Origin of the sequence: Amycolatopsis sp. 3B14 (genome assembly GCF_050958625.1) — a bacterium.
GTDB classification, from domain to species: Bacteria; Actinomycetota; Actinomycetes; order Mycobacteriales; family Pseudonocardiaceae; genus Amycolatopsis_E; species Amycolatopsis_E thermoflava.
The window spans coordinates 1-55,913 of sequence record NZ_JBHZEN010000058.1 but is presented as its reverse complement, the minus strand read 5'-3'; the positions used below and the strand labels follow the sequence as shown (position 1 = coordinate 55,913).

Here is a 55,913-nt window from a genome sequence, read left to right as displayed (position 1 = left end):
CCCCCCCCCCCCCCCCCCCCCCCCCCCGCCCCGCCGCAGGGCGATGGCGGCGGTGACCCCGCCGATGCCACCGCCGGCCACCACTGCCGAACCTTCAGACGTCACGGTCGTCGCTCCTCTCGAAGGCCCTGGCCATCCACAGGAAGGTCTCGCGCGCGGCGCGCAACCGGCCCGCCCTGGCGCTGTCGGCCCCGAAGAGGTCCATGCCTCGTTCGGCAACGTCGGCGAACGAGGCCAGCGTGGCGATCCGCCGCCTGACCACCACGGGCCAGGCGTCGTCGTCGACCCGGAAGTAGGTGGTGCGCGCACCCGGCCCGGTCCGGCGGCGCACCAGGCCGGCGGCGGTGAGCAGGTTGAGGTTGGTGGTCAGGGACGCCCGGCTGGCCCCGATCGCCCCGGCGATCTGCGTGGCCGACTGCTCGGGCGGGTCGCACACCATCAGCCAGCCAAGGATCCGGCCCGCGATCGGCGGCTGGCCGTACTGCTCGGCGAAGAACGTGGCCACCTCCTCCACCCAAGCCCGCAGTTCGTCGTGTTCCGGCTCGGCCACGCGTCGCCTCCAGCGTCGATCAGTTGATGCTGGCATATGCTAGTCCGAACTAGCATCTGATGGCCAGAGCTGTCCCCGGAAGCGGGCTTCGCGGGGATCAGGCCGGAGCGAGAACGACCACCGAGCGGGCCACGCCGCCGGCGTCCACGGCCAGCGCGAGGGCGTGCCCGTCCGGGTCGAACACCCCGTACGTGCCTTCGATGCCGGACGCGCGCACCTGCTGTCCATATCGGACAGCCCGGGCGGTGGCCGCGTCGACCTCGTAGCGCGGGAAGGCCGCGGCCACCGCGTCGTCGAGGTCGAACGACAGCTCCGGCTTCTCCTCCAGCTGCTCCAGGGTGCGCGCGGCGGCGATGCCGAACGGGCCGACCGTGGTGCGGCGCAGCGCGGCGAGGTGGCCGCCCACGCCGAGCGCCTCGCCGAGGTCGCGGGCCAGCGCCCGCACGTAGGTGCCCGACGAGCATTCGACGACCGCGTCCAGCTCGATGCGGTCGGCGACGCGGCGGGTCGCGAGCAGGTCGAAGCGGTAGACGGTGACCGGCCGCGGCTTGAGCGCGACCTCCTCACCGGCCCGCACCCGCGCGTACGCCCGCTTGCCGGCGATCTTGACCGCGCTCACCGCGCTCGGGACCTGCTGGATCTCGCCGGTCAGGGCGGCGATCCCGGATGCGATCGCCTCGTCGGTGACGGCGGCCAGCGCGTCCGGGGCCGCGGTGGAGAGGTGTTCGCCCTCGGCGTCGTCGGTGGTGGTCGAGACGCCGAGGGCCAGCGTGGCGAGGTAGGTCTTGCGGTCCAACGCGAGGTGGCCCAGCAGCTTGGTCGCCCGCTCGACGCCGAGCACCAGCACGCCGGTGGCCATCGGGTCGAGCGTGCCGGCGTGCCCGACCTTGCGGGTGCCCATGATCCGGCGCACCCTCGCCACCACGTCGTGGGAGGTCATGCCCGGTGGCTTGTCCACCACGAGCAGGCCGGGCGGGGGCGCGGGGCGTCGAGTCTTCGGCTGGGACACGGCTGGACACCTTACGGGGCGCCGTTACGCGGCTGTCGGGACCTTCCGGGCGGAGACGTTCCGGGCCGGGGCGTCCCACACGTGGCGGCGCACCTGGACTGGCACCTGCTCGCCCCGCTCCTGCGCGGCGAACAGCTCCGCGCGGGCGCGCAGCCACCACACCAGCATGCGGAAGGTGCCCAGCGCCAGCATCGCGACGACGGCCAGCAGCGCGAGCCGGAACTGGCCGCCGGTCAGCTGCAGCAGCACGCCGATCACCAGCGCGGTGACCGTGGTCGCGACGAACCCGCCGACGTTGACCACGCCGGTCGCGGTGCCCACGCGGGACAGCGGGTTGTAGTCGCGGGCCAGCGCGAACCCGATCATCGACGCCGGGCCGCCCAGGGACAGGAACGCGAACGCGGGCACCAGCACGCCGACCGGGATCTGGCCGGGCCAGCTCAGCAGCACGGCCCACACCGCGGCGGCGCCGGCGAGGTAGCCGAGCACCAGCGGCATCCGCGCGCCGGGGCGGGCGGAGATGATGCTGCCGACCAGCGGGCCGCCGATCATCGAGCCGAACACGAACACGGTCAGCAGGGCGCTGGCGGTCGCGGCCGGGCGGCCCTGGCCCTGCACCAGGAACGGCACACCCCACAGCAGGGTCAGCACGTTCGGGGCGAACATCGTGGAGAAGTGCACCCAGAACCCGAGGCGGGTGCCCGGGACGCGCCAGGCCGTGCGGACCTGACGGCCCAGCTGGCGCGCGTTGACCGGGCCGGCCTTCGGGGTGGCGCCGGCCGGGGTGTCGCGGACGCGGCCCGCGACGACGGCCGAGTAGATCGCGGTGATCAGGCCGGCGGCGAGGAACGTCGGGGTCCAGCCGGGGCCGGCGAGCAGCAGGGTGAGCGGGACAGTCGCGGCGAGGTTGCCGAGGAAGCCGATCGCCGTGGTGAAGCTCGTGACCACGGCGTACTGGCGGCCCGGGAAGTGCGCGGCGATCAGGCGCAGCACGCTGACGAAGGTGAGCGCGTCACCGAAGCCGAGCACACCGCGCGCGAGCAGGCCCAGCGCGTAGGTGTCCGCGACTGCGACGAGGATCTGGCCCAGGCCGAGGAAGAGCAGCGCGGCGGTGAGGACCTTGCGCGGCCCGAAGCGGTCGACGAGGACGCCGGTGGGGATCTGCATCGCGGCGTAGACGCCGACCTGCAGGACGGTGAAGGTGGAGAGCGCGGCGGCGCCGACCCCGAACCGGTCGGCGGCTTCCAGCCCGGCGACCCCGAACGAGGTGCGGTGGAAGACGGAGAGGAGGTAGACGATGGCGGCGGTGAACCAGATGAACCACGACCGGCGGCTGGCCTTGCCGGTCACGGGTGCCTGCTGCGGCGGCACGAAGGATTCCTCCCGAGGCGGAGTAGGCGACAACGACACGGGGACGCCCGCATCGCCGTCCCGATAGTTGTATCGCCTATGCAAGGCTGAAACTTACCTGTTACCGGGGTGTTTTCAGCCACACGGCCAAGCGGGGGGCCACCCGTTCAGCGGACGGCGACCGGAACCGGCGCCACAGCAGAGTCGCGGCCCGGCGCCCACCACGCCGCGGGCAGCGGCGACGGCGCCGAGGTTGCTGCACCGGCGCGCCGGTACCAAACCGGGCTCACACGGCGGCGGCACCGGATGCCCGCGCGGGGCACGGTCCGCCACCACCGCGGCCGGGCCGCCGAGCGTCAGCGACGGGCCCCGATCCGGAAACCCGCAGACAGCCCGGCGTCAGCGGACGGCGCCGAGCACGGTCCAGCGGTCGGAGCGCCAGCGGGCCACCACCGCGGCCAGCCGCAGCACCATGAACAGCGACAGGCCGGTCCAGATGCCGGTCAGCCCCCAGCCGAAGCCGAGCGAGGCCCAGATCAACGGCAGGAACCCGAGCGCGGCGCTGGCGAGCGTCGCGGTGCGGAGGAACGCCGCGTCGCCCGCGCCGAGGAGCACCCCGTCCAGCGCGAACACCACGCCCGCGATCGGTTGCAGCGCCACGAAGAACCACCAGGCATGCGGCACCTCGCCGAGCACGCCGGGGTCGGAGGTGAACGCGTGCGGCAGCACCTGCGACACCGCCGCGAACACCACGCCGAGCACGCAGCCCATGATCAGCCCGTAGCGCGTGATCTGCCCGGCCACGCCCCGCGCCTGCCGCGCCGAACCCGCTCCCAGCGCGGCCCCGACCAGCGACTGGGCCGCGATGGCGACCGAGTCCAGCACGAGGGAGAGGAACGTCCACAGCTGCAGCACGATCTGGTGCGCGCCAACGGCGGCCGTCGAGGTGCGGGCCGCGACCGCGGCGGCGGAGACGAAGCACGCCTGGAAGGCGAGGCTGCGCAGCACCAGGTCCCGGCCCAGGCCGAGCTGCGCGCGCATCACCTTCGGATGCGGCTTGAGCGACACCTTCTCGGTGATCAGCGCCCGCAGGAACAGCCCGGCGCTGATCACCTGGGCGACGACGTTCGCGACGGCCGACCCTTCGAGCCCCCAGTCCGCGACGTAGACGAGCAGCGGGCAGAGGACCGCGGAGATCCCGTTGCCCGCCAGGACGTACCGCAGCGGGCGGACCGCGTCCTGCACTCCGCGCATCCAGCCGTTGCCCGCCATGGTGATCAGGATCAGCGGCGCGCCGAACAACGCGATGCGCAGCCAGGACACGGCCGCCGCGGCGACCTCGTCACTGCCGGACAGGACCCGCGCGACCGGGCCGGCGAGCAGCTGCCCGGCGCCGAGCACGACCAGGCCGACGAGGACCGCCAGCCAGGTCGCCTGGACGCCTTCGCTGACCGCTTCGGCGCGCCGGCCCGCCCCGTGCAGGCGGGCGGTGCGCGAGGTGGTGCCGTAGGACAGGAAGGTCAGCTGGGTCGAGACTTGGGCCAGCACGACCCCGCCGACGGCGAGCCCGGCCAGCGGAAGGGCCCCCAGATGCCCGACGACGGCCGTGTCGACCAGGACGTACAACGGCTCGGCCGCGAGGACCCCCAGCGCCGGGACCGCCAGGCCCAGCACGCGCCTGGCAGGCACCTTCTCCCCGGCGGTTTCCACGGTTTCGGACACGAGGGCAGGTTAACCGGGGGCACCGACAAGATCGGCTGCACGGCAGCGGCTCGCAGTTCGGCGGCGCTGCGCTCCTGGAGGGGAGCTCCCGCGGGCGGTAGCACCCACCGGAGGGGCAGCTTTCGGCGAGGCGGCAGCTCCCGGCGGGGGCGGTAGCTCCTGCCGGGGTGGGAGCTCCCCCAGGTGGTAGCTCCCGCCGGAGGGCAGCTGTCGGCGGGGCGGCGGCTCTCCGCCGACGGGGGCAGTAGCTCCCCGGAGGGGGCGGCAGCGCCCGGCAGGCACGGCAGCCGCCGGAGGGGCGGCAACTCCCGGCAGCGCGGCAGCCCCCGGCAGGCACGGCAGCCCCCGGAGGGGCGGTAGCTCCCCCAGGCTGTAGCTCCCACCGGAGGGGCAGCTCCCGGCGGGGCGGCAGCTCCCGGCAGGCACGGCAGCCCCCGGAGGGGCGGTAGCTCCCGCAGGCGGTAGCTCCCACCGGAGGGGGCAGCTCCCGGCGGGGCGGCAACTCCCGGCAGGCACGGCAGCCCCCGGAGGGGCGGTAGCTCCCGCAGGCTGTAGCTCCCATCGGAGGGGCAGCTCCCCGCCAGCGCGGCAGCTCCCGGCGGGCGCGGCAGCTCCCGGCGGCGAGGGCAGTAGCTCCCGGGGGCCCGCCACTCGCGGTGAAGCGCAGCTGTCCTGCGCGGGACCCGCCGCGTCACGGGCAGACCGCCGGGCCACCAGCAGCGAACTGCCCGCCGCTCCGCGCGGCAATCGCAGGGATGGCGGGCCTCCGGGTCAGCCCAGCAGCGGCGCCTCCTCCAGCGCGCGCCGCACCATCGCCAGGCCCTCCTCGGCCGTGCCGTGGATCGTGCAGCCTGCCGCCAGCCGGTGGCCCCCGCCGCCGAGGCTGCGGGCCGCCTGGGAGACGTCGATCTTCCCGATCGCCCGGAACGACACCGACCACTCCCCCGGCGCCTGCTCCTTCAGCACGACCGCGACCTCGGCCTCCCGCGTCGAGCGGATCACGTCCACCACGCCCTCGACCTCCTCGAGCCGCACCGTCGCGGCCACGTCGGCGGTCACCACGGCGTGCACGAGCCCGAACCCCTGCGCCGACTCCGGCTCCAGCCGCGCGGACGCCAGCACGGTCGACAGCATCGGCAGCCACGCGAATGGGTGGTCGTCGATGATCTCCCGCGCGAGCCGGTCCGGGTCGACCCCGGCCTCGAGCAGCCGGGCCGCCGCGCGGTGGGTCGACGGCCGCGCCCGCCGGAAGCCACCCGTGTCGGTGACCAGCCCGGCGTACAGGCACCGCGCGATCGGCTCGTCCAGCGCCACCCCCAGCTCGTCCAGCAGCGCCAGCACCAGCACCGCGGTCGCCTCGGCGGTGTCGTCGACCAGGTGCACCGAGCCGTACCGCAGGTTCGACGCGTGGTGGTCGACCACGAGAACCTCGCCCCCGGCGGCGCGCGTCGCGTCCACCCGGCCGGCCAGCGAACCCAGCCGCGCCGGGCTCGGCGTGTCGAGGCAGACCAGCAGCCCCGCCGACGGCGGCACCTCGTCGGCGGGCACGAACAGGTTGTCGGCGTCCAGGCCGCGCAGGCTTTCCGGCACCTCGGCCGGCTCGGCGAAGGACACGCGCACGGTCGCGCCCCGCTGGTAGAGCGCGCGGCCGAGGGCCAGCGCGCTGCCGAGCGCGTCGGCGTCCGGGCGGACGTGGGCCAGCAGGGTGACGTCGTTCGCTTCCCGCAGCAGCCCTGCGGCGCGCGGGAAGTCGAGCTGGGCGGAGGTGCTCATGCGGGCAAGCTACGCTTTTTCCCGATGTTCGACTACGGGATCCTCCTCTACCCCGGCGCCAACCGCGTCTACGCGGACGCCTCCGCCGGTCTGCTGCGCGCCGAACTGACCGTGTTCGGCGAGGCACTGCGCACGCCGCCGGCCGACATCGGCGAGCGCCGGATCGGCGGCGTCACCTACGTCACGTTCACCACCGCGGAGCCACTGTCCGAAGAGGACCTCCGGCTGCTGTCGAACCTCTCGTCGCTGTACGCGCTGTTCGAGTTCAGCGGCGATCTGTTGCGCCCGCTGGAGATCACGCCGCTGGACAAGCTCGACTCCGACCTGCTGACGATCCAGAAGTACCCGGGCAAGACCAACGAGCTGTTCACCAAACTGCTGCTCAACGTCACACTGCTGTCCCGGTCCCGGCCCACCGAGTTCCTGGACCGGCCGCTGCACGTGGTGGACCCGTTGTGCGGCCGCGGAACCACGCTCAACCAGGCGATGATGTACGGCCTGGACGCGACCGGTCTGGACGTCGACAAGCGGGATTTCGAGGCCTACGAACGGTTCATCAAGACCTGGCTGCGGCAGAAGCGCGTCAAGCACAACGCCGACTCGGGTCCGCTGCGGCGGCACAAGCACCGCCTCGGGCAGCGCCTGGAGATCTCCTACGCGCTGGACAAGGAACGCTGGAAGGCCGGCGACGCGCGCCACGTCACGTTCTTCAACGCCGACACCCTCACCACCGACGAGCTGCTCAAGGCAGGCTCGGCGGACGTCGTGGTCGCCGACGCGCCCTACGGCGTCCAGCACGGCAGCCACCAGCCCGACGAGCTCGCGCGGAGCCCGCGGGACCTGCTGGCGGCCGCCGTGCCGGTGTGGGCGCGCGTGCTCAAGCCGGGCGGCGCGCTGGGCCTGAGCTGGAACACGCACGTCGCCAAGCGCGACGAGATCGCCGGGATCCTCGGCCGGGCCGGCCTGGAAGTCCGCTCCGGCGGGCCGTGGGAGGGGTTCGAGCACCGGGTGGACCAGGCGATCCTGCGGGACCTGATCGTCGCCCGCAAACCCGCCTGATCCCGGCCTGACACCACACTTCCGGCACAGCGGAGCCTTCTCTCTAGCTTGCTAGCATGCTAGCCTCGGCTCGTGGGCGACGAGGAAGTCAAGCAGTTCAACGTCTACCTGCCGGTCGACCTGATCAAGCAGGTCAAGCACCGTGCCATCGAGTCGGGATCGTCGCTGTCGGCGCTGGTCGCCGACGCGTTGCGGGCCTACCTCGCCGGCCCATCCGACGGACAGCCGAACGCGCGGAAGGGGAGCTGACATGGCCACCGACGGGATCGAGGCGGTGTTCCTGGAAACCCGCAACTGGGGCAGGGCCGCGAAGTTCTTCCAGTCCCTGGGGTTCACGCTCGACTTCGAGACCGACCACAACTCGGGCCGGCTCCGCAACGGCGACGGCCCGTACGTCTTCATCGCCGAGGTGCCCGAGGACCGCACGCCGCAGACCCGGATCGTGCTGGCGGTTCCCGACGCGGACGCGTTCGAGCCCGGCCCTGGCGTCGAGATCGTCACCCCGTTCGAGGACACCCACTACGGCACGCGGGAAGCGACCGTGCGCGACCCGGACGGGCGGCTCTGGTCGCTGCAGGCCCCGGCCGGGAAGTGACGCCGGTGGAACCGGACCACACCGCCGTCCGGGTGGCGCTGTGGCGCGCGATGCACCTCGACGTCGACGCCGCGCCACCGGTGTTCCGCGACGACATCGGCCTGCGGCTCGCCGCGCCGGGCGACGACTGGCGGCGGCGCCCGGACATGGACCCGGACGCCACCCGGAGTTTCCGGGCCGGCGTCGTGGCTCGCGCCCGGTTCGTCGAAGACCTGGTCCTCGACGAAGCCGGACGCGGCGCCGGCCAGTACGTCGTCCTCGGGGCCGGGCTGGACTCCTTCGCCCAGCGCCGGCCCGAACTCGGCGGCCGGCTCCGGGTGTTCGAGATCGACCAGCCCGGCACGCAGGCCTGGAAACGGCGGCGGCTGGCCGAACTCGGCTACCCGGTGCCGGACTGGCTCCGGCTGGTGCCGGTCGACTTCGAAGCCGGTCAGTCCTGGTTGGACCGACTGGTCGCGGCCGGCTTCGATCCGGGCAGGCCCGCCGTCGTCGCCTCGACCGGCGTCTCCATGTACCTCGCGAAGGAGACCACCGCCGCCACACTGCGCCAGATCGCCGGGCTCGCCCCGGGATCCACCCTCGCCATGACCTTCCTGCTGCCGGTCGAACTCCTCGACCACGCGGACCGGCCCGGTCTCCAGGCGAGCACCCGCGGCGCGCGGAACTCCGGCACTCCGTTCGTCAGCTTCTACACCCCGGCGGAGATGCTGACACTGGCGCGCGAGGCGGGCTTCGCCCACGTGCGACACGTGCCGGGGAGCGCGCTCGCCGACCGGTACTTCGCCGGGCGGCCCGACGGGCTGCGGCCGTCGAGCGGCGAGGACTTCCTGGTGGCGACCACCTGAACGATCAGGCCCCGACCACCTGCTCGGCCGGCTCCCCCGTGGCGGCCATGCCCCACAGCATCTCGGCGAGGTCGGCCGGGTCGACGCGCTCCGGGTCGAAGCCACGGCGGGCGCCGGCCGAGGTGTCGAACAGTTTTTCCGCGTCGCTGTCCCGGATGAGCGCACCGATGGTGATCCCGGCCGCGGTGACGCCCGTGCCGGCCAGGTCGGCGCGCAGCGCGAGCACGTAGTTGCGCAGCGAGGCCTGTGCCGCCCCGCCGCCGGCCAGCATCGGCTCGGGGTTCTTCGCCGACGAGCCGAACCCGTAGAGCAGCGCACCCGAGCCGCGCTCCAGCATCCCCGGCAGCATCAGCCGCGTCAGCGACACCGGCGCCAGGACCACGGTCTCGAACACCGCCCGCAGGGTCTCCACATCGAGGTCGCGCACCGGCTTCAGCCGCGCCAGGTCCAGGGAGCCGTTGATCACCGCGACGTCCACCGGCCCGATGTCCGCCAGCAGCCGGGGGTGCTCGTCGATGTCGTTGAGGTCCGCCGGGAACGCCCGCGCCGCAACGCCTTCCGCGGTCAGCTCCGCCACAAAGGACGAGAGCCGGTCCGCACGGCGCGCCACCAGCGCGACCTGGTAGCCCTCCTTGCCGAACCGGCGGGCAGTCGCCCGTCCCATGCCCGGCCCGGCGCCGAAGATCGCGAGTGTCTTCATGTCGATTCGCCTCCAGAAAAGTTGAGATACCCCTCAAGTTGTAGCTCAAATTGAGGCTGCCCTCAAGTTTCTTATACTGAACGCGTGACCCGCCCCCTCCGCCGTGACGCCCAGCGCAACCGCGAGCTGCTGGTCGCGGCCGCGCGCGAGGTGTTCGGCGAGAAGGGCCTGGACGCGCCGCTGGAGGAGATCGCCCGGCGGGCCGGGGTCGCGATCGGGACGCTCTACAACCGGTTTCCCACGCGGATGGACCTGGTGGAGGCGGCGTTCGGCGGCCTGCTCGACCGCTTGGCCGGCGAGGCCGAGCAGGCGCTGAAGGCGGACGACCCGTGGGACGGGCTGGTCGAGCTGATAGTGCGGACCTGCGAGCTGCAGACGATCGACCGCGGCATGACCGAACTCTGCACGAGCGCGCTACTCGACGCACCGGGGCTGCGAGCCGCCCGGGAACGCGTCGGTGAGGTGTGCGAGAAGGTGCTGGCACGCGCCCACGACGCCGGGGTGCTGCGGCCGGACTTCGGGCTCGACGACCTGGCTTTCGCCATCGCCGCCACCACGCAGGCGGCGCCGCTCGGCGACTGGCGCCGCCATTTGGCGTTCCTGCTGGACGGGATCCGGCCTCAGGACACCTGAGCGGCGGGCATCACGCCGAACTTGCGGGTCACGAAACACCAGAACAGCGGCACGGCCTCGTCGACGGGGCGCTCGTCCGCCTCACCGTCGGCGCCCACGTGCTCGACGCGCACCCGGCCGGGCGCGACGGCGGAGCGCCGCGACCACGGCCCGGACACCACGACCGCACCCCACGGCGCCCGCGGCGCCGGCCGGTCGACGACGATCAGGTCACCCAGCGACGTCGTGCCGAGCAGGACGGTGTTCGCGGCGAGCACGCTGTCCACTACCTCGGACATGGGCCGGTAGACCGGCCGCGCGGCGGCGAGCCGCTGGAACTCCGCGGCGATCTCGGACCAGGGCCGGGAGCGGAACGGGTACAGCCATCCCATCGACCTCACGCGGACCCCCTCAGATCGCGTCGCAGCGGCAGTGCTGCGGCAATCCAAGCACCGCCGGTCAAGAGCGGGCGGGACCATCCCAGTCGCCATCGCGACGCACCGGCAAGCCAAAGCACCGCGAGCCGAGAGCGAGCGCGGCTACTTCTCGTCGGCCTCACGGGACGCGGCAACTCCGCGACAACCCACGCGATTACTCGTCGGAGTCGTCCTCGTCGGCTTCGCGGGGCTGCTTGTACGGGTCCGGGTCGCCGGCGTGCTGCGCGGCGGCCGCGCGCCGGGCCAGTTCGGCGTCGGCCTCGCGCGCCTTCGCCAGCAGGTCCTCGATGTGCCGGGCCTCGTCCGGGATGGTGTCCGCGACGAACGTCAGCGTCGGCGTGAACCGCACCCCGGTGCCCTGCCCGACGCGGCTGCGCAGCACGCCCCGCGCCGACTCCAGCGCGGCGGCCGCGCCCGGGAAGTCCGGCTTCGACTCGAGGTTCTCCCCCAGCACCGTGTAGTACACGGTCGCGTCGTGCAGGTCCGCGGTGATCTTCGCGTCGGTGATCGTCACGTTCTTCAACCGCGGGTCCTTGATCTCGTGCTCGATCGCCGACGCCACGATCTGCGAAATCCGTTTGGACAGCCTGCGGGCGCGAGCCGGATCGGCCATCACGCACTCCCCTTAGTCTTCTGGCCCGACGAAGCGGCGGTGGGCGGAGAGCAGCTCCAACTCGGGGCGCTGCGCCACCAGCCGCTCACAGCCGTCGAGCACGTCACGAACATGTGCACCGTCGGCCGCCACCACCGCCACCCCGATCAGGGCTCTGCGGTGCAGGTCGAGGTGCCCTGCCTCGGCGACCGACACCTCGAACCTGCGGCGGACCTCGGCGATCAGCGGCCGCACCAGCGACCGCTTCTGCTTCAGCGAATGGACGTCACCGAACAGGACGTCGAGCTCGAGCGCACCTACGTACATCGGTTCCCTGTCCCAGGTGAGGACGCGGGGCCGGTCACCAGACCGGCCCCGCGAACCACTACCCGACTCAGACGCGCGGCTTCTCGCGCTGCTCGTAGGTCTCGATGACGTCGTCGACCTTGATGTCGCTGTAGGACCCGAGCGTCAGACCGCACTCGTAGCCCTCGCGGACCTCGACCACGTCGTCCTTGAACCGCCGCAGCGAGCTGACCGGCAGGTTCTCGGCGACGACCACGTTGTCCCGCAGGAGACGCGCCTTCGCGTTGCGGCGGATCTCCCCGGACTGCACGAGGCAACCGGCGATGGTGCCGAACTTGGAGGACTTGAAGACCTCCCGGACCTCGGCGCGGCCCAGCTCGACCTCTTCGTACTCCGGCTTGAGCATGCCCTTGAGGGCCTGCTCGATCTCGTCGATCGCCTGGTAGATCACCGTGTAGTACCGGACGTCGACGCCCTCGCGGTTGGCCCGCTCGGTCGCCTTGCCCTCGGCCCGCACGTTGAAGCCCAGGACGATCGCGTCGGAGGCCGTCGCCAGGTCGATGTCGCTCTCGGTGACACCACCGACGCCGCGGTGGACCACGTTCAGCTCGACCTCGTCGCCGACGTCCAGCTGCATGAGCGACGCTTCCAGAGCCTCGACCGTACCGGAGTTGTCACCCTTGATGATCAGGTTGAGGCTGTTGGTCTCCTTCAGCGCGGAGTCCAGGTCCTCCAGGCTGACGCGCTTGCGCTTGGCGGCGTTCTGCGCGTTGCGGATGCGGGCCTGGCGGCGCTCGGCGATCTGCCGGGCCACCCGGTCCTCCTCGACGACGAGGAACGTGTCGCCCGCGCCAGGCACCGACGTGAAGCCGATGACCTGGACCGGACGCGAGGGCAGCGCCTCGGTGACGTCCTCGTTGTACTCGTCGACCATCCGCCGCACGCGGCCGTACGCGTCGCCGGCGACGACCGAGTCGCCGACCCGCAGGGTGCCGCGCTGGACCAGCACGGTGGCCACCGGGCCGCGGCCGCGGTCGAGGTGCGCCTCGATCGCGACACCCTGGGCCGGCATGTCCGGGTTGGCCCGGAGGTCCAGGGTGGCGTCCGCGGTCAGCAGGATCGCCTCGAGCAGCCCGTCGATGTTGATGTTCTCGCGGGCGGAGATGTCGACGAACATGGTGTCGCCGCCGTACTCCTCCGCCACGAGGTTGTACTCGGTGAGCTGCTGGCGGATCTTGTCCGGGTTCGCGCCTTCCTTGTCGATCTTGTTGACCGCGACCACGATCGGCGCCTTGGCCGCCTGGGCGTGGTTGATCGCCTCCACCGTCTGCGGCATGACGCCGTCGTCCGCGGCGACCACGATCACCGCGATGTCGGTGGAGTTCGCACCACGGGCACGCATGGCGGTGAACGCCTCGTGACCCGGGGTGTCGATGAAGGTGATCAGGCGCGGGTTGCCCTCGAGCTCGGTCTCGACCTGGTAGGCGCCGATGTGCTGGGTGATGCCGCCGGCCTCCCGCTCGTGCACCCGCGTCTTGCGGATGGTGTCGAGCAGGCGCGTCTTACCGTGGTCGACGTGACCCATGACGGTCACCACCGGCGGGCGGACCTGCAGGTCCTCCTCGCCGCCCTCGTCCTCACCGTAGGTGATGTCGAAGGTCTCCAGCAGCTCCCGGTCCTCCTCCTCGGGGGAGACGACCTGGACGTTGTAGTTCATCTCCGAGCCGAGGAGCTCCAGCACCTCGTCCGAGACGGACTGCGTCGCGGTGACCATCTCACCCAGGTGGAACAGCACCTGCACGAGCGAGGCCGGGTTCGCGTCGATCTTCTCCGCGAAGTCGGTCAGCGAGGCGCCGCGCGGCAGCCGGATGGTCTCGCCACTGCCCTTGGGCAGCCGGATGCCACCGACCGACGGCGCCTGCATGTTCTCCATGTACTCCTGGCGCTTCTGCCGCTTCGACTTGCGGCCCTTGCGCGAGGGTCCACCCGGACGGCCGAAGGCACCGGCCGTGCCGCCGCGGCCACCGCCGCCGCCACGACCGCCGCCGCCACCGCGGAAACCACCGCCGGCGGGGGCGCCACCGCCACCACCGGGGCGGAAACCGCCGCCACCGCCGCCGGGACCGCCACGCGGAGCGCCGCCGCCACGGGGACCACCGGGTCCGCCACGGCCCGCGCCCGCGCCACCGCGGCCGCCACCGGGACCACCACGGCCCGCGCCGCCGGGACCGCCGCCGGGCCGCTGCACTCGGCCGGGCATCATGCCCGGGTTCGGGCGCGGCGGCATGTTGCCCGGGTTCGGGCGGGCGCCGCCACCGGGACGCGGAGCCGGACGGTCGCCGCCGCCGGACCGCTCGGCCGGGCGCTCGCCGCCCTGGCCGCCGGGACGTGCCGGCGGACGCGGCGCCGGAGCGCCCTGGCCGACACCGAACGGGTTGTTGCCGGGCCGCGGGGCGCGCGGACCGGGCTTCGGTCCGGGCTTGGGGCCCTGCGGCTTGGGCGGCACCACCGAGCCGGACTGGCCGGAGCCACCCGCGCCGGGACGCGGCGCCGGGGGCTTGGGTGCCTGGGGCTGCGCCTTCGCGGCCGGGGCCTGCTGCTGCGGAGCCGGCTGCTGGGCCGGACGCTGCTGCTGCGGGGCCGGCGCCTGGGGCGCGGGGGCCTGCGGCGCGGAGGCCTGAGGCGCCGGGGCCTGGGGCGCCGGGGCCTGCTGCTGCGGGCCGGGGCGCGGACCGGGCTTGGCGCCCGGGACCGGGCGCGCCTGCGGCTGCTGCTGACGCGGCGCGCCGGGCTTGGGCGCCGCGCCGTTGCCGTTCCCGGCCGGCGGTCCCGGCCGGGCGCCGCCGGACCGGCCGGCGGGCTTGCTGTCCTTGGTGACGAAGGCGTCACGCAGCCGCCGGGCAACGGGTGCCTCGACGGTCGACGACGCCGACTTCACGAACTCGCCCTGCTCCTTCAGCTTGGCGAGAACTTCCTTGCTCGTAACCCCGAGCTCCTTCGCGAGCTCGTGCACACGGGCCTTGCCTGCCACTGCTCTCCTCAACTGGTGAGGCCGGGCGGCAAAACCCGCTCGACCTCGTCCTATCGTCGCGCGTTCATGGCTTCAGCTTCACGGCTGACTCATGACGGGTCGACCTGCTTCCTTCGTTCCTCCGGACCGGGGACGCTCCCCTGTCCATGCTTCCCGGTGACCTGCCCCAGGTGCTCGCGCAGCTCCGCCACGTCGAGCGTCCCGTGGACCCTCAGGGCCCTGGGGAACGCCCGCCGCCGCTCGGCCTTGGCCAGGCACTCCGGCCCGGGGTGCAACCAGGCACCCCGCCCCGGCAGCCGCCGACGCGTGTCGGCGACCAGCCGCCCGTCCAGCGCGACCACTCGCAGTAGTTCACCGACGGGAGCCCGCTTCTTGCACCCCACGCACGTCCGCACCGGGGTGTCGCCCCGGTGCTCCGAGCATGCGGTACCCGAGCGCGAGCTCCGCACCACCGTCGAGTTTAACTCCTGGCCCGTCACTCAGCCGAACCGGTTGTCGCTGCGGGCGTGGCGTCCTCCTCGGAGGCCGCCGCGTCGCTGCGGATGTCGATCCGCCACCCGGTCAGCCGGGCGGCCAGGCGGGCGTTCTGGCCCTCCTTGCCGATGGCCAGGGACAGCTGGAAGTCCGGCACCACCACGCGGGCCGTCTTCGCACGCTCGTCCACCACCCGTACCGAAACAACCTTGGCGGGGCTCAGCGCATTCCCGACGAAGCGAGCCGGATCCTCGGAGTAGTCGACGATGTCGATCTTCTCACCCCCGAGCTCGCTCATCACGTTGCGCACCCGCTGACCCATCGGGCCGATGCAGGCGCCCTTCGCGTTGACGCCCGGCACGGTGGACCGGACGGCGATCTTGGTGCGGTGCCCGGACTCGCGGGCGACCGCGGCGATCTCGACGGTGCCGTCGGCGATCTCGGGGACCTCCAGCGCGAACAGCTTGCGCACCAGGTTCGGGTGGGTGCGCGACAGCGTGATCGACGGGCCGCGGGCGCTGCGCGACACGGTGACCACGTACGCCTTGATGCGCTCGCCGTGCTCGTACCGCTCGCCGGCCACCTGCTCGCCGGGGGGAATCACCCCCTCGGTGTCGCCGACCTGCACGATCACCATGCCGCGGGCGTTGGCCCGCGCGTCACGCTGGATCACGCCGGCGACGATCTCGCCCTCGCGGGTGGAGAACTCGCCGTAGGTCTTCTCGTGCTCGGCGTCGCGCAGGCGCTGCAGGATGACCTGCCGCGCGGTGGTCGCCGCGATGCGGCCGAAGCCCTCGGGGGTGTCGTCCCACTCCTCGTCCACTTCGCCGTTCTCGTCCAGCGTGTGCGCGAGGACGCGCACGACGCCGGTCTTGCGGTCGATGTCGATGCGGGCGTGCGGCTGGTGCCCCTCGGTGTGCTTGTAGGCCGTCAACAGCGCGGTCTCGATGGCCTCGATGACCGTTTCGAAGGGGATGTCCTTGTCCCGCTCGATCGCGCGCAGGGCCGCGATGTCCACGTTCACTTCGGATCCTCCTCCGGCTCGCCTGCGTTGTGCTCCGAGGCGTCCTGGTCGAGCAGCTTCAGCTCCTCGGTCGGTGGTTGCCTGAACTCGATCTCGATCACGGCCTTGGCCACGTCGGCGTAGGCCACGTCCCGGACCGCACCGTCCACCAGCACCCGCACCGAGTCCTCGCCCGCGTGCCCGACGCGGCCGACGTACTCGGCGCCCTCCCGCGGCGTGATCCGCACGAGGCGGAACCGCGAGCGGCGCCAGTGGCGGGGGCGGGTCAGCGGGCGGTCGACGCCGGGCGAGGTCACTTCGAGCGTGTAGGCGCCCGCGATCAGCTGCTCGTTCTCGTCCAGCGCGGCCGAGACGGCGCGGCTGACGTCGGCGACCTCGTCGAGTCCCACGCCCTCGTCGGAATCGACGACGACCTTGACGAGCTTGCGGCGGCCCGCCTGTTGGACGTCGAGCGCGTCGAGGTCGAAACCCGCGCCGGACACGGCTTCGGCCACGATCGGCTCGAGCCGGGCGGCGAGTTCTCCAGGCACCTTGGCGCTCTCCTGTTTGGTGTGCTGTCGGTCGGTGAGGGACAAGCTTATCCTGTTGGCCCCGGTCACCGCCCGTGGTCACCGGTCCCCTGGCAGGATGGGCGCACGTGAGACCCCGTACCCGTCGTGACGTCCTGCGCGCGAGCGCGCTCGCGGCACTCGCCGCGCCCCTCGCCGCGTGCGCAACCGGCTACTCCGACGAACCGGATCCGCTGGCCCTGCTGGCCGAGCAGGCCCGTGCCGACGCCGCCGCGGCCGACGCCGTGGCCGCGTCCGCATCCGCCGACGCGGACGTGGCGCGCCAGTACTCGGCGGCCCGCGCCGCGCACGCCTGGGCCCTGCAGTCCGAAGTGGACCGGCTCAACCGGCCGAAGTCGCAGGCGAGCGCCGTCGTGCCCGCCGAGCAGGGCATGGCGGGGCTGAAGCAGCGGCTGGCCACCGCCCGTCAGCAGGCCGAGGCCCTGGTCGGCGGCCTGCCGCGGTACCGGGCCGGGCTGGTGGCCGCCGTCGCGGGCGGCTGCGCCGGGCTGCAGCAGGTCGGCACCAAACTGGGCCCGGGCGCCGAGCCGGGCCAGGTGACCGCGACGTCGTCGGCCATCCCGCCGGAGTCGGTCGGGCCGGTGCAGCAGGCCCTGTCGGCCGAGCACGCGGCCCTGTGGATCTACGGGCTGGTCAGCGCGTTCCTGCCGGGCAACTACACCGCGGGGGTCGCCGAGGGCACCGCCGAGCACCAGGACCGCCGCGACGCGTGCGTGCGGATGCTGACCGCGGTGGGCGTGGAGCCGGGGGTGGCCGAGCCCGCCTACATCCCGCCGCGACCGGTCACGGACGCGACGTCGGCGAAGAGCGTGGTCGCCACCGCGGAGGCCGACGCGGCCACGGCCTGGCGGGGCGTGCTGGAGCAGACCGACGACGCGGCACTGCGGGACGTGGCGCTGAAGGCGCTGCTCGCCTCGGCGCGGCGCGGCACCCGCTGGCGCGAGGCGGCGGGCGAGCAGCCGACGGCGATCGTGCTGCCCGGCTCGGCCGCCCAAGGCTGACTGGGGGGCGCGCGACGGCGCGTGACGACATAACCTTCCCCGGACACGTTCGACGCCCGAGGACGCCCCTTTGCTGACCCTGACCCGCACCCTGGCCGGCCTGTCCGAAGACGGCGCCGCCCGCCTGCGCGGCCTGCTGCTGCGCCAGCTGATCCGGATGCCGCACGGGCGGCCCGGCGAGTTCGTCGTGCTGCACCTGTTCCTGATCCCGCCCGAGCCCGGCGGCAGCCGCTACGCGCTGTACGAGGTCGCCCAGCCGCTCGTCGACGAGCCGTTGCCGCAGGTGCAGGGCCGGGCGCTGAGCGAGCTCCAGTCCGCCCACGGCGATCCGCGCCTGGTGCCCGGCGCCGACCAGGGCTGGCGGGACGCCGACCCCGGCCGCCGCGGCGTCTACCTCGGCACCGGCGCCCGGTTCACCGGCTCGCGGCCGGGCATCACCGGCACGACGATCGCCCGGCTGGTCGACCACACCGCGGTGATGTTCGTCCTGGACGAGGGGCACCAGCCGGTGTTCCTGCAGAGCTCGAAGGAACTGGTCGTCGCGGGCGAACGGCTCCCGCCGTCACCGGAGATCCCCGCGCTGGGCAAGCCGCCGTTCCTGCTGATCGACTCGCTGGTCGCCTACCTGCGCAACGCCGGTTAGGCGCCCGGCGCGAGGTCCAGCGCCTCCTTGCTGATGCGCTGCAGCGTGGCCTCGTCGGCGTGCCCGTCGAAGAAGGCGGACAGCACGATGGTCACCGAGGCGCCGGTGACGCGGGACAGGTAGTCGCCGTCGGCGAGTTTCGGTGCGCCGGGGATCTTCGCGGTGCCGTCGCGCACCAGGTCGTTCACGTTGCCGGTGCCGTCGGTGTCGGCGAGCTTCTTCAGCTGCTGCGCGTCCTCCGGGGTGGACATGGTCACGACCGCGACCGACACCAGCGCCCGGGAGGCCCCGCTGCTGGTCGTGTAGAGGGCGCGGGACAGCCGCTGGCACGGGTGCTGCGTGAAGAACTGCTTCACCTGCGAGTAGGAGTTCGCGGCGCAGTCGGTCGCGGCCACCGGGCCGTCGCTGACCACGAACTGGAACTCCTTGGCAGTCGACTGGGCCGACGGCGGGGCCTCGTCGGAGGAGCCGCCGCGGACCAGCCACCAGACGAGTCCCGCCACGACCGCCACCGCCACCAGCCCGGCGGCCTTGAGCAGCGGGCCGCCCGCGCGCCGGGACGGCGGTTCGGCGGGGATCCGGGGCAGCGGCGCGGTGTCGCCGCGGCCGGGAGTGAACTGCGCACCAACCACGGGGGGACACCGTAGCTCACTCGGCCGGGTGACTCACCGCAACGCGTCCACAACCCGTTCGACGTCGTCCTCGGTGTTGTAGAGGTGGAAGCCGACGCGCGCCCGGCCCGCGCGCACGCTGGCCGTGACCCCCGCGCGGGCGAGCGCGGCCGGATCGGCGTCCAGCGACACGATCGCGCTGCCCCGTTCCGGCAGGCCGAGCCTGGTCAGCAGGGTGTCGGCCAGTTTGACGTCGTGGGCGCGGACCGCGGTCAGGTCCAGCGAAGCCAGGTACGGCAACGCCACCGCCGCGCCGGCGTGCGCGAACCACACCGGCGACACGTCGAACCGGCGCGGTCCCTCGGCCAGGCGCAACGGCATGCCGTAGGTGGCCTGCCACGGGTCCTCGCCCGCGTACCAGTTGGCGGCGACGGGCACCGTGCGCCCGGCGGCGCGCGGGTGCACGGCGAGCCAGGCGCAGCCGCGCGGGGACATCAGCCACTTGTAGCCCGCGGCCACCACCCAGTCGGCCCACTCCAGGTCCAGCGGCAGCCAGCCAGCGGCCTGGGTCGCGTCGAGAGCGACCGGGACGCCCGCGGCTTCGGATTCCGCGCGCAGGGCGTCCAGGTCCACCAGCGCGCCGTCCCTGGACTGCGCGACGCTCACGACCACCAGGTCGTGGCCGCGGACGGCGCCGGGCAGCTCGGCGACCGGGACCTCGGTGACGCGCGCGCCGCGGGCGGCGAACGGGAACGTCGCGCTGGTGAACTCCCCCTCGGCGGTCAGCACGCGGGCGCCGTCGGGCAGCCCGGCCGCGACGCTCGCGAGCAGCTGCGACACGGCGGCGCCGATGGCGATCCGGTCCGCGGGCACGCCGACGAGCCGCGCGAAGGACTCCCGGGCCCGCGCGACGAGCGGGTCGAAGTCGCCGGGCTGGTGGGCGCCGGCGCGCCAGGCCTCGACGGACGCCGCCACCGCGTCGGCCACCGCCGCGGGCGGGATCCCGATGCTCGGGGTGTTGAGGTATCCGGCGGGGACGTCGAACTCGGCTCCGAAGGCTGTGCGCATGCCCGGACGCTAACCGACCACCGATCGGGTGGTCACAGTGTTTTCGCCGGGCACCGCCGCTGTTCGTGGAGCGCCGCCGCAGCACCCGCATCGCCGTCGCGCAGCCCCGTTCGCGCGGCCGGAGCAGGTCGTGCACCTCGCCGGGCAGCTGCTCGACAGACCGCCACGCTGACCCGGACGGGTGGTCACAGTGTTTTCACAGCGTGTGCGGGAAAACTGCGAACGTGACCAGGTTGCTGCCCAGCCCCGTGAACACCCCGTTCACGTTCTGGTACCTCGTGGTGCTGCTGGCCACCACCGCGCTGCAGCGCCTGCTCGGCGAGACGCTCTCGGCGCGCCTGCTGGAGCTGGCCAGCACCGACGCGCACAACCTGTGGCACCGGCCGGTGATGAGCCTGGTCAGCAGCGCGCTGTGGCTCGGCGACGACGGCTGGCTCGTGTACGTGATCATCTTCACGTTCGCCGTCGCCCCGCTGGAGCGCCGGATCGGGGCGGGGTGGACGTGCGCGGTCTTCGCGAGCGGGCACGTGCTCGCGACGCTGGCGACCGAGCTGCCGGTCATGTGGGCGCTCGCCGAGGGGTTGCTGCCCGCCACCGACAGCCGCTGGCTCGACATCGGGGTCAGCTACGGGTTCTTCGCCACCGCCGGCGCACTCGTGCCGGTGCTGGCGCGGCGGTTCCGGGTGTGGGCCGTCCCCGCGATCGAGGCCGGGATCGTCGTGATCTACCTCATAGACGGGCCCGGGACACTGGGCGGGATCGTCACGTTCGCCGGGCACCTGATCGCCTTGCACATCGGCATGCTGGGCTGGTGGCGGTGGTTGCTGCGGCGCGGTGTCACCGGCACGCTCCCCGCGCCCGCCGGACCCGGCGACCGCGCGCGGCCCTTGGCGGGATCGGCGGCGCGGTGAACCATGGGGTCATGCACTGGCTCGAGCTGGAGGGGGCGGTCAACGCCCGCGACGTCGGCGGCCTGCCGACCGAGGACGGCGGCGCGGTCGCGGAGCGGCGGCTGCTGCGGTCGGACAACCTGCAGGGTCTGACGCCACGCGACATCAAGGTCCTGGTCGACGACTTCGGCCTGACGACGGTGGTCGACCTGCGCGGCACCCCCGAGGTGACCAAGGAGGGCCCGGGGCCGCTGACCAGCGTCGAGTCGGTGCGGCACCACCACTACTCGGTCCTGCCGGAAAGCGGCGGCACCACCGACGCGACCGCCGACGACATCAGTGACGCCCTGTACCTGAAGCGGCGGCAGCGGACGATCGAGCGGTTCCCCGACGACGTGATGACCGCGCTGTACCTGGGTTACCTGGAGGACCGGCCGGAGAGCATCGTCGGCGCGCTGCGCACGATCGCCGGCGCGCCGGGCGCGGCACTGGTGCACTGCGCGGCGGGCAAGGACCGGACCGGCGTGGTGACCGCGTTCGCGCTGACGGTCGCCGGGGTGCGGCGGGACGCGGTGATCGCCGACTACGCCGCCAGCGGCGAGCGGATCCACGCGATCCTGGACCGGCTGCGCGCCTCCCCCACCTACGCGCCGGACCTGGACAAGCGCCCGGACGACGACGACCACCGCCCCAAGCCGGAGACGATGTCGCTGTTCCTCGGCGAGGTCGACCGGCGGTTCGGAGGCGTGGTGGGGTGGCTGGACGCACACGGCTTCGACGCGGCCGACGTGGCCGAGCTGCGCGGCAAGCTGCTCGGCTGAGGCCTACGGCGCCGTCGACCCGCCGAGCGGCATCGGGTCCAGCCCGAGCTTGCGGTGGTCCCACGACCGCACCCGCACCGGGTCGACCCGCACCACCACCCGCTTGTTCAGCATCATCTCCACCGCGGGCCGCAGCTCCGCCGAGTACGGCCCGTAGTAGCGCTCGAACACGTTGACCCCGACCGCCCAGATCTCGTCCGGGTCCTCGCTGATCACGCCGCGCCCCTCGATCGACACGCCACGCAGCGCGTCGTAGGTCAGCCCGTCCTCCACCAGCACCGTGATGCGCGGGTCGCGGCGCAGGTTGACCGCCTTCTGCGACTTGGCCTTCGTCTCCAGCCAGATCGTCCCGTCCAGCACGGCGAACCACATCGCGACCAGGTGCGGTGTGCCGTCCGCGCCGAGGGTCGCGATCGTCGCCGTCCGGCTCGTCGCGACGAACTCCGCGATCTCCGCGGCGGTCATCGTGATCTGGGCCCGTTGGTTCACTCCCACAGCGCACTCCGGTTCAGCAGGGTCAGGATCCGCGCGGCCGGATCGGGATCGTCCGGCCGCAGCACCAGGTCCGGCGAGACCGGCGCCTCGTAGGGGTCGTCGACACCGGTGAACCCGCGGATCTCCCCCGCCCGCGCCTTCGCGTACATCCCCTTCGGGTCCCGGGCCTCGCACACCTCCAGCGGCGTGTCCACGAACACCTCCAGGAACGGCAGCCCGGCCCGCTCGTGCACCTCCCGCACGCGGTCCCGGTCCGCCCGGTAGGGGCTGATCAGCGACGCGACCGCCACCACCCCGGCGTCGGCGAACAGGCGCGCCACCTCGCCGACACGCCGCACGTTCTCCGCGCGGTCCGCGGCGCCGAACCCGAGGTCGGCGTTCAGCCCGTGCCGCAGGTTGTCCCCGTCCAGCAGGTAGGCCGGGCGGCCCGCCGCGACCAGCCGCCGCTCCAGCTCGACCGCGATCGTCGACTTCCCCGACGCCGACAGCCCGGTCAGCCACACCGTCAGCCCGCGTGTGGCGCGTTCCTCCCGGCCCACCGCCGCCGCGTGCCACACCACCCGGGACGCGGGCAGCGCGGGGCCGGTGATCATGCCCGCCGCCACGGTGTTCCCGGTCGTGTCGTCGACCAGGATGAAGCTGCCGGTGGCCCGGTTGCGCCGGTACGGGTCGAACAGCAACGGCTTGCGGGTGCGCAGCTGCACCCGGCCGATCTCGTTGAGCGCAAGCGCTTTCGCGGTCTCGTCGCGGTGCAGCGTGTCCACGTCGAGGCGGTAGTCCAGCTTCTGCACCGCCGCCGTGGTCTCCGCCGTGGTGTGCCGGATCGTGTACGTCGCGCCGGGGGTGAGCGAACCGGCCTCGGCGAGCCAGCACACCATCGCGTCCAGGTCCTGCCCCGTGTGCGGCCGGTTCGCCGGGCGGCAGATCAGGTCACCGCGGCCGACGTCCAGCTCCCCGGTCAGCTGAACGGTCACGGCCTGCGGCGGGAACGCCTCGGTGACCGGAATCCCGCCCGGCCCCCAGATCGCCGCCACCCGGCTGGACAACCCGGACGGCAGCACGACCACCTCGTCGCCCGGCTTGAACACCCCGCCGGCCACGGTCCCCGCGTAGCCGCGGAAGTCCCGGCCGCCCTGGCGGATCACGTACTGCACGGGCAGCCGCGCGTCGATCAGGTTGCGGTCGGAGGCGACATGCACCTCCTCCAGGTGGTGCAGCAGCGACGTGCCCTCGTACCACGGCATGGACGCCGAGCGGTGCACCACGTTGTCGCCGTGCAGCGCGGACACCGGGATGAACGACAGGTCGGTCACGTCCAGCTTCATCGCGAACCGGCGGAAGTCCTCGCGGATCTCGTCGAACCGCTCTCGTGACCAGCCCACCAGGTCCATCTTGTTCACGCACAGCACCAGGTGCGGGATTCCCAGCAGGGAAGCCAGGAACGCGTGCCGCCGGGACTGCTGCAGCACGCCCTTGCGCGCGTCCACCAGGACGAGCGCGAGGTCCGCTGTGGACGCTCCGGTGACCATGTTGCGCGTGTACTGGATGTGGCCCGGCGTGTCGGCGATGACGAACTTCCGCCGCGGCGTGGCGAAGTAGCGGTAGGCCACGTCGATCGTGATGCCCTGCTCGCGTTCGGCGCGCAAGCCGTCGGTGAGCAGCGCGAGGTTCGGGTAGTCCTCGCCGCGCTGCCTGCTCGCCCGCTCCACCGCGGCGAGCTGGTCGGTGAACAGCGACTTGGAGTCGAACAGCAGCCGCCCGATGAGCGTGGACTTGCCGTCGTCCACGCTCCCGGCCGTGGCCAGGCGCAGGAGCTGGGGCATCAGAAGTAGCCCTCCTTCTTGCGGTCCTCCATGCCTGCCTCGGAAATCCGGTCGTCGGCACGGGTCGCGCCGCGCTCGGTGGCACGGGTCGCGGCGACCTCGGCGACCACTTCCGCCGGGCTCGCGGCAGTGGATTCCACGCAGCCGGTGCAAGTGGCGTCCCCGACGGTGCGGAACCGCACGGTCGCCTCGTACGGCTCCTCACCGTCGAGCAGGCGCAGGAACCTGGTGTGCGCCAGCAACATCCCGTCGCGCTGCACCACCGGGCGGCGGTGCGCGTAGTAGATCGCCGGCAGTTCGATGCGCTCGGCCGCGATGTAGGACCAGATGTCCAGCTCGGTCCAGTTCGACAGCGGGAACACGCGGATGTGCTCGCCGCGCCGGTGCCGCCCGTTGTAGAGGTTCCACAGCTCCGGCCGCTGGTTGCGCGGGTCCCACTGGCCGAACTCGTCGCGGAAGCTGAAGACGCGTTCCTTCGCGCGCGCCTTTTCCTCGTCGCGCCGGGCGCCGCCGAACACCGCGTCGAACCCGCCCTCGCGGATCGCCCGCAGCAGCGTGACGGTCTGCAACCGGTTGCGGGAGGCGCGCGGGCCGGTGTCCTCGGTGACGCGGCCGGCGTCGATGTCGTCCTGCACGCGGGCGACGTGCAGCCGCAGGCCCATCCGGTCCACCACCCGGTCCCGGAACTCGATCACCTCGTCGAAGTTGTGGCCAGTGTCGACGTGCAGGACCGGGAACGGCAGCGGCGCGGGCCAGAACGCCTTGGCGGCCAGCGCGAGCATGACCACGGAGTCCTTGCCGCCGGAGAAGAGCAGCACCGGGTGCTCGAAGGTGGCCGCCACCTCGCGGAAGATGTGCACCGACTCCGCCTCGAGCAGTTCGAGGTGGGACAGCTCGTAGACCGTGGTCACCCGGAAAAATTAGAACACGTTCTTGCCAGCGGTCAACCGGGCGAGCATGCTGGGCGCATGGACCTTGCCGCGATCGAGGCGATCCGCCGGACCAAGCACGCGTACCTGCGCTGCGTCGACCTGAAGCGCTGGGACGAGATCGGCGGGACCTTCACCGAAGACGCCACCGCCGACTACGGCACCCCCACCTACGGCGACCCGATCCGCCTGTCCGGCCGCGACGCGATCGTGGGCTTCCTGCGCGAGCGCCTGGTGCCCGAGATCATCACGGTGCACCTGGCCACGCAGCCGGAGATCGACGTCGACGGCGACACGGCCACCGGCACGTGGGCCTTCCAGGACCAGGTGATCGCCACCCAGCACAACGTCGCGATCATCGGCGCCGCCTTCTACTCCGACCGCTACCGGCGCGAGGCCGACGGCGTCTGGCGGATCTCGCACACCGGTTACGTCCGCACCTACGAGGCGATGCTGTCGCTGGCAGACCTGAAGAGCTTCCAGCTCACCGCGAACCGGTGGGCCGTCCCGTCCGCTTAGAACACGTTCCAGGAGTCGCCGGTGCTCACGCAGCCGTTCGCCGAGGCACTCGCCGAGGCCGAGAAGATCATTACCGAGGCACCGCACATCGCGAGCGAGGCCGACCTCGTGGAGGGTCTGGACTACCTCGCCGGCAGCATCCGCGCCTCGCTGCAGATGGCCTGGGCGTACGAGAAGGACTTCCCGTTCTTCGTCCGCTCCACCGGCCCGTACACGAAGATGGGCCTGGACAACCCGGACACCCTGTACTTCCACTCCTACCTGCGCGACGACGCCGAGTACGTCGTCACCGGGCGGCGCGGCACCACCGCCGACCTGAGTTTCCAGGTGCTCAACGGCAACTACTCCCCCGTCGAGGTGCCGGACAGCCTCACCGCGTTCGACGACCGCGCCTTCGACATCGACGCGGACGGCCGGTTCGAGATCCGGTTCGGCCCCGGGCTGAGCGGCCCCAACCGCTTCCCGCTCGGGCCGGGCTCGGCGATGCTGATCGTGCGGGAAGTGTTCAGCGACTGGGCCGCCGAGCGGCCGGGGATGGTGCGCATCCACCGCGCCGGCGCCGAAGGCGCGGCTCCGCCGCCGCTGTCGCGGGACACGCTCGCCAAGCGGTACGGCGTCGCGGGCAAGATCCTGCTGTCCCGGCTGAACACCTTCCTCGCCTTCCCGAAGTGGTTCTACCTCGACCTGCCGGTCAACACGATGACCGAGCCGCGCGCCACGCCGGGCGGGCTGAGCACCCAGTTCTCCTCGGTCGGGCACTACGACCTCGACGACGACCAGGCGATGGTGGTGACCGTGCCGCGCTGCGCGGACGCGCCGTACCAGGGCATCCAGCTGGGCAGCATGTGGTACATCTCGCTGGACTACGCCAACCACCAGACGAGCCTGACCGCGGACCAGGCGCGGGTGGACCCGGACGGGAAGATGCGGTTCGTCATCAGCGAGCGCGATCCCGGCGTGGCGAACTGGCTGGAGCGCACCGGGCATCGCCGCGGGTACGTGCAGATCCGGTGGCAGCGGCTGTCGCGTGACCTGAAACCGGACGACGGGCCGGAGGTCGAGATCGTGCCGGTGGCCGAGCTGCCGGACCGGCTGGCCTACTACGAGCAGGCGACGGTGACCCCCGCGGAGTGGTCCGCCCGGATCGCGGCCCGGCAGGCCGCCACGGCCGCGAGGATGCTGGGCTGATGTTGTTGCGCGACAAGGTGGTCGTGGTGTCCGGGGTCGGGCCGGGGCTGGGCCGGTCGATCGCGGTGGAGAGCGCGAAGGCAGGCGCGGACGTGGTGCTCGCGGCGCGCACCGAGTCCCGGCTGGCGGAGGTCGCCAAGGAGATCGACCAGCTGGGCCGCCGCACGATCTCGGTGCGGACGGACATCACCAGCGAGACCGACGCCCAGCGGCTCGTCGAGGCCACTGTGGACGCTTTCGGCCGGGTGGACGCGCTGGTGCACAACGCGTTCGCGATCCCGCCGATGACGAACCTGGCCGACGTGGACCTGGACGGGGTGCGCACGGGGTTCGAGGCGAGCTCGATCGCGGCGCTGCGGCTGACCAGGTTGTTCCTGCCCGCGCTGGAGTCCGCGGGCGGCTCGGTCGTGGTGATCAACTCGGCGGTGCTGCGGCATTCGCGGCAGCCGTACGGGCCGTACAAGATGGCGAAGGCGAGCCTGCTCGCGCTCGCGCAGAGCCTGGCGACCGAGCTGGGGCCGCGTGGCATCCGGGTCAACTCGGTGGCGCCCGGCTACATCTGGGCGGATTCGCTGAAGTGGTACTTCGGATATCTCGCCGAGAAGCGCGGGATCACGCGCGACGAGGTGTACGCCGAGACCGCCTCGACCATCGACCTGCGCCGCCTGCCCGAACCGGACGAGATCGCCGACGCCGTGATCTTCCTGGCCTCGCCGATGGCGCGGGCCATCACCGGGCAGTGCCTGGACGTCAATTGCGGCGAGTACCACCATTGAGGAGGCTTCGGCGATGAGCATCGGACGCGACAGCGTCGGCACGGTCGACGACCTGCACGCCTCCGCGACCCGGTTCTGCGGGTTGAGCGACTTCGGGGGCGACGAGCACCGCGAGGGCCTGGCCGTGTTGCTGGAGTCCTACGCGCGGGACGCCGCGCTGACCCCGTTCGGCAACAAGATCAAGCGCGCGTTCCTGCGGCAGGCGCTGGTGGCGCGGCTGCTCAGCGAGGAGGCGTGGAAGCGCTTTCCGGAGTACGCCGAGGTGCCGGTCGAGCGGCCGATCTTCGTCACCGGACTGCCCCGCACCGGGACCACCGCGCTGCACCGGCTGCTCACCGCCGATCCGGCGCACCAGGGGCTGGAGGTGTGGCTGGCCGAGGTGCCGCAGCCGCGGCCGCCGCGCGAGACGTGGGCGGACAACCCGGTGTTCCAGGGCATCCAGGCCGGGTACGAGAAGCACCACGTCGAGCACCCGGAGTTCCTCGGCGTGCACCACAGCTCCGCGGAGCAGGTCGAGGAGTGCTGGCAGCTGCTGCGGCAGTCGGCGAAGTCGGTGTCGTACGAGTGCCTGGCGCACGTGCCGACGTACTCGGAGTGGCTGGCGGCGCAGGACTGGACCGACGCGTACGCGCGGCACCGGCGCAACCTGCAGCTGATCGGGCTGCCGGACCGGGGCAAGCGGTGGGTGTTGAAGAACCCGTCGCACCTGTTCGCGCTGGACGCGCTGCTCGCGGTCTACCCGGACGCGCTGGTGATCCAGACGCACCGCGCGCCGGAGACGATCATCGCGTCGGTGTGCAGTCTCAACCAGCAGGCGTCGGCGGGGTGGTCGACGGTGTTCGAGGGCCCGGTGGTCGGCCGGTCGCAGCTGGAGCTGTGGTCCCGCGGCGCGGCGACCTTCAAGCGGGAACGGGCCAAGCACGACCCGGCGCAGTTCTACGACGTCGACTACGCCGACTTCGTGGCCGACCCGCTGGCGGTGGTCGCGTCGGTCTACGACCACTTCGGGCTGCCCTTCACGGCCGCCGCGGAGTCGGCGATGCGGGCGGTGTACGAGGAGAGCACCACCGGCGCCGGCCGCCCCTCGCACCGCTACACGCTGGAGGAGTTCGGCCTGACGGCCGAGGAGGTGCGGGAGCGCTTCGCCTGAGGGCCGAGGACGGCTGCCCCCGTCACGGCATCAGGCGGGAGAGGTGGTGATCCACGAGCGAGATCACCTCCGCCGGCGTCCGGTGTCCCAGCAGGACCGCGTCGCCGAGACCGGCGACGAGGGCCAGCAGCAGGTCCGCTTCCCGGATCGGGTCCAGGTCGGCGTGCAGGTCACCGTCCGCCTGCGCGGCGGTGATCATGGCGGAGATGGCGTCGCGGAGTTGCGCGTGACCGAGGCGGAACCGCTCGGCGATCTCCGGGTCCTTCAGCGCGCGCACCACGAACGCGTTCGCGACCAGCGCCTCGGTCCGGCTCTCGTCGTCGAGCGGCAGGAGTGCGATCAGCGCGGCGCGCAGGCCGGGCAGCTCGGCCTGCGCGGTCCGCAGCCGGTCGCCGACCCGGTCGCGCAGCGTGCGCGTGGCATAGCGCAGCATGTCGTCCCGGCTCGGGAAGTAGTGCTGCACCAGGCCCTTGGAAATGCCGACCTCCGCCGCGACCTCACCGAGGCTCACCGCTTCCAGGCCCCGGTCGGCCGCGATCCTGCGGACCGCGTCGGCGATGAGCTGTCGCCGCTGCTCGTGATCGACCCGCTTGGGCACCAAGCCACCTTTTCACAATACGAACGGATTGCAAACCGTCCCGGACCTGTTTACGATGCGATCGTATCGTCAAACAGGGAGGTCTCCATGACGCTCGGCGGATTCACGTCGCCGCAGGCCCGCGTCGCGTACGACGCGGCCTACGACCGGGGGTTCGCCGCGCTGCCCGCCCCCGCCGAACAGCGCGACGTGGCCACGGCGTTCGGCACTGCGCGCGTCTACCGCTTCGGGGAACCCGGTCCCGCCCCGATGGTGCTGCTTCCCGGCCGGGCGGGCACGACGATCATGTGGGAGCCCAACCTCCCCGCGTTCACCGCGCGCGGCCCGGTGTACGCGCTCGACCTGATCGGTGAGCCGGGACGCAGCGAGCAGACCGCGCCCATCCGCGACGCCGACGACCAGGCTGCGTGGCTCGACACCGTGCTCGCCACGCTGGGCCTGCGCGACGTCCACCTCGTCGGCTACTCCTTCGGCGGGTGGCTCGCAGCCAACTTGGCCGTGCGCGCACCGGACCGGCTCGCCTCGCTGACCTTGATCGACCCGGTGCGGACCTTCGCCACGTTCCCGGGCTCCCTGCTCGTGCGCACCACCCTCGCGCTCGTCCCCGGCATCCGGCGCTGGGCCCGCCCCGCCTTCCTGGCCTGGATCTCCGGCGGAGCCGAGGTGGCCGAGGACGACCCGGTGGCCACGGTGATCGACGAGGGCATGCGGACCTACCGGATCGCGCTGCCCACGCCCCCGCTGTTCACCGACGCGCAACTGCGCGGCCTGACCGTCCCCGTCCTCGCACTCATCGCGGCCCGCAGCGTCATCCACGACGGCCGGCGCGCGGCCGCCCGCGCCCGGGAGCTGCTGCCGGACGCCCGCGTCGAGCTGTGGCCGGCGGCCACCCACGCGATCGCGGGCGAGTCGGCCGACGAGGTCAACGCCCGGGTGCTGGAGTTCCTCGCCGAGCTCGAGCAACGACGTGCGTCACCGGAGCGCGCCTGATCTAGCGAACGCTGTCGAACCGTTCGGTGCCGACCACGCCGAGCAGCTGCAGCTTCTCCGCCGCCTCCGTGCGCGGCGGCGCCGTGAGCACCAGCAGCATCTGCGACTGGTCCTCGGTGAACAGCACCTGGCAGTCCACCTCGATCTCACCCAGCTGGGGGTGCACGAGCACCTTGTGGTCCACGAACCGCTTGGCCACCTCGTGCCGTTCCCACAGCTCCGCGAACTCCGGGCTCGCCTTCGTCAGCACCCGCACCAGCTCGCCGGCCCGGGACTGCGGCCCCATCGACCCGAGTGCCGCCCGCAGGCCCGCCACGAGGGCCCGGCCCTGGCGCCCCCGGTCGTGCTCCGGGTAGATCCGGCGCTCCGCGGGATCGGTGAACCAGCGGTAGATCTCGCTGCGCGCCCAGCCCGTCAGGTGCGACCGGTCGCCGTAGAGGGCGTCCGCCATGCTGTTCTGCACCAGCACCTCGCCGAGGTTCGACAGGATCAGCGCGGGCGTGTCCGACAACCGGTCCAGCACGCGCTGCAGGGCCGGCGCCACGTGCGCCGCCGCCACCACCGGTGTGGGTGCGTTGCGGCCGGCGATGCGGAACAGGTAGTCACGCTCGGTGCCGGTCAGGCGCAGCGCCCGGGCGAGCGCGGCCAGCATCTGCTCGCTCGGCTGCGGGCCACGCTGCTGCTCCAGCCGCGTGTAGTAGTCGGTGGACATCGCCGCCAGCGCCGCGACCTCCTCCCGCCGCAGCCCCGGCGCGCGGCGGCGCGGCCCGGCAGGGAGCCCGACGTCCTCCGGCCGCAGCTGTTCCCGGCGGCTGCGCAGGAACGCCGCCAGCTCCACACGGTCCATAACCCCAGTATCCGCCCCCGGACCGGGCGAACCAGGGACCGCCGATCCCCCGATGAGCGATCTCTGCACCGGCCTGTCGCGCCCGGCCAGACTCGGGAGCATGAACATCAGCGGAAACACCATCTTCATCCCGGGTTCCACCAGCGGCATCGGCCTCGCCCTCGCGCGGCGGCTGCGGGCCAAGGGCAACACGGTCATCGTCGGCGGCCGCCGCACCGAGCTGCTCGACTCACTCGCCGCGGACGGGTTCGACACCGTGCGCATCGACACCGCCGACGCAGGCAGCATCCGCGCCGCGGCCGACGAGGTCATCCGGAAGCACCCCGACCTCAACGTGATCATCGCGATGTCCGGCATCATGCGCGTCGAGGACTGGCACCACCCGGAGGGCTTCCTGTCCTCGGCCGAGGAGACCGTGACGACGAACGTGCTCGGCCCGATCCGGCTCATCGCCGCGTTCGTCGAGCACCTCCGGAGCAAGCCCGACGCGACCATCGTGACCGTGTCCTCGGGCCTGGCGTTCGCCCCGCTCAAGGCCACACCGAGCTACAACGCGAGCAAGGCCGCCATCCACATGCTCAGCGAGTCGCTGCGGCTGCAACTGGCGGACACCTCCGTCAAGGTCGTCGAGCTGGAGCCGCCGTCGGTGCGCACGGCCCTGCTGCCCGGCCAGGAGGAGAGCGAGTTCGCCATGCCGCTCGACGACTTCGCCGACGAGGTGGTCAAGCTGTTCGAGACGCAGCCGGACGCCAAGGAGATCCAGGTGGAGAACGTGAAGTTCCTCCGCTACGGCGAGGCCCGCGGCGACTACGACCAGGTCGTGGCCACCCTCAACGCCGCGGACCCGCACGGCAAGTGAGGAACGTGAGGACGATCTCCCGCGCCGTCGCCACCGTGGCCTCGAGCGCGGCGGGATCGCGCGCGACGCGTTCGGCGCCCGCCCGCATGGCGCCGGACAGCAGCTCCACCGCGAGCGCCACGTCACCGACGTCGCGGAACTCGCCGCGGGCGATGCCGTCCCGGACGACCCCTTCCACCTCGGTCACCACCGCGTGGAACGGGCCGTCCGGGCCCTTCGGCAGGTCCGCGACCAGCGGCCCGGCACCGGGGCGGAACACCAGCCACAGCGCCTGATCCGTGGCCGCCTCCAGGACCGCCGCGACGGTCTCCCCCATCCGCTGCTCCGCCGGGTCCGGGCGCGCGGCGATCCCGGCCACCCGCTCACGCAGGGGCAGGCCGGCCCGCTCGGCCAGCGCGAGGACCAGCGCGCTCTTGTCGCGGGCGTAGTTGTAAAGCGTGTTGCGCGCCAGGCCGGCCCGGGCCGCGAGGTGGCCCAGCGTGATCGACTCGTAGTCGCGTTCGAGCAGCAGCTGCCGCATCGCCTCGGCGAGGTCGGCCCACACCTGCTCGTGGTGCTCCCCGATGCTGGCGCCCCGGATCCGCGGCACCGGTCACCATCCCGCGGCGACCAGGTGCTGATTCTCCTGGTGCGAAGCGGTGAGCTTCACGCGTGTGAGGCGCCAGCCGTCCGGCGTGCGGACCGCCTCGTTGTCGTAGAAGCCGGCCAGCAGCCACCGGTCGCTCGTTTCCGGGAGCCAGTGCTCGGCGCGGACGTGCGCGTGGATGGTCGCCCGGTCGCCGTCGAGGGTGATGACGGGGCCGGTGATGGCGTGGTGGGTCGCCGCGAACGGGGCGAACGAGGCGCGGAGGATCTCGACGTAGCCGGCGAGCGGCGTGGTCGTCGGGGGGAGGCCGGTGACCGATTCGAAGTCGAGCGTGAGCGGGTCGGTGAAGACGCGCCCGGGCAGGTCGGTGAACTCCTTCAGGTCCGCGATGTCGGCGTACTTCCCGAGCAGTTCGACGAGGTCGGCCCGGTCCTGCGGTTCGGTCATGGAGTTCTCCTTTTTACGACATCCTGTCGCAAAGATTACGACAGATCGTCGTGAAAGTCACGCGTGCGATGCTGGCCGGGTGAACGACCTGTACCTGACCGGCGTGCGCCCGTGGGGCGGCCCCCTGTCCGATGTGGCGATCCGCGACGGCCGGATCGCGGCGGTGACCGCGGCCGGCGGCCTCGCACCGGAGGGCGTGCCGCTGCTGGCGGGCGAGGGGCGGTTGCTCGTCCCCTCGTTCTCCGACGTGCACGTCCACCTGGACTCCACGCGGCTGGGCCTGCCGTGGCGGCCCAACGACTCCCCCGGTGGGGTGTGGGCGAACATGCTGCACGACCGCGCCCACTGGCGGGACGGCGGGCCGCCGATGGCCGAGCGGTCCACGCACATGCTCGGCCTGCTCATCGCGCACGGCGTCACCCGCGTCCGCGGCTACGCCCAGGTCGACGCGGACTGCAAGCTGGAACGACTGGAAGCCGTCGTCGCCGCGCGGGAGGCGCACGCCGGCCGGGCCGACGTCGAGATCATCGCCTTCCCGCAGGCCGGGTTGCTGCGCGAGCCCGGCGTGCCCGCGCTGATGGAAGCCGCGCTGCGGGAGGGCGCCGGCGTGATGGGCGGCATCGACCCGTGCGGCGTCGACGGCGACCCGGTGCGGCACCTCGACATCGTGTTCGAGCTCGCCGACCGGTACGGGGTGCCGGTGGACGTCCACCTGCACGAGCCCGGCGAGCTGGGCCTGTTCAGCCTCGGGCTGATCATCGAGCGGACGCGGGCGCTGGACCTGCGCGGCCGGGTCACCATCTCGCACGCCTTCACCCTCGCCCACACCCCGTCGCCGCGGCTGGACGAGGTGCTCGCCGAGATGGCCGAGATGGACATCTCGGTCGCGACCGTCGCGCCGCCGGGCCGCAACACGCTCCCGCTCACCCGGCTGACCGAGGCCGGCCTGCGTGTCGGCCTCGGCGACGACGGGCAGCGCGACTACTGGTCCCCCTACGGCAACGCGGACCTGCTCGACCGCACCTGGCAACTGGCGTTCACCAACGGGTTCCGCAACGACCACCTCGTCGAGCACGCGCTGGCCGTGGGCACCTGGGGCGGCGCGACGGTGCTCGACCCGTCACTGCCGCGGCTGCGGGACGTGCGGGACCGCCCCGGAGTCGCGGTCGGCGACCCGGCGGACCTGGTGCTGCTCGACGGCGAGGCACCCGCGGCCGCGGTGCAGGACCGGTTGCCGCACCGCACGGTGGTCCACGCCGGGCGGGTGGTCGCTCACGACCTCGCGCTGGTGTGAAGGAGCGCGCCGACGGCGAGTTCGTAGATGCCGCGCAACCGCTCGAACAGCGCGGGGTCGCTGTCCGGGGTGATCTGCGCGGTGGCGCTGACGGCGACGGCCCGGCGCCCGTCCAGGGTGGCCGCGGCGAACTGCGTGTAGCCCGGGGTGTTGCCGGTGTGCCCGTAGACGCGGCCGTACCGCGTGTCGTAGCGGAAGATGCCGAGGCCGGCCGCGTTGACGCCCGGCCCGGGCGGTTCCGAACCGCCCGGCCGGAACGTGAGCTGCGCGGCACGCACCGCCGGGTGCAGGAGGGCCCGGTAGCCGCCGATGAAGCGCGCCAGATCGGCCGGTGTGGACACCACTCCGCCGGAGGCCCAGCTCCAGCCCGCGGCGACGAGCGTGGTCACGTCCTCGGCGCCGTCGTAGCCGTGCAGGTGCGGTTCGGGCAGCGCGGACCCGCGCGGCAGGCTGGTGCGGTGGAGCCCCAGCGGCTGCGTGACGTGCTGCCGCAGCAGGTCCTCGTAGCGCGCGCCGGTCGCGGCCTCGCACATCAGCGCGACGAGGACGTTGTCCGAGTTGGAGTAGGCGTACCTGGTGCCGGGCGCGAACAGCGGGCCGGGGTCGTCGAGGTAGCCGAGCAGGTCGCGCGGGGGCGGCGGGTCCTGCAGGGACGCCAGCAGCGCGTCGCGGAACCGCTGCGACCGGCTGAAGTCCGGGATTCCGCTGGTGTGGCCGAGCAACTGGCTGAGGGTCACCCCCGACCACTGCGGGGGGAAACCGTCCAGCCGCCGCCCGACCGTGTCATCGAGCCCCAGCCGCCGGCGGCTCACCAGGGACAGCGCGGTCGCGGCGCTGAACGCCTTCGCCACGCTCGCGACACGCATGTGGTCGTCGGGCCGGGGTTTCCGGCCGGTCGCCACATCGGACACGCCGACGCTGTGGAAGGCCGTCCCGTGGCTCCGTCTGAACGCGACGGTGATGGCGGGCGGACCTCCTGGCGCGCCTTGCAGTTCGCGCATCGCCTCGCGCAGTGCGCGCTCGACGGGTGGTGATTCACCGGCCACCGCGCGGCCCGTGAGGACCGTGCACCCGGCCGTGCCGAGTGCCCCCAGCTTCAGGACCGTCCTGCGCGACAGTGCCATCGAGCGAGGGTAACACCGCGACCGGTCAGAGCTGAAGCGCCGATTTCTCTTGCCGCAGAAGCGAATCGATCTTACCGGGGTGCTCGTCGGCGACCACCACGGCGCCGCGGACCAGGTCGCGCGCCCCGTCGAGCAGCTCCGCGGCGAGCGCCAGCCCGACCTCGGCCTCCCGCTTCCCGGCAGCCTCCAGTTCGGACAGTGCCCGCGGCGGGATGGTCACGTCCGGGACCTCGTAGGCCAGGTACTCGGCTTCGGCGAAGCCGGACAGCGGTGCGATCGCCACCAGGACCGGGATGTCCACACCGGACAGCTCGGCGACCAGGCGGGACAGGCCCTCCAGCTCGTAGACCGGCCGCGTGATGAGGAACTGCGCGCCCGCGGCGATCTTCGCCTTGGTGCGGGACAGTTCGGCGTCCGGGTCCTCCGCGCCGGGGTTGACGCGTGCCCCGATGTGGAAGGCGGTGCGGGTGGCCAGGGTGAGCCCGGTGTGGTCGCGGCCGGAGTTGAGGCCGGCGAGCAGCCCGATCAGGCCGACCGAGTCGACCTCCCAGATGCCGTCGGCGCCCGGGTAGTCGCCCAGCGGGACCGGGGTTCCGGTTTCGCACACGACCGTGCGCAGGCCGAACGCGTGGGCGCCGAGCAGGTCCGCCTGCAGCGCCGCGAGGGACCGGTCCCAGGCCGTGACCGTGGTGATCGTGTCGACGCCCGCCTCGCGTTCCAGGCGGAGGGCCTCGCCGAAGTTGCCGCGGACCAGCGCCAGACCGGCGCCGCGGACCCGCTCCACGTCCTCCGGTTCGCCGTGCGGGGTGACCTGCGTGGCGAGCACGAAGCCGGGCCGGGCGAGACGGCGGGCGAGCGGGCTCTGCGGCGGCGCCGGGCGCGGCTTGGGCACGGCCGTGACGGGGTTGGCCTGGCGGGGCCGAAGGTCGGCCAGGCGCGCGACGACCTCGCGGATGTGGCCGGGTGTGGTGCCGCAGCAGCCGCCGATCATGGCGGCGCCGTGCTCGGCGAAGCGCCGCGCGTACCGCCCGAAGTGCGCGCGGGCGACCGGGTAGGTGAAGCGCCGCCCGGTGCGCCGCGGCATGCCCGCGTTGGGGTGCACGCCCACCGGCAGGTCGCCGGCGTCGCGGAGTTCGTCGAGGATCGCGAGCATGTGCTGGGGGCCGACGGTACAGTTGGCGCCGACCGCGGTGACCGGGAGGCCGGTGAGGGCCTTGACGACCTCGCGGGGCGTCTCGCCGGCCGGGGTGAGGCCGTCGCTGGTGAAGGTGGCCTGGGCGACGATCGGGAGGTCGGTGACCTCCGCGGCGACCGTGACGGCTTCGACCAGCTCGTCGAGGTGGCCGAAGGTCTCCAGGACCAGCAGGTCGACGCCGCCGTCGACCAGGGCCTGGACCTGCTCGCGCACGACCTCGGCACGCTCGTCGGCGCGGACGCCGGCCCGCGAGCTGGAGGACACCGCCGGGGAGACGGACCCGGCGACGAAGATGGTCCGGTGCACGCCGCGACGAGCCTGCCGGGCGAGCCGCACGGCGGCGAGGTTGATGTCGCGGGCGCTGACGGAGCACCCGTGCTCGGCCAGCCGCAGCCGGTTGGCGCCGAAGGTGTTGGTGAGGAGCACGTCCGCACCGGCGGCCACGTAGCTCTCGTGGATGGTGCTGACGAGCTCCGGGTTCGAGAGGTTGAGTTCCGGCAACGCCCGGTCCAGCGAATTGCCCGCCACGTGCAGGACGGTGCCCATGGCCCCGTCGAACACCAGAACCCGCTCGGACAGCTGCTCCGCGAACCGACCTCTCACGTACCCTCCCGGCGCCGTTACCTCCGGGCGTGCACGTGCACGAGGATCCGGCCGGCGCCGCACCCCCACCAGAGCACCGCGCCGCCCGCCATGACACCCATCCTAGGCGCTGAGGCGGGCCGATCGACCGGTTCGACACCGCAGGTGCACCACCGCTGGGCCGTCCGGGTGACCCGCCCACCACACCGGCGGCCGGTCGGCGTGCGATATGTTGTCGTTCACCCTTCGATGGGTGCGGGTGCTGCTGCGTGCGCCCGCCTGGGGCCGGTAGCTCAGCTGGTTAGAGCAGGGGACTCATAATCCCTTGGCCGCGGGTTCGAGCCCCGCCCGGCCCACCGGTTCTGACCAGGCGTTATGGCTTGTTGGTTGATCATCTTCTTGCGGCTTGTCCATGACTCTGTCCATTGACACTTTCCGCGGCTCCGACCCACGCTTGCGTTCATGAGCGAGCCGACAGCCAAGGGCGACAACCGCAAGCGTGGCAACATCCGCCAGCGCGGCAAGTCCCTTCAGGTCCGCGTCTACGCCGGCATCGACCCGGTGACCGGGCGGCAGAGCTACCTCACCGAGACGGTCAAGGGCACCGACAAGGCCGCACACCGCCAGGCGCAGAAGGTCATGACGCGCTTGCAGGCTCAGGTCGACAGCCAGCGCGGCCCCGACTCCTCGGTCACGCTGTCCTACGCGATCGACGAGTGGCTCAAGACCGCCGATATCGAGGCCACCACCCGGCACGGGTACGTGGGCTACATCAACCGCACGATCAAGCCCGCCCTCGGCAAGATCGCGGTCAACAAGCTCACGGCCCGCGCCCTCGAAACCTTCTACGCCGAACTCCGCCGCTGTCGCGTCCGCTGCGACGGTCGCCCCTACATCGAGCACAAGCTCGAGGGTGACCATGACTGCAAGGTCGCCAGGTGCGAGCCGCACAAGTGCAGCGGCATGGCCAACTCCAGCGTGCGTCAGATCCACTCGATCATCAGTGGCGTCCTCAACGCCGCCGTCCGCTGGGAGTGGATCAGCACGAACCCAGCGCAGATCGCCCAGCGCCCGCGCCAGACAGCTCCACAGCCCGACCCGCCCTCACCCGCCGACGCCGCCCGCCTCGTCGAGAAGGCCTTCGCGCTCGACGAAGACTGGGGCACCCTCGTCTGGCTCGTCATGACCACCGGCATCCGCCGCGGCGAAGCCTGCGCCCTCCGCTGGTCCCGCGTCGACCTCGACGAAGGAATCATCGAGATCCGCCGCAGCTACACAAAGCTCCGCGGCGTGGGCCAGGAGAAGGACACCAAGACCCACCAGATGCGCCGCATCGCCCTCGACACCGAAACGATCGTGCTCCTGCGCGAGCACAAGGCCCGCATGCAGCAACACTGCCACGAACTCGGCGCCAAGTGGTCGGAGAACTCGTTCGTCTTCACCAGCACCCGCGGATCCGACCTGAACGAGCCCTACTCCCCCGACGCCGTCTCCAGCCGCTACAAGAAGATGGCAACCCGCCTCGGCATCGACACCCACATCCACGCACTACGGCACTACTCCGCCACCGAACTCCTCACCGCCGGAGTCGACCTCCGAACCGTCGCCGGCCGCCTCGGCCACGGCGGCGGCGGTGCTACGACCCTGCGCGTCTACGCCGCCTGGGTCGCCGCCGCCGACCGTAAGGCCGCTGAAGTCCTTGGTTCCCGAATGCCGAAACGGCGCCCCTAGGCCATCTGTTCTACAGAGCGGTGAGCAAACCGGCTGTGACCAGCAGGTTTGGCCCGAGCACCCGCCACTTATGGGGCATATTTGGGGCGCCCGGCACGGCGGACGAGTCCGGCTCCTCGCTCAGCGGCGAAATCCTGCCCAGCCACATCCTCGACATCGATCAGAGAGTTGGACGTCAGTCCCCGTCGTCAGCCGCTGATCGCCTTCGCAGCTTCTTGTCCTGCCGCCAGGACCATCTCGCCCGCCACCGTGGCGGTCGCGTTGGTAACGCGCTCAATAATCGCGTCGACCAGTAGGCGAAGTCGCCCCTTATCCGCCGGCGCCTCACTTGCAGCGTCGTGCAGCTCGGCAGCCTGAGCATCAACGATTGCTTCGTCCTCAGGAGGAAGCTGAAGTGTCGTGACCACTTGCCGCACCAGCCCCGCGAAGCGGAGCACCTGGGAAACATCGATACCACTGGCGACATTGTGAACATAGTTGTTGTCCCCAACAACTATGTTGCCAGACGAGTCGCTAATACTGATATTGGTTACGTTACCGCCGCCACCTACGGCCGCCGCAGTCCGGTTCATGTAGTCCGACACACTTCCTCCGTACTCGACCACGCAGTCCTGGCCGTTCGCGGTAAGCCTGGGGTGAATCCAACCCGATACCGCTTCAGCCACCTCAACACCCTCGATAAACCCTCTGTCGGAGAGATACTGAACCTCGTTCTCCACTTCGGCATTCGTGAAGCGCTGGCCCATGAACCGACCGTACTCGCTCGCGGTGAAGCCTTCCCAGCTTGCAGGTCCATCACCCCCCTGATACTGCTTGTGATACAGCCATCGCAGAAGTTGGCCGCGTAGCCGCGGGCGCCTCACCGCCGGATCTTTACGCTCGGACCTCATCTGCTGAACGAACGCAATCCCCTCGCCAGTAATGAAGGCACTGCCACCCCCTCCGAGCGTAAAGCGCGCCTGGATCAATCCTCGATCATCGAGGTATTTGCCAAGCGGATATATATCATGCCCAGAAAGACCCTCAGCCGAAACGAAATCGCCGATTTCAAAGAACTGCGTGAATCCGCTGGACTGATCATAGAGCCAGTCCAGAAGTCTCAACCCGTAGTACTCGACATCTAAAGCCATTCGAGACTCACTCCCCAGAAAATCAGTGCGGAAACCCCCGCCTCTCTCAAGAATGACGTCACCATACCCGACGACAACGACAAGCGGTTACGTGCCCCAAAGTAGTAAGAACTGACCTAGAGCGGGGATCGTGCGTTTTTCCCACACGGCGAGCAGAAGGTGCCACAATCGGATGCGAACTGCACGAGAGCGGAGGGCGACAAGTGACCAGCAGTGCTAACTCGGAAGGTGGCTACACGTGGCTCAAGCAGTTGCCGCTCCCCCGGACGGCTCCGATGCCGGTGAGGTGATCCGCTGGTACCGGCAGCACCACAACCTCACCCAGCAGACGCTGCTGACCTGCTCAACACCGCGCAATCCTGCGGTCCCCGGCGGCATGTTCCACGTCATCCCTGCCGGGGTGTTCCAGCCCGCCGCCCTCGCGCCCGCCCACCAGGCCAACGACTTCTCCCTGTGGCGCAACATCCAGCACGAGTACTCCGAAGAGTTCCTCGGCAACCCCGAGCACGACGGCAACGCCCTTGACCCCATCGACTACGAGCACGACGAGCCCTTCCGCTCCTTCTCCGCTGCCCGCGCGGCCGGAGACTTCCGGGTCTTCACCAGCGCCGTCGTGCTCGAACCCCTCCACCCGGTAGGTCGAACTGCCGACCGTCGCCGTCATCGAGGCACCGGTGTTCGATCAGCTCTTCGCCGGCATGGTCGAGCTCAAGAGGAAGGCGCCGCGGTCAGCACCGGAGCGGGCCGGCCCACCGTCGGCATCCCCTTCAACACCGAGTCGCGCGAGCGGCTGAAGACCGAACCGCTCTCGCGCGCCTGCATCGAGCTGGCCGGGCAGCACCGGCACACCCTGCTGACCGGGTGAGGGCCGAGGCGGTCTAAACCGGCTGTTCCGGTGCTCGGGGCACGCCGAGAGCATCGCTGAGCCTGTCGTCGAAGGTGCGGAAGCTGCTGAGTGCATGGGTCCCTACCGGCTCGACTGGCTCCGAGAGAACAGCGCCCGAGTCGTCGTAATGGACTTTGCGGCTGAAGCTCCAGAAACAGTGAACCGGCAGCACCTCGCCGACTTCGAGTGGAAGGTTCCCGAGGTGTTCAAAGTAGCCACGGGACCACGGCAGCCGGTTGATCAGCAGCGGCGGCATAAGCAACTGGTCGGGACGAAGCAGCTCGCGACGAGGCACGTCCGTGCTCGCCGAGCGGGTCTTGAACACGTAGATGAGGATGTTGCCGGTCATCGCGTGGATCGGCACATCGGTCTTGATCACGCGCCCGAACGAGTACAAACCGTCCGGCATCTGCACAGCGAACACATCACCGGGCTGCAGCCGCTTCCGAGACGGCTTCAGGATGCGGATATTGGTCTCGGCCACGCCCACGTAACGCTCCTTTGATCAGCTGCCGCAACGGTAGCGTCCGGCGGTCACCGGTCGGCCTACAGACCAGTTGCGGACAATCAGTGCGGCGACGTTCGCGGTGAGCGAGGCGAGCTGCTCGCTGATCGTGTCCAGCCGGTCTTCGATCGTTCCGAGCCGGCTGATGATCTGGTCGAGCGGCTCGTCGCCGGTCTCACCAGGGGCGAGCGGCTTCCGCCCGCGCAGGATCGCGTTGAGGTGACCGGGATGCCACCCGAGCGCGAGGGACAGCGCTTCGAGGGTGCGGGCGCTGCGCTTCCGCTCGACGGTGTGGTGCTGGATCTCCCGCACGATGGCCTGGGGACGTGAGACCGCTCGGCGAGTTCTCGCTGTTTCCACCCGAGCTCGGTCACGCGCTCGTTGATGGCCTTCGAGACCGCCGCCCAATTCTCCGTCACCTATTCCTCCGTGCTCCGCCTCGGAGCCGAGGTTAGCGCCTGATCGCTTTCCGCGGCGCAAGTATCACATTGCGTCGCCAATTCGGATCCACCGCACGCCACTACGAGCTGATATCAGCTCATATTCCCGCCGAAATCATTTGAACGAATCCTCCATGAGTACCCCTATGCCCAATGAAGGCCGTCCGGCCTTCTACACCGTCAAAGAAGCGGCCCGGATCCTCCGGGTCGACGCGGCCACCCTCTATCGCGCCATCCGGGACGACGCGTTCCCCGCTGTCCGGGTCCGGAGCCGTTACGTCGTGCCGGCCGTGGCCCTGAACAAGCTCCTCGCCGAGGCCACCGAGACCGGAGGTTGTGTCGATGTGGCCCGGATGGCCGCCGAGCGGCGCACGGCTCGCGCCATCGAGCGGCTGACCGGGGGTGCGTCATGACCCCCGACGACTACGCCGCCATCGCCAAGCGCCTGGACCGCTTCGCCCCCGTTCCAGACGAAGTTCTCGCCGACATCGTGACCCACGAGGGCCTGTGCTTCTGGGTGTTCAACCGCGACGAAATGCCCGATCTGTCCGGCGAGACCGAGCCCGACCGCGAACTCGCTGCCTGGTCGTGCGCGGGCTGCCCGGTCGTGAACTCGTGCCTCGAACTGGAACTCCGCGTCGCCGGCGAGCAAACCGTCGGCGTTTGGGGCGGTCTTGCCGACGCCGACTGCCGAAAGGTGCACCGCTTCTGGCAGTGGCGACGTCAGCACCCGCAGGGAGGCGCCCGATGAACGTCAACCTCACGACTTCCCAGATGGTCGTCGGTGCGGCTGGCTTACTGCTCCTCCTGCTGGTCTGGCGCTCCGGCGCGCGGCGCGCCCGCAGGGCCGCCGAACGGGCGCGGGACGGCGCCCGGGTTGTGTCACTGGCCGGCCGACTCTTAACAACAACTCATTCGATTGCACGCCTGGCCGCAGGAGTTCCGATCGCACGAAGAACTTCCGCCAACCATACGATATGCCTAGTCGGTCGAATGGACTCATCTGCAAGCAGGGCCCTCAGGTGGCCGATTGACTCCGAAACCTGTCCGACTGTGAACGTTTCCGGCTCAGAGTACACGTCATACAGATCTTCGTCGGGAATCGACCAAAAGTAATCACGTTCGATCTGCACACCTTCGCCCTCAACTTCAGACAAATGCTTCAACAACCGATCACATAAAGCGCGAAGTTCGAGCACCGAAATGAACAACGGGTTCGTCTCATTCAATTAATTCCCCCCCAGAAGGTCTTCGATCTGCTTTTGGAAGCCCCTAATCTCGGTCTCCAGGTGATTGATTCTACCATCGATGATCCGATTTCGAATTTCGGGACTGGGAGCGTTCTTCAAGAAACCGAGATTATCGAAGGCGTCAGGGTCAGCCCGATAGTCGTCCAGTTTTCGTCGATGCTCGTCGACCTGACGCTGAAGAGATCGTACGGATCGCTGCTGCTCTGGGCGAAGTTTGCCGATCCCAGAAGGGCCACCGACATCCTCGGCAAGATTAGTCGACCGACCGGCAGTGGCCGCCTTCCCTCCTGTCGAAGCGAAAGCGGCACCGCCAGAGAATAACGAGGGAACTGTACTGAGCAACTGCTCGCCGACCATCGCAATCTGCGACTTGCGCTCACAGGTCTCCATATTGAAAGCGCAGTACGTTGCGGCAATATACTTGGCCCCTGCCACGTCGTGCGAGTCTCGAAGGTACTCCAGAGCCTCTTCGCATCCGGCACGACCGAAGCAATAGTCTATCCAATCACCATCCTTGCCCTGGATATAGTGAGGCTCCCACCAATCGGCAGCAGTGTTCTCAAGTACCGATTGAAGATCAGCCTCCAACGTCGTCTCGTCAGACCCGGGCGGGGCGTGGTGATCGATCCACTTGTTTCTCGCGTCTTCATTCGATTTCTTATTTGCATCTCCAGACTCCGCACCGTAGCCGCCATTGCGACACTGGAGGTCACAATTCCGGGCATCCTCGGGCTTCATCCCCTTTGGCAGGACAAGGGGTTCAAGGCCGGTGGGATCACTCTTCAGGATTGGATTTCCGGCTGCGTAGGTGTAGCCGTTGGCAGCTTGTGGCTCGCTCAGGGTGAGCAGGGGATCGACAGATATGAAGCGCCCGGTGGTTGGGTCGTAGGCTCGAGCGCCGACATCGGTGAGACCCGTGGTCGCAGATTCCGACTTGCCGAGGAAACCATGGTTGTCCGGCCAGGTACCCGGTGTCGTGGTTCCGGCGCTCGTCGTCGCGGTGACCGGGCCGAGCGCGTTGCCATAGGGGTCCTGCGTCCGCCGGGTGACGGTGCCCGTGCTCGGCGTGTAGACGACTTGCATGGTTCCGTGCGGGTCGCCCGCCAGGTACACCGGATCGGCTCCTCCAGTGCGCATCGCGACGGTCTGGCCGTTGAAGGTGTAGTAGCGGGTGCCAGTGACGGTTCCAGTGGCGGCTTTGTAGGTGAGTTCTTGACCGGGGAGGAACAGTGTCGCGGAGCCAGGGTCGCGTCGGATGAGCTCATTGCCGTCTGCGTCATAGACATAGGACGTGTTGCCGGCCGGGGCGGCGACTGTAGCGAGCCGGTTCTCCTCGCTCCACGTCAGCGTCTGGTTCCCGTTTGGCAGTGCTCTGGTCAGCGTGTTGCCAGCCGGATCGTAGGTGTAGCTCGTGGAGCTCGCGCCGGTGGGTCCGGTTGTTGCTGTCGAGGTCAGCGAGGAGCGCTGCGCTGCGTCCGGGCCTGGATAGTTGTAGTTGGTTGTGGTGTCACCCGTGGTTCCTGGTACGGCGTGCTTGACCTGCGTAGTGCGCAACCCGGTCGGGTCGAAGGTCCAGGACAGCCAGTAGGGGTTGGCTCCGCCGACGTTGCTGGCGTTCGGCGCGGCGGCGCAGTTGTCAGTGGCCGTCCAGGCCTGGTTCAGCCGGTCGAGGCTGTCGTATCCGTAGCACTGGGTCCTCGCCGGTGATCCGGCTCCGCCCTGGACGTTGACCGAGCGAGTCGGGTTTCCGAACGGGTCGTAGAAGTACTGGACGTCGTCGAGTTGCGGCGTGGCGAGCTGGGCCGAGAAGTTCGCGTGGGTCAGGCGCCGGGTTTGCGGGTCGTAGTCGTAGGTGAGCGCGCTACTGCTGCTGAAAAGGCCGAGGTTGTAGCGAAGTGGCTCGCCATACGGTGTGTAGGCGGCGGATTCGACGTAGCTGTTGTACCCGATGCTCGAGCTGGGCTTGCCGAGGGAGTCGTAGGCGGTGCCGATCCACTCGCCGGGCAGTCCGCCTCCGGGGGCGGGCAGCATCGAGGCGAGTTTGCCTGGGTCGTTCCACTCGAAGCGGGTGGTGTAGGTGCCGGCCAGCCCTGTCTCCGAGGCGGGAACCTGGACGCTCATACTCGTCGGGTTGCCTTGCCCGTCGTATCCGCCGTAACCGACGAGGTAGTTGCCCTGCGGGGTGTACCGCGTGGAGTAAGTGAGCTTGCCCTTCTGCACCGTGTCATAGACCCAGGAGGAGAGCTTGGTGCCGGCCAGAGACCCCGAGTACTCGGCAGTCTTCCGGCCGACATTGTCGTAGGTGAACGCGAGCGTCTGGCCACGGCTGTCGGTCGTGGTGGTCACCTGGTTGGCGATGTCGTAGGTGTACTTCGTGGTGCCGGTGGCCGGATCGGTGGCCTGGATCTTGTTGCCGAGGAGGTCGTAGCTGGTGGTCCAGACGTTGCCACCGGGATCGGTGATCTTTGCGAGCTGTCCCAGTGGCGTGTAGGCGTGCAGTGTCGACTGATACGCACCACCGGATACAACACTTCCGTTCACCGTCGGCGGTGCCGTGTACTGGCGCGTTTCGACCGTATTGCCTCGGACGTCTGTGAGGGTTGCAGTGGTGACGCCGCCTGGCGGCGGGAACATGGTGGTGCGGTCTCCGCCGTAGAGCGACCTGGTGTGCCACGTCGCGTTGAGGCCGTTGTACGCCGCCATGTCGACGACCCGTCCCGCGCCGTCGTAGCTGTTGATCGTGCGGCTGTTCACGGCAGAGTCAGCGACCGAGATCAGTGTGGTCGACGGGGCTCCGTCGGTGTAGTAGCGGTCGTTGGTGGTGACGGTCCAGCCGTGGGAGTCGTAGAAGGAGTCGGTGACGGTGCGCCCGCCGCCTTCGGCCGCGGTTTGCACCTGTCGAAGTTGCCCGATCGCGTCGTAGATGCCGATCGAGGTCAGGTAGTTGTGGGTCGTGCCGTTGAAGATGAGGGTATTGGTGGTCACCGCAAGCGGTGCGTTCGGCGCCAGCTGGTAGGCGTAACTGGAGGAGGCCGGGGCATTGGCGGCCTTCGAGTGGCCTGGAAGCCACACCGCGGTCAATCGGCCGAGGGCGTCGTAGGTCGCGTCCGTGCGGTGGTTCGCGATGTCGACGGTCGCCGTGGTGACTCCACGGCCTGGGTCGATCGTCGTGGTGCTGGTCTGGTTGAGTGCATTGGTGCTTGCGGTCTGGGTGAGCACTCCTCCGCTCGTGGGCGTGTAGGTGAGCTTGGTGGTGCGATTGAGGCCGTCGGTCGTGGTGAGGGGACGGCCCGAGCTGTCGAACGTTCCGGTGCCGGTGGTTGCGAAGGTCAAAGCACCGTTGTTGTTGACGGTCGCCGTGTCGACTCGGGTGGGGTCACCTGGGCCGGACAGGGTGCCGAGGGTGGCGGCGTTGTCGTAGAACGTTCGGACGTCGGAGAGGATCGGAGCGGGTGTCGCACCAGAGGCTGGGCACACCTGCTGCGAGGTTATGGTCTCCGCGACGCGAGTGCGGATCCAGGAAGTGGTGTTGTCGGCGTAACTGGTGGTGGTGCAGACGTCCGGGACGCCGTCCCCGGAGTCAGTCTTCCTGATCTCGCGTCCGGCACTGTCGAACTGGTAGGTCGTGCTGGCGGTTCGCACTCCGCCGGCCGCGAGATCGGTCAACGAGCGAGTCCTGCTCACTCCCACGAGCGTGGCTGTCAACGCGTTGAGACCCGGACGCCCGCGAGTAGCGGTCGTTCCGATCTTGACCGGGTCTGTGATCGTGCTCGAGAGCCGCGGGCCGTTGATCCCGTTGAAGGTTTGAACTTCTCGAGTCATGCTCGCGAACGCGTTGTCGTCCGGGATCGACTCGCCGAGTGAGTTGGTGACAGAGGCGACCCGGGTGCCGTTGGGCAACGTGTCGCCGTTCATGCCGCGGAAGTAGGTCGTCCTGGTCAGGGTGAGGACATCGGCGCGGCCATTGGTGTTGTTGGCCGAACTTCCGGTGCTGACGTCGACCTGACCATAGCCGCGGAATTGGCCGTATGTGCGGTTGGCGGGCTTGACGACCTCGTTGTCGTCGAAGTGCCAGGCCGGGGCGCCGACGTAGGTGTAGCTAGTGCGCTGTGTGGGAGACAGCGCGTGTGGTTCTTGCACTTGGACGCTGGTGGTGACGTACTTGTGGAAGTAGTCGAGGGTGGGGTCGGTCTGATAGGGGAAGGTCCAGTAGACCGGGAAGCACCTTTTGGTGTTCTGCGCCGGATCGGCTGGGACGTTGGTGGACGTGCACTCCGGCTGGCTGTATCCCACCTGGATGGCTTGGCCGGTTTCCGCGGTGATGTTCGTGAGCCGCCAGCGGATCATGGGCGGCTGGTTGTTGTACCCGGCGACCCGGTTGTCCATCATCTGCCCGGCGAAGGTCACCGGAGGCAGTGCGATCGAGCTGCCGGTCGCGGTGTATCCGGTGCGGGTGATGGAGTTGAGCCACAGGGCGGCGTCGCCGGATTCGGAGAACTGCTGTGCCAGGTCGTAGGAGTCGACCTTCGTGTAACCGGAGCCGTTGTAGTACTGCGTGGTGATGTTGGTCAGTCGCTTGGTCGACCAGAACGTCGGGGCGTGGTTGTTGCAGACCGCGCCGGGTAGACATTGCTGGTCCTGGGGGGTGTCCGGCCAGGACTTCGCGTTGTCGGTGGTGAACTGCGCCGGATCACAGGTGATGGCGCCGGAAGGGATGCAGCGCTCGGCGATGGCGAATCGGACCTGATCGGGCGCGGGCTGGGCGTAGATGGTGCCGTTCTCATTGCGCAGACCGTAGTCGATGTGGTCGAGCGTGCCACCCCGAATGTAGGCGACGCCCGTGGTGCCGTTGTTTGCCCCGTAGTGGTTGCTCTCGGTGTTGTAGTAATAGGTCGCGACATTGCCGTGGGTGTCTTCGACGTAGTCGAGGTTCCAGCGCCACGCCTGGGTGCAGGAGGACGCGGCGAACCCAGTGGCGTTGTAGCAGGGGTCGCCGGCGTGTGCGCCGTAGACGGGAACGGTCCAGGTGGAGTTGGTCGCGGGCTGGTTCGTGCGTCCCGGCCCGATGTGGCGGCCGAAGAAGTACTGGGTGCCGTCCGGCGTGGTGACCTTCCAGTACTCACCGTTGAGTGCGCCATTGGCGCCGCCGGTGAGCAACTCGACACGGCTACCGCTGTCGTTGGCAGCACGCCAGGTTCCAGTCGCGTCGTCGCGGACCAGTTCGACGGTGCTGCCGCCGAGGTTCATCGTGACGATCTGACCCGCCCAGCACAGGTCGCTGGTCTGCTGCGCTGTCGGCAGGGCGGTGTCGTCCGAGCAGACCCGGTAGGTGCGCTCGACGTATCCCGGCGAGTAGTCCCAGCCCTCGCCAACCCACGACACCTGGTTGTTCGTGGCCGAGGTGTGCCCGTCGATGGCGGACGAGTCGTAGGACAGCGAGATCGACGGGGCCACGCTGCCCGCGGCGGCGGGAGGGACCGTAATCGGGTACGTCCAGGTGAAAGCCCCGGAGCCGCCCGACACCGCCCACGTTCCTGACGGGTTGAGGGAGGATGCGGTGAAGGTGCCGTTGGATCCGCTCGGGCTCGCGGCAGTTGCCAGGACGACCGTGCTTCTGCTGGTGCCGTCAGCCGGGTTGGGACGCGCCGCCCTGCTGTTCGCCGGCGCAACGGGTTCGAAGGCAACGTCCGCTGTGACGACGTTGGCGGCCGCGTTGTTCGTCGAGGACGGGACCGGTGTCTGCACCTGGCACGACGGGACGCTCGGCGTAGTGAGGACACATGCGGGCAACTGGACCAACCTGGCGCGTGCCCCGAAGTCGCCGGTGAGACCGCGGAAGCTCGAGTAGTCGACGCCTACAGAGAGGGTGCTTGCGTCATTTGGGTGTTCGGGGGTCACGGAAAACAAGACCCCGGCGACACCTGCCTGCCGGGCCAATGCCGGATCGGCGACGTGGACCTTGACCGGCCCAGCACCCGCGTCGGCCGACTCCGCGCGGACAGGGAGATTGCCGGCCGTGGCCGGCTTGCCCTTGGGGCCCGCCTTGAGTGTGGCGTCTCCGCCGGCCGGCAGTATGGCCGCCGGCTTGGCTGCAGGTGGTTGCGCTGGCGGAATCGCGTTCTTCAGCTGGACGGTGCTGTGGGGGATCTTGGGGGTGACGGGGAGTGGTGGAAGCCCGCCGGGTTCCACGGCCGCCGTCGCCGGCGTCGACAGCACGGTCGCGACGAGCGCCAGCACGAAGCCGAGAATGCCGGCCACGCGAGCCCAGCGAATTCTCTTTCCGCGCACTCTTCCGGCCTCGCGACGCAATGGATTTGCCATCGGACCCCTCTTTACGCCGAACAGACGAATGCGGCGAACAATGGAGCCGGGCTCGCCGAAACTAGTGATCTTCAGAGCCGCCTGAGATGTTACAGCTCGTTATGAATCCGTGTCCAAACCGGGCAAACGTCCCGCCTAACTCGGACAACTAGCGCTAAATGGTACGTAACAGACAGTTGGCGAGAGTAGATCACAGCTCTCCCATGATTCACTCTTTCGGCCGTAGGAAAGCCCGTTCGTGACAGTTAGCGTGTCAAAGCTGTCTTTTCTCTGGCAATTCGACGCCTCTGGGGAACCCATGAAAAAGCGCGTGATGAAAGACCCTGCGCGAAGAAGACGACTTCCGGTCAGGATTCTCATCAGTGCGCTTTCCTCGGCTCTCGCTGTCGGTCTCCTGTCGCCCGTGGCGGATGCGAAGGAGCCGTTCAACCCGGCGGCGCCGCCGCCCGCCCCGGCGAATCCGCCGGCTCAGACCTTGCCGACCGAGCTTCAGCCGGTCACCCCTGTGGACGAGGGCGCACCTCCAGCACCGACACTGGATCCCCCGGACGCCCCGGTCACTGCTCCGACCGCGTCAGACGAGGCCGTCCGGACGGGAAACCCAGTGGAGGTCACCGAGTACACGACCGGGACCCGCCAGGTGCTGGCTAATCCCGATGGCACGTTCACCTCGACGACCAACCGCGTTCCCGTCCGGGCCAAGAAGAACGGCACCTGGGTCCCCATCGACACCACGTTGCACCCCACCGCGCAGGGCACTCTCGCGCCGGCGGCGACAGCGGAGAACGTCGCGTTCTCGGGCGGCGGAGACGCCCCGCTGATCACCTTGACCGAGGGCGACGGACGGCTGACGTTCTCTTGGCCGGAGAGCCTGCCGGTGCCGCACGTAGACGGCGCCACGGCGACGTACGCCGACGTGTTTCCCGGCGTGGATCTACGGCTGACCGCGGAAGCCAGCAGCTACTCGCAGGTGCTGGTGGTGCACGACGCAGAGGCCGCGGCCAACCCCGCCCTGACCGACCTGCACCTTACCGCCACCGCTACCAACCTCACGCTGAGCGCCGACCGCAACGGCGCCCTCGTCGCCACCGACGCGGCCGGCGCCGTAGTTTTCCGCGGCGCGACACCGTTGATGTGGGACTCCACCCATGATCCGAGCGCGGGCCTGCCGCCCAGCGCCACCGATCCCGGCACCGGTCACATCACCCCGATTCCCGCCTCGGCCACTCCGGTGACGAGCGCCTCCGCTCGCGCCGCCACAGCGTCCTCGACGGTCGATGTCGTGATCAACCCTGAGACGGACGCGCTGACCGGTCCCGACGTCACCTACCCCGTCTACATCGATCCGTCGATGAGCCGAGGTGAGGAGTTCTGGGTCGAGGTCACGGCCAACGGGTGGTACTACATCAACCAGAACCAGCTCGCCCAGGTCGGGTACTGCGGCAGTTGGGCCGGATGCAACGGCCTGACCATCGCACGCTCCTACTTCCGCATGGGTACACAGGACATCGCAGGCCGTCCCAACGGCCGCGTTGCGACGGTGTTCAGCGCCCAGTTCTACGCGAACCAGGTGTGGGGCGCGCACAACTGCGTCGCCGAACCCGTTGACGTCAACCTTGCCGGTGTCATCGACGACAACACGCGGTGGCCCGGACCCGAAGGGCCCTTCATCAACCGGCAGTTCTCCGCCGCCGGAACCAACTGCGGCGGCCCGAACAACGTCATCTTCGACGTCACCTCAGCCGCACAAACCGCTGCCGACAACGCGTGGCCCAACCTCACGCTCCAGCTGCGCGCGCCGGACGAGGGCAACCAGTACCAGTGGAAGCAGTTCGCCAACAACCCCACTCTGGTGGTCAACTACAGCTACCCGCCCAACCCGGCCACCGGTCTTGCCGTGTCCAACGCGGTCAACTGCAACGGGCGTGTCTACACCTCCGACGCGCGACCGACCCTGACGGCGACCGCGACCGACAACAACAACCCGCCGCTCAACCCACAGCTCTGGTTCGACCTCTTCAACGGCGCGGGCACCTCCACGGTCGCCACCGGCGGCCCCATCACCATCGCCTCCGGAACCACCGGCCGGTGGACCGAACCGGTCTCATTGGCCAGCGGTGACTACAAGTTCCGGGTCAATGTCTCCACGAACGTCGGCAACACCAACCCCGCCAGTCACGAGATCTGGGCCGGCGCCTACAGCCCGTGGTACAGCTTCACCCGCCTCGCCCCACCGACACAGACCCCGTACATCAACAGCTACGACTACCCCAGCAACTACTGGGGACAGCCGAGCAACAATCCCGAAACCGTGTACTTCTCCGCGAACGGGGCGTCCAACATCGCCGGCTTCACCTGGACACTGTCCGGTGCCGGCACCGAGTCCGCACCGATCACCACCGACTGCAACTACACCAAGAACTTCGGCACCAACGGCGGTTACATCGCCGCCGACTCCACCGGGTGGGCCGCACTCGTGCTACCGACCGGACTGAGCGTCGGCTACCACACCCTGTACGTGCGCAGCTTCGACCACGCACACAACCTCTCGCCCGAGTCCCAGCCCTACACGTTCTACGTCGCGCCGCCGGTCGCCGGCGTGGGTGGCTGGTTCGAGGCCGAGAACCTGCCCGTCAGCCAGCCGGCCGGCCAGAACATCACGGTCGGCGCGCAAGGAAACTGCTGTGGCCTGTCTTGGTCGGGTGGCAAGCAGCTGTGGTTCCAGGGAAACGCAGCGGGACAGAGCTTCACGCTCACGCTGAACGCGCCCACCACCGCCAACTACGACCTGGCCGTCAACCTCACGAAGGCGCCCGACTACGGGAAGTTGACCTTCACCCTCGACGGGAAATCGCTGGGCCTGCCCAGCGCCACACCGGTCGACGCATATAGCTCAACGGTCGTCACGCGATACCAGAGCCTGGGCGGCGCCTACCTCACCGCAGGAACCCACACGCTGAAGATCACCGTGGCGGGCAGCAACCCGTCCTCCACCGGCAGCCGATACATGGCCGGGATCGACAACGTGTTCCTCAGGCCCAGCAACCAGATCGACGTGGAATCTCCGCAGCTCGCCCAAGCGGCCGCCGCCCCCGGCAGCACCATCACACCGGCTCCTGAGGCCAGCAACAACGGCTCGAGCTGGCGGGGCGGCGCGCAACTGCTCTACCCCGCGACGGCGGTGAACCAGGCTTTCACTCTCACCGTGACAGCCCCGGTCGAAGCCGACTACGCGCTCGGCGTCAACCTGACACAGCGTGCGAACTACGGCCAGCTCTCGTTCGTGCTCGACGACTCCATCGTGCTCGGGGACACCAAGACGACCCCGGTCGACACCTACAGCGCCGCGAGCACCTGGACCTACCGGCCGCTCGGCGGTGTGCACCTCACCGCTGGAACACACGTCCTCACGGTCACGGTCGTGGGCAAGAATCCGAGCTCCAGCGGCTACCAGGCCGGCATCGACTACCTCACCCTCGCCACCATCAACAACGTCACCGCCGCCAGCTTCTCCGCGGCGATGAACAACGACGGCATCGCGATCGACAACACCACCCCCGCCAACCTCGACCTGTGGGGCGGCAACGCCCTCTCCAGCGCGGCAATGAACGCCGCCGGCCTCGCACCCGGGGCGAATGTGACCGTCAACGGCGCAACCTTCACGATGCCCGCCTCCAACGGCGGCTACGACAACGTGATTGCCGCCGGGCAGACCATTCCCTTCCCCGCCGGGCAGCAGATCAAGGCCAACGCGGTCGGCCTGCTCGCGGCCAGCACCTGCGGGACCAGCCCGGCGGCCGGAGCGGTCATCACCTACACCGACGGCACAACCAGCAGGCCGACGGTGCCGTCGGTGCCGGACTGGGTCTACGGCGACGGCAACTCGGCAACCACCGTGCTGTCCTACATCGACAACGAGAACGGCATTCCAATGAGCGGCCGGGCCGGCAAGCTCTACACGATCTTCCTGCCCGCCGATCCGACCAAGACCGTCCAGAAGGTCACTCTGCCCTACACCGGCACCGGGATGCTCACCGAGACCTGCAACACAGGTGACCCCATCACCGCCGCACTGCACGTCTTCGCCATGGCACCACGACCGGCGTCCGGCGGTCCGATCCCTGCTGGAGCATCCGGGTGGCTCGGGTCCTGGGCCGCGCCCGTCGACTCCGCGGTGGTTCCCCCCGGCGGCGCGGGGTTCGGCAACCAGACGATCCGCATGATCGTCCGCCCGAACGAGACAGGCGCCAAAGCCCGGATCCGGCTGTCCAACACCGGGGCAGGCATGGCCTCACCGCCGCAGCTGACAACTGCGACCGTCACCATCGACGCCGCGACCATCGCCGCTCAGTCGGGAACCACTGGCAGCGGTGCGGGCACGCTCGCCGCACCGGTCTCGCTCACCTTCGCGGGCAACACGAGCGTCACCCTCCCGGCTGGCGGCGAAGTCCTCAGCGACCCTGTCGACTTCCCCGCCACAACCGGCGGAAGCGGCAATCTCGTCGTCAGCCTCCACCTTCCCAATCCAGTTCCCCAAGCACCGGTCCACACCGCGGCCAACGCCCCTACCTACCTCGCCAACGGCAACACCACCACCGACACGTCCGGCACCCCTTACACGACCACATTGACCAGCGACTTCTACCTGACCGGTCTCGAGGTCACGACCACCGACCCGACGGCCGGGACCGTCGCCATCCTCAGTGACCAGACCGCCGCCGTCGGCGCCCCCACCGCCGGCCGGACCGACCAGAGAACCTGGGTCGACTGCCTCCCGGGCATCCTCGGGGCGAGCCTGCCCGGCAGCGTCGTGAACATCAGCCGGGCCGGCATGCCCGCCCGCAACTGGTGGAAGCTCGCCGACGGCACCGGCACCACCGCCGGCGACTCCGCCGGACTGCACCCCGCCACACTGGGCGGCGGGGTCACCTGGAACCCGACCGGCGCCGGCAGTTCCGCCGGAAGCGCGCAGTTCGACGGCACGAGCGGCGCGATCACCACCTCCGCGGTGCTGAACACCGCGCGCAGCTTCACCGTCTCCGCCTGGGTCAAGCTCGACACCAACGCCACGACCCAGACCATCGTCAGCCAGGACGGCGGCCAGAACAGCGGCTTCTCCCTGCAGTACGACAAAGCCAACGACCGGTGGGCCTTCACCCGGGTCATCGACGACACCGCCAACTCCGCCGTCGTCCGCGCCCTGTCCAAGGCCGCCCCGCAGACCGGGACCTGGACCAATGTGGTCGGCACCTTCGACGCCAGCACGCAGGCCATGACCCTCTACGTCAACGGCGCGTATCAGAGCAGTGTCGCCACCACCACGTCGCCGAACTTCAGCGGCACGTTCGCCATCGGCCGTGGCAAGGCGGCCGGAGCCGCCGCCAACTACCTCGACGGCGCGATCTCCGACGTCCGCGTCTACCAGAACGCGTTCAACGGTCTCGACGTCACCGCTCTCTGGGACGGCCCAGCGGCACAACAACCGAACCCGACCCCCGGCGCACCCAGCGCCTTCACCGTCGGCAACACCAGCGGCAACGGCGGCCAGCTCGTGCCCGGCAGCTCGAACACCGCCCTCAACCAGGCACTACTCGCCCAACCCAACCTCCGGACCGTCATCATGTCCCTCGGTGCCAACGACATCCTCAACAACGAGCCTCTCACCGAAATCGAAGCGAACCTGCTCAGCCTGTTCAACAGCAACCCCAGCAACGGCTACTCACTCAAGCGCAGCTTCCGGCCTGACGGCACGCCCCTGCACGCCATCATCACCACCATCCCGCCACTCGGACTGACCACCGCCGACCCGCGGGAAGCCCTGCGCGTCGCTCTCAACAACGACATCCGGGCCAACTTCACCCGCTTCGGCGCCGACGAGTACGTCGACCTCGATCAGGCCGTTGCTGACACCGCCGGCAACCACCCCAACCAGATCAACCCCGCCTACCTGACCAACAACCAGCCCAACGCGGCGTACTACCAGGCGCTGGCCCAAGCCATCGCCGACGCCGTCGACAACTTCCCACCGAGCGCCACCCTCTGACCAGTACGCTGCCCATTCACCGTGATGGGCACGGAAACCACACCCCCGGAGCAGCATGAAGAGCCGAGTTCGCCGAGCCGCTGTCGCCGTCATCGGAGTTTTCGCCCTCACCGGCTGCTCCGGGGCGACCGGCACACCTCCCGCCGAGCAACATGCAGCGTTCGCTCCACGCTTCGACGGTCTCTACGCCGGCCGGATCTCCGTCGACCCCAACCGCGTCGAACTGATCCGCTACTTCCCCAACGGGGACGCCTACGAAGCCAACATCCACAACGTCAGCGACCCCGACGAAAAACTCGAGTCGATGATCACCACCTACCGCGAACTCCTCCGCCCCGGCGGCGGCAAAGACCTCGGCCCGTGGAAGTACAACGCAGACGGCAGCTTCACCGCGACCAGCTACCTCGCCCCCGTCACCGCCACCATCTCCAACTTCACCCCCGACGCGTTCGACGTCCACCTCGACAGCCGCGTGCCCCGGTACGTCGCCACCGTCCACCTCACCTTCTCCCCTGACCGGTGA

49 protein-coding genes, 1 tRNA gene and 1 pseudogene are annotated in these 55,913 nt (G+C 70.4%); 23 read left to right on the top strand and 28 right to left on the bottom strand.

Going from position 1 to position 55,913, the window contains the following annotated elements; genetic code table 11:
• Positions 1 to 94 precede the first annotated feature (94 nt).
• The 5 genes from ACCP09_RS30325 to ACCP09_RS30305 all read right to left on the bottom strand — a co-directional run bounded on the left by ACCP09_RS30325 (position 95) and on the right by ACCP09_RS30305 (position 6,404).
• Entirely contained in the window at positions 95 to 550 is a 456-nt protein-coding gene (locus ACCP09_RS30325) for a GbsR/MarR family transcriptional regulator (protein WP_433752071.1), read from the bottom strand.
• A gap of 97 nt (positions 551 to 647) precedes the next feature.
• A complete protein-coding gene (gene truB / locus ACCP09_RS30320) occupies positions 648 to 1,559 on the bottom strand; it encodes a tRNA pseudouridine(55) synthase TruB (protein ID WP_433752069.1) in 912 nt (303 codons plus the stop codon).
• 24 nt (positions 1,560 to 1,583) lie between these two features.
• Positions 1,584 to 2,909, bottom strand: coding sequence for an MFS transporter (locus ACCP09_RS30315; protein ID WP_433752067.1), 1,326 nt, complete (start codon positions 2,907 to 2,909; stop codon positions 1,584 to 1,586).
• 399 nt (positions 2,910 to 3,308) lie between these two features.
• Positions 3,309 to 4,631, bottom strand: coding sequence for an MATE family efflux transporter (locus tag ACCP09_RS30310; protein ID WP_167498960.1), 1,323 nt, complete (start codon positions 4,629 to 4,631; stop codon positions 3,309 to 3,311).
• A 771-nt stretch (positions 4,632 to 5,402) separates the two neighbouring features.
• A complete protein-coding gene (locus ACCP09_RS30305; protein ID WP_027930939.1) occupies positions 5,403 to 6,404 on the bottom strand; it encodes a DHH family phosphoesterase in 1,002 nt (333 codons plus the stop codon).
• 24 nt (positions 6,405 to 6,428) lie between these two features.
• Between ACCP09_RS30305 and ACCP09_RS30300 the strand changes: the two genes are divergently transcribed.
• The 4 genes from ACCP09_RS30300 (at position 6,429) to ACCP09_RS30285 (ending at position 8,903) form a co-directional block, all read left to right on the top strand.
• Positions 6,429 to 7,463: a TRM11 family SAM-dependent methyltransferase gene (locus ACCP09_RS30300; protein WP_400983222.1), complete on the top strand. Its 1,035-nt coding sequence runs from the start codon at positions 6,429 to 6,431 to the stop codon at positions 7,461 to 7,463.
• Positions 7,464 to 7,535: 72 nt separating this feature from the next.
• Complete coding sequence (locus tag ACCP09_RS30295; RefSeq protein WP_433752064.1) at positions 7,536 to 7,712, top strand: CopG family transcriptional regulator; 177 nt, start codon at positions 7,536 to 7,538, stop codon at positions 7,710 to 7,712.
• Position 7,713: 1 nt separating this feature from the next.
• The gene (locus ACCP09_RS30290) at positions 7,714 to 8,058 is read left to right on the top strand and encodes a VOC family protein (protein ID WP_027930942.1); all 345 of its coding nucleotides are present in this window, start codon (positions 7,714 to 7,716) and stop codon (positions 8,056 to 8,058) included.
• Positions 8,059 to 8,063: 5 nt separating this feature from the next.
• Positions 8,064 to 8,903: a class I SAM-dependent methyltransferase gene (locus tag ACCP09_RS30285; RefSeq protein WP_433752061.1), complete on the top strand. Its 840-nt coding sequence runs from the start codon at positions 8,064 to 8,066 to the stop codon at positions 8,901 to 8,903.
• A gap of 4 nt (positions 8,904 to 8,907) precedes the next feature.
• On the opposite strand, the gene ACCP09_RS30280 is transcribed toward ACCP09_RS30285, so the two are convergent.
• On the bottom strand, positions 8,908 to 9,603 hold the full coding sequence (locus tag ACCP09_RS30280) for an SDR family NAD(P)-dependent oxidoreductase (protein ID WP_433752059.1): 696 nt from the start codon (positions 9,601 to 9,603) through the stop codon (positions 8,908 to 8,910).
• A gap of 84 nt (positions 9,604 to 9,687) precedes the next feature.
• On the opposite strand from ACCP09_RS30280, the gene ACCP09_RS30275 reads away from it, so the two are divergent.
• Entirely contained in the window at positions 9,688 to 10,236 is a 549-nt protein-coding gene (locus tag ACCP09_RS30275) for a TetR/AcrR family transcriptional regulator (protein ID WP_433752057.1), read from the top strand.
• On the opposite strand, the gene ACCP09_RS30270 is transcribed toward ACCP09_RS30275, so the two are convergent.
• From ACCP09_RS30270 to rimP, 7 genes are all read right to left on the bottom strand, one after another.
• Positions 10,224 to 10,607 carry a hypothetical protein gene (locus ACCP09_RS30270; protein WP_433752073.1) on the bottom strand — a complete coding sequence of 128 codons (384 nt, stop codon included), beginning with the start codon at positions 10,605 to 10,607 and terminating at the stop codon, positions 10,224 to 10,226. The two genes, ACCP09_RS30275 and ACCP09_RS30270, sit on opposite strands and share 13 nt — an antisense overlap.
• 199 nt (positions 10,608 to 10,806) lie before the next feature.
• Entirely contained in the window at positions 10,807 to 11,265 is a 459-nt protein-coding gene (gene rbfA / locus ACCP09_RS30265; RefSeq protein ID WP_433752055.1) for a 30S ribosome-binding factor RbfA, read from the bottom strand.
• A 12-nt stretch (positions 11,266 to 11,277) separates the two neighbouring features.
• The gene (locus ACCP09_RS30260) at positions 11,278 to 11,571 is read right to left on the bottom strand and encodes a DUF503 domain-containing protein (protein WP_017981754.1); all 294 of its coding nucleotides are present in this window, start codon (positions 11,569 to 11,571) and stop codon (positions 11,278 to 11,280) included.
• Between the two features lie 67 nt (positions 11,572 to 11,638).
• Positions 11,639 to 14,581: a translation initiation factor IF-2 gene (gene infB, locus ACCP09_RS30255; protein ID WP_378333056.1), complete on the bottom strand. Its 2,943-nt coding sequence runs from the start codon at positions 14,579 to 14,581 to the stop codon at positions 11,639 to 11,641.
• 89 nt (positions 14,582 to 14,670) lie between these two features.
• The gene (locus ACCP09_RS30250) at positions 14,671 to 14,922 is read right to left on the bottom strand and encodes a YlxR family protein (RefSeq protein WP_378333058.1); all 252 of its coding nucleotides are present in this window, start codon (positions 14,920 to 14,922) and stop codon (positions 14,671 to 14,673) included.
• 134 nt (positions 14,923 to 15,056) lie between these two features.
• Complete coding sequence (gene nusA, locus ACCP09_RS30245) at positions 15,057 to 16,079, bottom strand: transcription termination factor NusA (RefSeq protein ID WP_027930950.1); 1,023 nt, start codon at positions 16,077 to 16,079, stop codon at positions 15,057 to 15,059.
• Complete coding sequence (rimP, locus tag ACCP09_RS30240; protein ID WP_123687033.1) at positions 16,076 to 16,609, bottom strand: ribosome maturation factor RimP; 534 nt, start codon at positions 16,607 to 16,609, stop codon at positions 16,076 to 16,078. The genes nusA and rimP overlap by 4 nt, the downstream gene beginning before the upstream one ends.
• 107 nt (positions 16,610 to 16,716) lie before the next feature.
• Here rimP and ACCP09_RS30235 point away from each other — a divergent pair, with 107 nt between their 5' ends.
• Together ACCP09_RS30235 and ACCP09_RS30230 are read left to right on the top strand one after the other, a co-directional pair.
• Positions 16,717 to 17,649, top strand: coding sequence for a ferritin-like domain-containing protein (locus ACCP09_RS30235; RefSeq protein ID WP_433752051.1), 933 nt, complete (start codon positions 16,717 to 16,719; stop codon positions 17,647 to 17,649).
• Positions 17,650 to 17,719: 70 nt separating this feature from the next.
• Positions 17,720 to 18,292: a hypothetical protein gene (locus ACCP09_RS30230; RefSeq protein WP_017981749.1), complete on the top strand. Its 573-nt coding sequence runs from the start codon at positions 17,720 to 17,722 to the stop codon at positions 18,290 to 18,292.
• On the opposite strand, the gene ACCP09_RS30225 is transcribed toward ACCP09_RS30230, so the two are convergent.
• The gene (locus ACCP09_RS30225) at positions 18,289 to 18,924 is read right to left on the bottom strand and encodes a hypothetical protein (protein WP_123682772.1); all 636 of its coding nucleotides are present in this window, start codon (positions 18,922 to 18,924) and stop codon (positions 18,289 to 18,291) included. The genes ACCP09_RS30230 and ACCP09_RS30225 overlap by 4 nt on opposite strands.
• A 33-nt stretch (positions 18,925 to 18,957) precedes the next feature.
• Positions 18,958 to 19,971 (bottom strand): aminotransferase class V-fold PLP-dependent enzyme, encoded by a 1,014-nt coding sequence (locus ACCP09_RS30220; RefSeq protein WP_027930954.1) that lies wholly within the window; start codon positions 19,969 to 19,971, stop codon positions 18,958 to 18,960.
• A gap of 224 nt (positions 19,972 to 20,195) precedes the next feature.
• On the opposite strand from ACCP09_RS30220, the gene ACCP09_RS30215 reads away from it, so the two are divergent.
• Positions 20,196 to 20,882: a rhomboid-like protein gene (locus ACCP09_RS30215; protein ID WP_433752049.1), complete on the top strand. Its 687-nt coding sequence runs from the start codon at positions 20,196 to 20,198 to the stop codon at positions 20,880 to 20,882.
• Positions 20,883 to 20,893: 11 nt separating this feature from the next.
• Positions 20,894 to 21,682 carry a tyrosine-protein phosphatase gene (locus tag ACCP09_RS30210; RefSeq protein ID WP_027930955.1) on the top strand — a complete coding sequence of 263 codons (789 nt, stop codon included), beginning with the start codon at positions 20,894 to 20,896 and terminating at the stop codon, positions 21,680 to 21,682.
• Between the two features lie 3 nt (positions 21,683 to 21,685).
• Here ACCP09_RS30210 and ACCP09_RS30205 read toward each other — a convergent pair whose 3' ends face one another.
• Genes ACCP09_RS30205 through cysD form a run of 3 tightly spaced genes read right to left on the bottom strand, consistent with a single transcriptional unit; the run spans position 21,686 to position 24,911 of the window.
• A complete protein-coding gene (locus ACCP09_RS30205; RefSeq protein WP_228684761.1) occupies positions 21,686 to 22,171 on the bottom strand; it encodes a pyridoxamine 5'-phosphate oxidase family protein in 486 nt (161 codons plus the stop codon).
• The gene (cysC, locus tag ACCP09_RS30200) at positions 22,168 to 24,000 is read right to left on the bottom strand and encodes an adenylyl-sulfate kinase (RefSeq protein ID WP_433752046.1); all 1,833 of its coding nucleotides are present in this window, start codon (positions 23,998 to 24,000) and stop codon (positions 22,168 to 22,170) included. Before cysC ends, ACCP09_RS30205 begins: the two co-directional genes overlap by 4 nt.
• On the bottom strand, positions 24,000 to 24,911 hold the full coding sequence (cysD, locus tag ACCP09_RS30195) for a sulfate adenylyltransferase subunit CysD (protein ID WP_433752044.1): 912 nt from the start codon (positions 24,909 to 24,911) through the stop codon (positions 24,000 to 24,002). Before cysD ends, cysC begins: the two co-directional genes overlap by 1 nt.
• A gap of 57 nt (positions 24,912 to 24,968) precedes the next feature.
• Here cysD and ACCP09_RS30190 point away from each other — a divergent pair, with 57 nt between their 5' ends.
• From ACCP09_RS30190 to ACCP09_RS30175, 4 genes are read left to right on the top strand one after another with little or no spacing between them, the layout of a single operon-like run.
• Positions 24,969 to 25,448, top strand: a complete 480-nt coding sequence (locus tag ACCP09_RS30190) for a nuclear transport factor 2 family protein (protein WP_237336983.1) — start codon at positions 24,969 to 24,971, stop codon at positions 25,446 to 25,448.
• Between the two features lie 21 nt (positions 25,449 to 25,469).
• A complete protein-coding gene (locus tag ACCP09_RS30185; RefSeq protein ID WP_433752042.1) occupies positions 25,470 to 26,636 on the top strand; it encodes a hypothetical protein in 1,167 nt (388 codons plus the stop codon).
• On the top strand, positions 26,636 to 27,412 hold the full coding sequence (locus ACCP09_RS30180) for an SDR family oxidoreductase (protein ID WP_433752040.1): 777 nt from the start codon (positions 26,636 to 26,638) through the stop codon (positions 27,410 to 27,412). The genes ACCP09_RS30185 and ACCP09_RS30180 overlap by 1 nt, the downstream gene beginning before the upstream one ends.
• Positions 27,413 to 27,425: 13 nt before the next feature.
• Complete coding sequence (locus tag ACCP09_RS30175; protein ID WP_123682779.1) at positions 27,426 to 28,562, top strand: sulfotransferase family protein; 1,137 nt, start codon at positions 27,426 to 27,428, stop codon at positions 28,560 to 28,562.
• Between the two features lie 22 nt (positions 28,563 to 28,584).
• Here the strand turns inward: ACCP09_RS30175 and ACCP09_RS30170 are convergent, their stop codons facing one another.
• Positions 28,585 to 29,160, bottom strand: coding sequence for a TetR/AcrR family transcriptional regulator (locus ACCP09_RS30170; protein ID WP_433752037.1), 576 nt, complete (start codon positions 29,158 to 29,160; stop codon positions 28,585 to 28,587).
• An 87-nt stretch (positions 29,161 to 29,247) separates the two neighbouring features.
• Here ACCP09_RS30170 and ACCP09_RS30165 point away from each other — a divergent pair, with 87 nt between their 5' ends.
• On the top strand, positions 29,248 to 30,150 hold the full coding sequence (locus ACCP09_RS30165) for an alpha/beta fold hydrolase (protein ID WP_433752035.1): 903 nt from the start codon (positions 29,248 to 29,250) through the stop codon (positions 30,148 to 30,150).
• A gap of 1 nt (position 30,151) precedes the next feature.
• Here ACCP09_RS30165 and ACCP09_RS30160 read toward each other — a convergent pair whose 3' ends face one another.
• Positions 30,152 to 30,997, bottom strand: a complete 846-nt coding sequence (locus tag ACCP09_RS30160; RefSeq protein ID WP_027930965.1) for a helix-turn-helix transcriptional regulator — start codon at positions 30,995 to 30,997, stop codon at positions 30,152 to 30,154.
• A gap of 100 nt (positions 30,998 to 31,097) precedes the next feature.
• Here ACCP09_RS30160 and ACCP09_RS30155 point away from each other — a divergent pair, with 100 nt between their 5' ends.
• Positions 31,098 to 31,856, top strand: a complete 759-nt coding sequence (locus ACCP09_RS30155; protein ID WP_378333076.1) for an SDR family oxidoreductase — start codon at positions 31,098 to 31,100, stop codon at positions 31,854 to 31,856.
• Here ACCP09_RS30155 and ACCP09_RS30150 read toward each other — a convergent pair.
• Positions 31,828 to 32,445: a TetR/AcrR family transcriptional regulator gene (locus tag ACCP09_RS30150; protein WP_433752033.1), complete on the bottom strand. Its 618-nt coding sequence runs from the start codon at positions 32,443 to 32,445 to the stop codon at positions 31,828 to 31,830. The genes ACCP09_RS30155 and ACCP09_RS30150 overlap by 29 nt on opposite strands.
• A 3-nt stretch (positions 32,446 to 32,448) precedes the next feature.
• On the bottom strand, positions 32,449 to 32,889 hold the full coding sequence (locus tag ACCP09_RS30145; RefSeq protein ID WP_433752031.1) for a nuclear transport factor 2 family protein: 441 nt from the start codon (positions 32,887 to 32,889) through the stop codon (positions 32,449 to 32,451).
• 79 nt (positions 32,890 to 32,968) lie between these two features.
• On the opposite strand from ACCP09_RS30145, the gene ACCP09_RS30140 reads away from it, so the two are divergent.
• Positions 32,969 to 34,183, top strand: coding sequence for an amidohydrolase family protein (locus tag ACCP09_RS30140; protein ID WP_433752029.1), 1,215 nt, complete (start codon positions 32,969 to 32,971; stop codon positions 34,181 to 34,183).
• Here the strand turns inward: ACCP09_RS30140 and ACCP09_RS30135 are convergent.
• Both ACCP09_RS30135 and ACCP09_RS30130 read right to left on the bottom strand, forming a co-directional pair.
• On the bottom strand, positions 34,162 to 35,307 hold the full coding sequence (locus ACCP09_RS30135; RefSeq protein WP_433752027.1) for a serine hydrolase domain-containing protein: 1,146 nt from the start codon (positions 35,305 to 35,307) through the stop codon (positions 34,162 to 34,164). The two genes, ACCP09_RS30140 and ACCP09_RS30135, sit on opposite strands and share 22 nt — an antisense overlap.
• 25 nt (positions 35,308 to 35,332) lie before the next feature.
• The gene (locus tag ACCP09_RS30130) at positions 35,333 to 37,105 is read right to left on the bottom strand and encodes a homocysteine S-methyltransferase family protein (RefSeq protein ID WP_027930971.1); all 1,773 of its coding nucleotides are present in this window, start codon (positions 37,103 to 37,105) and stop codon (positions 35,333 to 35,335) included.
• Positions 37,106 to 37,366: 261 nt separating this feature from the next.
• On the opposite strand from ACCP09_RS30130, the gene ACCP09_RS30125 reads away from it, so the two are divergent.
• A tRNA-Ile gene (locus ACCP09_RS30125) sits at positions 37,367 to 37,440 on the top strand.
• 106 nt (positions 37,441 to 37,546) lie between these two features.
• Positions 37,547 to 38,815: a site-specific integrase gene (locus ACCP09_RS30120; RefSeq protein ID WP_433752025.1), complete on the top strand. Its 1,269-nt coding sequence runs from the start codon at positions 37,547 to 37,549 to the stop codon at positions 38,813 to 38,815.
• Positions 38,816 to 39,003: 188 nt separating this feature from the next.
• Here the strand turns inward: ACCP09_RS30120 and ACCP09_RS30115 are convergent, their stop codons facing one another.
• Positions 39,004 to 39,945, bottom strand: a complete 942-nt coding sequence (locus ACCP09_RS30115; protein ID WP_027930972.1) for a hypothetical protein — start codon at positions 39,943 to 39,945, stop codon at positions 39,004 to 39,006.
• A gap of 238 nt (positions 39,946 to 40,183) precedes the next feature.
• On the opposite strand from ACCP09_RS30115, the gene ACCP09_RS30110 reads away from it, so the two are divergent.
• Positions 40,184 to 40,810 (top strand): hypothetical protein, encoded by a 627-nt coding sequence (locus tag ACCP09_RS30110; protein ID WP_051362675.1) that lies wholly within the window; start codon positions 40,184 to 40,186, stop codon positions 40,808 to 40,810.
• Positions 40,811 to 40,823: 13 nt separating this feature from the next.
• Here ACCP09_RS30110 and ACCP09_RS30105 read toward each other — a convergent pair whose 3' ends face one another.
• Positions 40,824 to 41,321: an immunity 26/phosphotriesterase HocA family protein gene (locus ACCP09_RS30105; protein WP_027930974.1), complete on the bottom strand. Its 498-nt coding sequence runs from the start codon at positions 41,319 to 41,321 to the stop codon at positions 40,824 to 40,826.
• A gap of 15 nt (positions 41,322 to 41,336) precedes the next feature.
• A pseudogene (locus ACCP09_RS30100) lies at positions 41,337 to 41,755 on the bottom strand (XRE family transcriptional regulator).
• A gap of 155 nt (positions 41,756 to 41,910) precedes the next feature.
• Here ACCP09_RS30100 and ACCP09_RS30095 point away from each other — a divergent pair.
• Complete coding sequence (locus ACCP09_RS30095; RefSeq protein ID WP_027930975.1) at positions 41,911 to 42,189, top strand: helix-turn-helix domain-containing protein; 279 nt, start codon at positions 41,911 to 41,913, stop codon at positions 42,187 to 42,189.
• Entirely contained in the window at positions 42,186 to 42,527 is a 342-nt protein-coding gene (locus ACCP09_RS30090; RefSeq protein WP_433752022.1) for a WhiB family transcriptional regulator, read from the top strand. Before ACCP09_RS30095 ends, ACCP09_RS30090 begins: the two co-directional genes overlap by 4 nt.
• 478 nt (positions 42,528 to 43,005) lie before the next feature.
• On the opposite strand, the gene ACCP09_RS30085 is transcribed toward ACCP09_RS30090, so the two are convergent.
• Entirely contained in the window at positions 43,006 to 49,284 is a 6,279-nt protein-coding gene (locus ACCP09_RS30085) for an RHS repeat-associated core domain-containing protein (RefSeq protein WP_433752020.1), read from the bottom strand.
• A 466-nt stretch (positions 49,285 to 49,750) separates the two neighbouring features.
• Between ACCP09_RS30085 and ACCP09_RS30080 the strand changes: the two genes are divergently transcribed.
• Entirely contained in the window at positions 49,751 to 55,390 is a 5,640-nt protein-coding gene (locus ACCP09_RS30080) for a LamG-like jellyroll fold domain-containing protein (RefSeq protein WP_433752018.1), read from the top strand.
• A gap of 55 nt (positions 55,391 to 55,445) precedes the next feature.
• Positions 55,446 to 55,913, top strand: a complete 468-nt coding sequence (locus ACCP09_RS30075; protein WP_433752016.1) for a hypothetical protein — start codon at positions 55,446 to 55,448, stop codon at positions 55,911 to 55,913.

Coding starts and splice junctions, on each gene's coding strand:
- ACCP09_RS30210 (WP_027930955.1), top strand. CDS start 20,894: ATGCACTGGCTCGAGCTGGAGGGGGCGGTCAACGCCCGCGACGTCGGC.
- ACCP09_RS30290 (WP_027930942.1), top strand. CDS start 7,714: ATGGCCACCGACGGGATCGAGGCGGTGTTCCTGGAAACCCGCAACTGG.
- ACCP09_RS30175 (WP_123682779.1), top strand. CDS start 27,426: ATGAGCATCGGACGCGACAGCGTCGGCACGGTCGACGACCTGCACGCC.
- ACCP09_RS30095 (WP_027930975.1), top strand. CDS start 41,911: ATGAGTACCCCTATGCCCAATGAAGGCCGTCCGGCCTTCTACACCGTC.
- ACCP09_RS30145 (WP_433752031.1), bottom strand. CDS start 32,889: ATGACCGAACCGCAGGACCGGGCCGACCTCGTCGAACTGCTCGGGAAG.
- rbfA (WP_433752055.1), bottom strand. CDS start 11,265: ATGGCCGATCCGGCTCGCGCCCGCAGGCTGTCCAAACGGATTTCGCAG.
- ACCP09_RS30165 (WP_433752035.1), top strand. CDS start 29,248: ATGACGCTCGGCGGATTCACGTCGCCGCAGGCCCGCGTCGCGTACGAC.
- ACCP09_RS30180 (WP_433752040.1), top strand. CDS start 26,636: ATGTTGTTGCGCGACAAGGTGGTCGTGGTGTCCGGGGTCGGGCCGGGG.
- ACCP09_RS30260 (WP_017981754.1), bottom strand. CDS start 11,571: ATGTACGTAGGTGCGCTCGAGCTCGACGTCCTGTTCGGTGACGTCCAT.
- ACCP09_RS30075 (WP_433752016.1), top strand. CDS start 55,446: ATGAAGAGCCGAGTTCGCCGAGCCGCTGTCGCCGTCATCGGAGTTTTC.
- ACCP09_RS30115 (WP_027930972.1), bottom strand. CDS start 39,945: ATGGCTTTAGATGTCGAGTACTACGGGTTGAGACTTCTGGACTGGCTC.
- ACCP09_RS30220 (WP_027930954.1), bottom strand. CDS start 19,971: ATGCGCACAGCCTTCGGAGCCGAGTTCGACGTCCCCGCCGGATACCTC.
- ACCP09_RS30305 (WP_027930939.1), bottom strand. CDS start 6,404: ATGAGCACCTCCGCCCAGCTCGACTTCCCGCGCGCCGCAGGGCTGCTG.
- ACCP09_RS30135 (WP_433752027.1), bottom strand. CDS start 35,307: ATGGCACTGTCGCGCAGGACGGTCCTGAAGCTGGGGGCACTCGGCACG.
- ACCP09_RS30270 (WP_433752073.1), bottom strand. CDS start 10,607: ATGGGATGGCTGTACCCGTTCCGCTCCCGGCCCTGGTCCGAGATCGCC.
- ACCP09_RS30120 (WP_433752025.1), top strand. CDS start 37,547: ATGAGCGAGCCGACAGCCAAGGGCGACAACCGCAAGCGTGGCAACATC.
- ACCP09_RS30090 (WP_433752022.1), top strand. CDS start 42,186: ATGACCCCCGACGACTACGCCGCCATCGCCAAGCGCCTGGACCGCTTC.
- ACCP09_RS30190 (WP_237336983.1), top strand. CDS start 24,969: ATGGACCTTGCCGCGATCGAGGCGATCCGCCGGACCAAGCACGCGTAC.
- ACCP09_RS30160 (WP_027930965.1), bottom strand. CDS start 30,997: ATGGACCGTGTGGAGCTGGCGGCGTTCCTGCGCAGCCGCCGGGAACAG.
- ACCP09_RS30300 (WP_400983222.1), top strand. CDS start 6,429: ATGTTCGACTACGGGATCCTCCTCTACCCCGGCGCCAACCGCGTCTAC.
- ACCP09_RS30155 (WP_378333076.1), top strand. CDS start 31,098: ATGAACATCAGCGGAAACACCATCTTCATCCCGGGTTCCACCAGCGGC.
- ACCP09_RS30280 (WP_433752059.1), bottom strand. CDS start 9,603: ATGAAGACACTCGCGATCTTCGGCGCCGGGCCGGGCATGGGACGGGCG.
- cysC (WP_433752046.1), bottom strand. CDS start 24,000: ATGCCCCAGCTCCTGCGCCTGGCCACGGCCGGGAGCGTGGACGACGGC.